54 protein-coding genes, 1 pseudogene and 1 riboswitch are annotated in these 57,671 nt (G+C 50.2%); of the genes and pseudogenes, 20 read left to right on the top strand and 35 right to left on the bottom strand.

The window, feature by feature from the left end:
• Positions 1-225 precede the first annotated feature (225 nt).
• The 10 genes from MJ770_RS10550 to MJ770_RS10595 all read left to right on the top strand — a co-directional run bounded on the left by MJ770_RS10550 (position 226) and on the right by MJ770_RS10595 (position 11,487).
• Complete coding sequence (locus MJ770_RS10550) at positions 226-1,020, top strand: glycosyltransferase family 2 protein (protein ID WP_239253822.1); 795 nt, start codon at positions 226-228, stop codon at positions 1,018-1,020.
• A gap of 60 nt (positions 1,021-1,080) precedes the next feature.
• Positions 1,081-2,040: a UDP-glucose 4-epimerase family protein gene (locus MJ770_RS10555; RefSeq protein WP_239253825.1), complete on the top strand. Its 960-nt coding sequence runs from the start codon at positions 1,081-1,083 to the stop codon at positions 2,038-2,040.
• 343 nt (positions 2,041-2,383) lie between these two features.
• Positions 2,384-3,364 carry an MraY family glycosyltransferase gene (locus MJ770_RS10560; RefSeq protein ID WP_239253827.1) on the top strand — a complete coding sequence of 327 codons (981 nt, stop codon included), beginning with the start codon at positions 2,384-2,386 and terminating at the stop codon, positions 3,362-3,364.
• Positions 3,365-3,389: 25 nt separating this feature from the next.
• Positions 3,390-5,216 carry a polysaccharide biosynthesis protein gene (locus tag MJ770_RS10565; RefSeq protein ID WP_239254092.1) on the top strand — a complete coding sequence of 609 codons (1,827 nt, stop codon included), beginning with the start codon at positions 3,390-3,392 and terminating at the stop codon, positions 5,214-5,216.
• A 35-nt stretch (positions 5,217-5,251) separates the two neighbouring features.
• Entirely contained in the window at positions 5,252-6,073 is an 822-nt protein-coding gene (locus MJ770_RS10570; protein WP_239253829.1) for a symmetrical bis(5'-nucleosyl)-tetraphosphatase, read from the top strand.
• Positions 6,074-6,701: 628 nt separating this feature from the next.
• Positions 6,702-8,021, top strand: coding sequence for a hemolysin family protein (locus MJ770_RS10575; RefSeq protein ID WP_256448824.1), 1,320 nt, complete (start codon positions 6,702-6,704; stop codon positions 8,019-8,021).
• Positions 8,022-8,133: 112 nt separating this feature from the next.
• Positions 8,134-8,706: an anthranilate synthase component II gene (locus MJ770_RS10580; protein ID WP_239253831.1), complete on the top strand. Its 573-nt coding sequence runs from the start codon at positions 8,134-8,136 to the stop codon at positions 8,704-8,706.
• Complete coding sequence (gene trpD, locus MJ770_RS10585) at positions 8,703-9,710, top strand: anthranilate phosphoribosyltransferase (protein ID WP_239253832.1); 1,008 nt, start codon at positions 8,703-8,705, stop codon at positions 9,708-9,710. Before MJ770_RS10580 ends, trpD begins: the two co-directional genes overlap by 4 nt.
• A 293-nt stretch (positions 9,711-10,003) precedes the next feature.
• Positions 10,004-11,260 carry a nitronate monooxygenase gene (locus MJ770_RS10590; RefSeq protein WP_239253833.1) on the top strand — a complete coding sequence of 419 codons (1,257 nt, stop codon included), beginning with the start codon at positions 10,004-10,006 and terminating at the stop codon, positions 11,258-11,260.
• Between the two features lie 62 nt (positions 11,261-11,322).
• Positions 11,323-11,487: a hypothetical protein gene (locus MJ770_RS10595; RefSeq protein WP_239253834.1), complete on the top strand. Its 165-nt coding sequence runs from the start codon at positions 11,323-11,325 to the stop codon at positions 11,485-11,487.
• Positions 11,488-11,877: 390 nt separating this feature from the next.
• On the opposite strand, the gene MJ770_RS10600 is transcribed toward MJ770_RS10595, so the two are convergent.
• The 3 genes from MJ770_RS10600 to MJ770_RS10610 form a co-directional block, all read right to left on the bottom strand.
• Entirely contained in the window at positions 11,878-12,702 is an 825-nt protein-coding gene (locus MJ770_RS10600) for a CsgG/HfaB family protein (protein WP_239253835.1), read from the bottom strand.
• A gap of 259 nt (positions 12,703-12,961) precedes the next feature.
• Positions 12,962-13,846 (bottom strand): hypothetical protein, encoded by an 885-nt coding sequence (locus MJ770_RS10605; RefSeq protein ID WP_239253842.1) that lies wholly within the window; start codon positions 13,844-13,846, stop codon positions 12,962-12,964.
• An 807-nt stretch (positions 13,847-14,653) separates the two neighbouring features.
• Positions 14,654-15,073: a PepSY domain-containing protein gene (locus tag MJ770_RS10610; RefSeq protein ID WP_239253848.1), complete on the bottom strand. Its 420-nt coding sequence runs from the start codon at positions 15,071-15,073 to the stop codon at positions 14,654-14,656.
• A gap of 594 nt (positions 15,074-15,667) precedes the next feature.
• Between MJ770_RS10610 and MJ770_RS10615 the strand changes: the two genes are divergently transcribed.
• A complete protein-coding gene (locus MJ770_RS10615) occupies positions 15,668-18,100 on the top strand; it encodes an alpha-amylase family glycosyl hydrolase (RefSeq protein WP_239253858.1) in 2,433 nt (810 codons plus the stop codon).
• Positions 18,101-18,299: 199 nt separating this feature from the next.
• Here the strand turns inward: MJ770_RS10615 and bioC are convergent, their stop codons facing one another.
• From bioC to bioB, 4 genes are all read right to left on the bottom strand, one after another.
• A complete protein-coding gene (gene bioC, locus MJ770_RS10620; protein WP_239253868.1) occupies positions 18,300-19,169 on the bottom strand; it encodes a malonyl-ACP O-methyltransferase BioC in 870 nt (289 codons plus the stop codon).
• Positions 19,162-19,941: a pimeloyl-ACP methyl ester esterase BioH gene (gene bioH, locus MJ770_RS10625; protein WP_239253870.1), complete on the bottom strand. Its 780-nt coding sequence runs from the start codon at positions 19,939-19,941 to the stop codon at positions 19,162-19,164. Before bioH ends, bioC begins: the two co-directional genes overlap by 8 nt.
• Entirely contained in the window at positions 19,925-21,091 is a 1,167-nt protein-coding gene (gene bioF, locus MJ770_RS10630; protein ID WP_239253872.1) for an 8-amino-7-oxononanoate synthase, read from the bottom strand. The genes bioH and bioF overlap by 17 nt, the downstream gene beginning before the upstream one ends.
• Positions 21,092-21,318: 227 nt before the next feature.
• Entirely contained in the window at positions 21,319-22,332 is a 1,014-nt protein-coding gene (gene bioB / locus MJ770_RS10635) for a biotin synthase BioB (RefSeq protein ID WP_239253874.1), read from the bottom strand.
• Positions 22,333-22,412: 80 nt separating this feature from the next.
• Here bioB and MJ770_RS10640 point away from each other — a divergent pair, with 80 nt between their 5' ends.
• The 3 genes from MJ770_RS10640 (at position 22,413) to MJ770_RS10650 (ending at position 23,979) form a co-directional block, all read left to right on the top strand.
• Positions 22,413-23,105: a ComF family protein gene (locus MJ770_RS10640; RefSeq protein WP_239253876.1), complete on the top strand. Its 693-nt coding sequence runs from the start codon at positions 22,413-22,415 to the stop codon at positions 23,103-23,105.
• 79 nt (positions 23,106-23,184) lie between these two features.
• Positions 23,185-23,646 carry a tRNA (uridine(34)/cytosine(34)/5-carboxymethylaminomethyluridine(34)-2'-O)-methyltransferase TrmL gene (trmL, locus tag MJ770_RS10645; protein WP_239253879.1) on the top strand — a complete coding sequence of 154 codons (462 nt, stop codon included), beginning with the start codon at positions 23,185-23,187 and terminating at the stop codon, positions 23,644-23,646.
• A 141-nt stretch (positions 23,647-23,787) separates the two neighbouring features.
• Positions 23,788-23,979 (top strand): hypothetical protein, encoded by a 192-nt coding sequence (locus MJ770_RS10650; RefSeq protein WP_239254105.1) that lies wholly within the window; start codon positions 23,788-23,790, stop codon positions 23,977-23,979.
• A gap of 45 nt (positions 23,980-24,024) precedes the next feature.
• On the opposite strand, the pseudogene MJ770_RS10655 reads toward MJ770_RS10650, so the two are convergent.
• The 16 genes and pseudogenes from MJ770_RS10655 to btuB all read right to left on the bottom strand — a co-directional run.
• Positions 24,025-24,198: pseudogene (locus MJ770_RS10655) on the bottom strand (MrcB family domain-containing protein); the annotation flags it as partial.
• Between the two features lie 116 nt (positions 24,199-24,314).
• Positions 24,315-24,494, bottom strand: a complete 180-nt coding sequence (locus MJ770_RS10660) for a type II toxin-antitoxin system RelE family toxin (protein ID WP_239253880.1) — start codon at positions 24,492-24,494, stop codon at positions 24,315-24,317.
• Between the two features lie 134 nt (positions 24,495-24,628).
• Positions 24,629-24,886, bottom strand: coding sequence for a type II toxin-antitoxin system Phd/YefM family antitoxin (locus MJ770_RS10665; RefSeq protein WP_239253882.1), 258 nt, complete (start codon positions 24,884-24,886; stop codon positions 24,629-24,631).
• Positions 24,887-25,035: 149 nt separating this feature from the next.
• The gene (locus MJ770_RS10670) at positions 25,036-25,773 is read right to left on the bottom strand and encodes an adenosylcobinamide-GDP ribazoletransferase (RefSeq protein ID WP_239253884.1); all 738 of its coding nucleotides are present in this window, start codon (positions 25,771-25,773) and stop codon (positions 25,036-25,038) included.
• Entirely contained in the window at positions 25,774-26,382 is a 609-nt protein-coding gene (locus MJ770_RS10675) for a histidine phosphatase family protein (protein ID WP_239253886.1), read from the bottom strand.
• Positions 26,375-27,436 carry a nicotinate-nucleotide--dimethylbenzimidazole phosphoribosyltransferase gene (cobT, locus tag MJ770_RS10680; RefSeq protein ID WP_239253892.1) on the bottom strand — a complete coding sequence of 354 codons (1,062 nt, stop codon included), beginning with the start codon at positions 27,434-27,436 and terminating at the stop codon, positions 26,375-26,377. Before cobT ends, MJ770_RS10675 begins: the two co-directional genes overlap by 8 nt.
• Complete coding sequence (gene cobU, locus MJ770_RS10685) at positions 27,433-27,963, bottom strand: bifunctional adenosylcobinamide kinase/adenosylcobinamide-phosphate guanylyltransferase (RefSeq protein ID WP_239253893.1); 531 nt, start codon at positions 27,961-27,963, stop codon at positions 27,433-27,435. Before cobU ends, cobT begins: the two co-directional genes overlap by 4 nt.
• On the bottom strand, positions 27,960-29,438 hold the full coding sequence (locus MJ770_RS10690) for a cobyric acid synthase (RefSeq protein WP_239253894.1): 1,479 nt from the start codon (positions 29,436-29,438) through the stop codon (positions 27,960-27,962). Before MJ770_RS10690 ends, cobU begins: the two co-directional genes overlap by 4 nt.
• Positions 29,435-30,442, bottom strand: coding sequence for a threonine-phosphate decarboxylase CobD (cobD, locus tag MJ770_RS10695; protein ID WP_239253901.1), 1,008 nt, complete (start codon positions 30,440-30,442; stop codon positions 29,435-29,437). The genes MJ770_RS10690 and cobD overlap by 4 nt, the downstream gene beginning before the upstream one ends.
• Positions 30,435-31,352, bottom strand: a complete 918-nt coding sequence (gene cbiB, locus MJ770_RS10700) for an adenosylcobinamide-phosphate synthase CbiB (RefSeq protein WP_239253904.1) — start codon at positions 31,350-31,352, stop codon at positions 30,435-30,437. Before cbiB ends, cobD begins: the two co-directional genes overlap by 8 nt.
• Entirely contained in the window at positions 31,349-32,158 is an 810-nt protein-coding gene (locus MJ770_RS10705; RefSeq protein WP_239253906.1) for a cobalamin-binding protein, read from the bottom strand. The genes cbiB and MJ770_RS10705 overlap by 4 nt, the downstream gene beginning before the upstream one ends.
• Entirely contained in the window at positions 32,155-32,808 is a 654-nt protein-coding gene (gene bluB / locus MJ770_RS10710; protein WP_239253908.1) for a 5,6-dimethylbenzimidazole synthase, read from the bottom strand. The genes MJ770_RS10705 and bluB overlap by 4 nt, the downstream gene beginning before the upstream one ends.
• Entirely contained in the window at positions 32,805-34,094 is a 1,290-nt protein-coding gene (locus tag MJ770_RS10715; RefSeq protein ID WP_239253910.1) for a cobyrinate a,c-diamide synthase, read from the bottom strand. The genes bluB and MJ770_RS10715 overlap by 4 nt, the downstream gene beginning before the upstream one ends.
• Complete coding sequence (gene cobO, locus MJ770_RS10720; RefSeq protein ID WP_445083152.1) at positions 34,091-34,708, bottom strand: cob(I)yrinic acid a,c-diamide adenosyltransferase; 618 nt, start codon at positions 34,706-34,708, stop codon at positions 34,091-34,093. Before cobO ends, MJ770_RS10715 begins: the two co-directional genes overlap by 4 nt.
• A complete protein-coding gene (locus tag MJ770_RS10725) occupies positions 34,705-35,289 on the bottom strand; it encodes a hypothetical protein (RefSeq protein ID WP_239253916.1) in 585 nt (194 codons plus the stop codon). Before MJ770_RS10725 ends, cobO begins: the two co-directional genes overlap by 4 nt.
• A gap of 31 nt (positions 35,290-35,320) precedes the next feature.
• Entirely contained in the window at positions 35,321-37,153 is a 1,833-nt protein-coding gene (btuB, locus tag MJ770_RS10730) for a TonB-dependent vitamin B12 receptor (protein WP_239253918.1), read from the bottom strand.
• Positions 37,154-37,287: 134 nt separating this feature from the next.
• A riboswitch (cobalamin riboswitch) is annotated at positions 37,288-37,516 on the bottom strand.
• A 918-nt stretch (positions 37,517-38,434) separates the two neighbouring features.
• Between btuB and MJ770_RS10735 the strand changes: the two genes are divergently transcribed.
• Positions 38,435-41,449 carry an RCC1 domain-containing protein gene (locus MJ770_RS10735; protein WP_239253920.1) on the top strand — a complete coding sequence of 1,005 codons (3,015 nt, stop codon included), beginning with the start codon at positions 38,435-38,437 and terminating at the stop codon, positions 41,447-41,449.
• 395 nt (positions 41,450-41,844) lie between these two features.
• On the opposite strand, the gene MJ770_RS10740 is transcribed toward MJ770_RS10735, so the two are convergent.
• From MJ770_RS10740 to MJ770_RS10790, 12 genes are all read right to left on the bottom strand, one after another.
• The gene (locus MJ770_RS10740) at positions 41,845-42,231 is read right to left on the bottom strand and encodes a YybH family protein (protein ID WP_239253922.1); all 387 of its coding nucleotides are present in this window, start codon (positions 42,229-42,231) and stop codon (positions 41,845-41,847) included.
• A 12-nt stretch (positions 42,232-42,243) separates the two neighbouring features.
• Entirely contained in the window at positions 42,244-42,705 is a 462-nt protein-coding gene (locus MJ770_RS10745) for a DsrE family protein (RefSeq protein WP_239253934.1), read from the bottom strand.
• Between the two features lie 302 nt (positions 42,706-43,007).
• Positions 43,008-43,460 carry a hypothetical protein gene (locus MJ770_RS10750; protein WP_239253936.1) on the bottom strand — a complete coding sequence of 151 codons (453 nt, stop codon included), beginning with the start codon at positions 43,458-43,460 and terminating at the stop codon, positions 43,008-43,010.
• A gap of 303 nt (positions 43,461-43,763) precedes the next feature.
• On the bottom strand, positions 43,764-44,753 hold the full coding sequence (locus MJ770_RS10755) for an NAD(P)H-dependent glycerol-3-phosphate dehydrogenase (RefSeq protein WP_239253938.1): 990 nt from the start codon (positions 44,751-44,753) through the stop codon (positions 43,764-43,766).
• A 10-nt stretch (positions 44,754-44,763) separates the two neighbouring features.
• The gene (locus MJ770_RS10760; RefSeq protein ID WP_239253942.1) at positions 44,764-45,213 is read right to left on the bottom strand and encodes an SH3 domain-containing protein; all 450 of its coding nucleotides are present in this window, start codon (positions 45,211-45,213) and stop codon (positions 44,764-44,766) included.
• Between the two features lie 2 nt (positions 45,214-45,215).
• Positions 45,216-45,734, bottom strand: a complete 519-nt coding sequence (gene secB, locus MJ770_RS10765; RefSeq protein ID WP_239253944.1) for a protein-export chaperone SecB — start codon at positions 45,732-45,734, stop codon at positions 45,216-45,218.
• Between the two features lie 23 nt (positions 45,735-45,757).
• Positions 45,758-46,015, bottom strand: coding sequence for a glutaredoxin 3 (grxC, locus tag MJ770_RS10770; RefSeq protein WP_239253954.1), 258 nt, complete (start codon positions 46,013-46,015; stop codon positions 45,758-45,760).
• A gap of 2 nt (positions 46,016-46,017) precedes the next feature.
• On the bottom strand, positions 46,018-46,428 hold the full coding sequence (locus MJ770_RS10775; RefSeq protein WP_239253955.1) for a rhodanese-like domain-containing protein: 411 nt from the start codon (positions 46,426-46,428) through the stop codon (positions 46,018-46,020).
• Positions 46,429-46,586: 158 nt separating this feature from the next.
• Positions 46,587-46,718: a hypothetical protein gene (locus tag MJ770_RS15430; RefSeq protein ID WP_256448825.1), complete on the bottom strand. Its 132-nt coding sequence runs from the start codon at positions 46,716-46,718 to the stop codon at positions 46,587-46,589.
• 93 nt (positions 46,719-46,811) lie between these two features.
• On the bottom strand, positions 46,812-47,678 hold the full coding sequence (locus MJ770_RS10780; RefSeq protein WP_239253958.1) for a M48 family metalloprotease: 867 nt from the start codon (positions 47,676-47,678) through the stop codon (positions 46,812-46,814).
• Between the two features lie 12 nt (positions 47,679-47,690).
• On the bottom strand, positions 47,691-48,197 hold the full coding sequence (locus tag MJ770_RS10785) for an SH3 domain-containing protein (protein WP_239253960.1): 507 nt from the start codon (positions 48,195-48,197) through the stop codon (positions 47,691-47,693).
• Entirely contained in the window at positions 48,194-49,903 is a 1,710-nt protein-coding gene (locus tag MJ770_RS10790; protein WP_239253962.1) for a CHASE2 domain-containing protein, read from the bottom strand. Before MJ770_RS10790 ends, MJ770_RS10785 begins: the two co-directional genes overlap by 4 nt.
• A 531-nt stretch (positions 49,904-50,434) precedes the next feature.
• Between MJ770_RS10790 and gpmI the strand changes: the two genes are divergently transcribed.
• The 5 genes from gpmI to MJ770_RS10815 all read left to right on the top strand — a co-directional run bounded on the left by gpmI (position 50,435) and on the right by MJ770_RS10815 (position 57,599).
• Positions 50,435-51,973 (top strand): 2,3-bisphosphoglycerate-independent phosphoglycerate mutase, encoded by a 1,539-nt coding sequence (gene gpmI, locus MJ770_RS10795; protein ID WP_239253964.1) that lies wholly within the window; start codon positions 50,435-50,437, stop codon positions 51,971-51,973.
• Entirely contained in the window at positions 51,970-53,142 is a 1,173-nt protein-coding gene (locus MJ770_RS10800; protein WP_239253966.1) for a murein hydrolase activator EnvC family protein, read from the top strand. The genes gpmI and MJ770_RS10800 overlap by 4 nt, the downstream gene beginning before the upstream one ends.
• A 50-nt stretch (positions 53,143-53,192) precedes the next feature.
• On the top strand, positions 53,193-54,605 hold the full coding sequence (locus tag MJ770_RS10805) for a S41 family peptidase (RefSeq protein WP_239253968.1): 1,413 nt from the start codon (positions 53,193-53,195) through the stop codon (positions 54,603-54,605).
• A gap of 35 nt (positions 54,606-54,640) precedes the next feature.
• Positions 54,641-55,396 carry a HesA/MoeB/ThiF family protein gene (locus MJ770_RS10810; protein ID WP_239253970.1) on the top strand — a complete coding sequence of 252 codons (756 nt, stop codon included), beginning with the start codon at positions 54,641-54,643 and terminating at the stop codon, positions 55,394-55,396.
• A gap of 736 nt (positions 55,397-56,132) precedes the next feature.
• The gene (locus MJ770_RS10815) at positions 56,133-57,599 is read left to right on the top strand and encodes a formylglycine-generating enzyme family protein (protein WP_239253972.1); all 1,467 of its coding nucleotides are present in this window, start codon (positions 56,133-56,135) and stop codon (positions 57,597-57,599) included.
• Positions 57,600-57,671: the final 72 nt, after the last annotated feature.

Below are 57,671 nucleotides of genomic sequence, written 5' to 3' on the forward strand. Positions count from 1 at the left end.
GATAGGTGAATTTTATCAAAAGTGCTTCATGAGAATGGGTTTTTCGAGGTGCCCTCTAAAGTTATGGCGAGAATTGGCACTTCAATCTTTCGTGAATCGGGAGTGTCACTTAATTTTTTTCCGAAGTGAATTTGTGACTATCGTCTCTAACCGGCAGATAAAATTTATGGATAAGAGCCTAATAGCAAGTCATGTTACCCGAGCACTTCAGGTTCATTATTTTTGATGTATGAAATTGCTGCAGAGCAATCGCCTGAAATTTCTATTTCTGTTGTCAGCCATGCACAAATTCAGCTGATTGAAGATTTGCTGCATGATATCAATCAACATTGCCGAACTTTATCGATCGAATTAATTCTCACACTTAATCTGGATGAGAGGCTGCCGTTCGCGACTGATAGTTTTTTATTTCCAATAAAGGTTATTCGCAATCTTATTCCTAAGGGATTCGCAACCAATCACAATCAAGCTTTTACTTACGCAACGGGACAGTTTTTTTGTGTAATAAATCCAGATGTTCGGCTGAATGACAACCCATTCAAGGCTTTACGTGCGTGCCTACAGGATTCCGTAATTGGCGTTGCTGCACCGCTCATATTGAATACTAGCGGTGAGATAGAAGACAGTGCCCGTCGTTTCCCGACGCCCTTCAAAATACTGTGCAAAGCATTCGGCAAATGTAAAGGCAGCGACTATCTTGTAAAAGATAAGTCTATCTTTCCTGATTGGGTGGGTGGGATGTTTATGTTATTCCCGCGTGACGTATTCAAAAAAATAGGTGGATTTGATCAGCGATATTTTCTGTATTATGAGGACGTAAATTTATGCGCCAGGTTGAGAGTAAAGGGCTATGCAGTGGCCGTATGCCCTGATGCCAAGGCGATTCATCATGCACGCAGGAGTAGTCATTACAGTCTTAAATTTTTGAAGTGGCATCTTATGAGCATGATACGATTTTTTTGTTCATCCTTGTTTTTAAAAATATTATGGTTGCGTTGGAGAAAAAAATCCCATGGATAAATGTGCAGTAGCGCAATGAAACCTTACAAAATTTTATATGCTTGATCGTTAGCTATCATCATGAAATTTATGATTTCCGGGGCTACTGGCTTTGTTGGTAAAGCACTCTGTGCTGAATTGCGCCGGCGAGGGCAATCTGTAAGTGCAGCAGTGCGTTCAGAGACGTCATGGATTGAAAATGCTAAGCTCATAGTCGTCGGCGCAATTGATAGTGAAACGAATTGGGTTGATGCGCTACAAGATGCGGACGTAGTGATTCATCTTGCCGCACGAGTGCATGTAATGCGCGAGCGCGCTGCCGATCCACTAGCAGAGTTTCTCAAGGTCAACCTGCACGGCACTTTAAATCTCGCTCGGCAGGCTGCTTGTTCTGGAGTGAGGCGGTTTGTCTACGTTAGTACAATAAAGGTGAATGGTGAACAGACCAGCGCAACTCAGTCATTTACAGAGTTGGATGAACCCAGCCCACAAGATTTTTACAGTATCTCTAAATGGCAAGCTGAACAAGCGTTGTGGCGCATTGGCCAAGAAACCGGAATGGAAATTGTTGTTGTGCGTACTCCATTGGTTTATGGTCCAGGCGTGAAAGGAAATTTTGCACAAATGCTGGCGGTGGCGACCAAACACATTCCTTTGCCATTTGCTTCTGTGCATAACCGCCGCAGCCTGATTTATCTGGGTAACTTGGTGGATGCCTTGATAGCTTGTTCGACCCATCCGGTCGCCGCAGGCCACACTTATTTGGTATGTGACGGAGAGGAAATTTCCACTCCAGATTTATTGCGCCAATTGGGCAACGCGATGGGATGTCCAGCTCACTTATTGCCGTTCCCGCCTAGCTGGTTACGTACGCTGGGAAAATTGTCTGGTAAATCTGATCAAGTCGAACGGTTACTTAGTTCGTTGCAAGTTGATAGTGGTAAAATCCGCCATGATTTAAATTGGGTCCCTCCTTATACTTTGCAACAGGGGCTGCAAGCGACTGCAGAGTCGCACCGACGTTTAGGTAAGAAGAGCTAGTAAGAATGTACTTATGCTGTGACCAATTGTTGAATAAAGCATGCCAACTTAGCCTAACAGCTTGTCGGACTTAAATAATCGTAGCGAGAATTGAGCTGAGTGAAGGGTGATTTTGCGAGCTTTTACCTTGCGGCGAAATGCCTGCTTACCCCACTTGACGATTTTGCAGAGTAATAGTTGTTCTATTGCGCAGCAACAATAAATCGCTCAGTTCAATTTGCAGCCGATTACTTTAAGTCTTACAGGCTGCTAGGATTTGTTAAGCAATTTTCCATATGGTAACGCCCTCGCATGAATGTTGATTGCGCGGAAATTACCAATTTAGTTATAGAGTAAAGTCCCTATGTCGCATTTCGCACCCATGATTGCAGCTCTAATCACGATGTTGGTGATTACCATTGTTGTATATAGTAAAACCGGTAAAAAAATTCAAGATATCCCCAATGAGCGCTCATTGCACGAGGAACCGATTCCTCGCGTTGGCGGAGTGGGTTTAATGGCAGGCCTCCTGTCTGCTTGGGCATTGATGATATTGTCATTAGCTTGGTGGGTGGTATTGCCCATGATTTTACTGTTCATTGTTTCTTTATTAGATGACATGCGCGGCATGCCAGTACGACAGCGCTTGTTGGCACACATCGTTGCTGCTGTAATTCTGGTGCTCGGATCGGGTTTGCTAGCGCAGGGGATCGTACTGGCTTTACTCGTGGTGCTGTGCGTAGTTTGGATGACTAATCTATTCAATTTTATGGATGGATCGGATGGCTTGGCTGGAGGTATGACGTTTTTCGGTTTCACCATGTATGGCATAGCAGCGCTGATGCATGGTGCTGATACTCAGGCCATGTTAAATTTTTCAATAGGTGCCGCTGGCTTGGGCTTACTTTATTACAATTTTTATCCAGCTCAAGTATTTATGGGTGACGCAGGATCCATTCCTCTTGGATTTTTATCCGCCGCTATGGGGTTGTGGGGCTGGCAACAAGAGCTATGGCCTGGATGGTTTCCGTTGCTGGTGTTTTCTCCTTTCATCTTAGATGCCAGTGTTACCTTGCTGAAGCGCATGATGCGTCGTGAAAAAATCTCTCAAGCACATCGCGAGCATTATTATCAACGTATGGTGCAGATTGGTTGGGGACATCGTAATGTCGCATTATTTGAATATGCTTTAATGTTTGCGGCGGGCGCGTCTGCCCTTTTTAGTTTACGTCAATCCACCGAATGGCCATGGCTACTGTTCCTGATATGGGGTGGAGTGTACGCTGGACTAATGCTGGTTTTGGATAGTCGTTGGAATAAGTTTCAGCGAAGCCAGCGTGGCTAAACTAGATTCACGTACTCTGCTGGCCATGTCGCATGACCTTGTGGCAGCTGCATTTGCGTGGGGTTTTGCTTATCTGTTGCGCTTTAATTTCGAACCACCACCGCATTTCATGGATGAAATGCTTCGTACCCTGATCTGGGTAGTGCCATTGCAAAGTATTATTTTCTGGCGCTTTGGTTTGTATCGTGGCCTATGGCGCTATGCCAGCGTAACTGACTTGCGCCGAATTTTTTTTGCAGTTTTGGCTGCTGCCGCATTGATCCCTTTGGTGGTGTGGTTGTTTCGCATCAATGCCGTAATACCGCGCTCGGTTTTGGTGATTAACCCTGCGTTATTGCTGCTTGTAATGGGCGGGAGCCGTTTAGTTTATCGTCTTTGGAAAGAGCATGGTTTATACAGCAGTCTTACATTAAATGTAGAGCCGGTGCTTGTTTTAGGAGCGGGCGATGCAGCCTTAGGTTTGTCCAAAGAGCTGGCACGCAGACGCGATTGGCGGCTGGTGGGTTTTTTGGACGACGATGTAGATAAACATGGGCACACCATCAATGGCATCAAGGTGCTGGGCCCGCTGGATGGCCTGCCGCAGTGGACGGAACGCTTAAGTGTGAAGCAAGCCATTATTGCCATGCCATCAGCCTCGCACCAAGTGCGCAAGCGTGCGATTGAGATTTGCAATCAGGCCGAAGTAAAGGTGCTGACAGTACCCTCATTCGACGACCTGTTAAGTGGACGTATTGCCATTTCGCAATTGCGCGCCGTGGAACTGGAGGATTTGCTGGGGCGCGATCCAGTTCAATTGGATACGGCTGGACTGCATGAGTTACTTACCGGGAAAGTCGTGCTGGTAACTGGCGCTGGAGGGTCCATAGGTTCGGAATTATGTCGCCAGATCATACAATTCAAACCGCGTACTTTAGTGATGTTCGAGTTGAGCGAATTCGCACTGTATAACATGGAACAGGAGCTGGCCGCGACATTAGATGACCTGGAAATTGTCTGCCTGATTGGGGATGTACGTGATACTGCTCGTCTTGATCAAGTCTTTTCTGAGTATAAGCCCGCGATAGTTTTTCACGCAGCCGCATACAAGCATGTTCCCCTCATGGAGCAACATAACACTTGGCAGGCGATACGCAATAACGTGTTAGGCACATGGTCGGTCGCCACAGCTGCACAGCGTCATGATGTAGCGAAATTTGTATTGATCTCTACCGATAAAGCAGTCAACCCAACCAATGTGATGGGGGCGAGTAAGCGTCTGGCAGAAATGGTATGTCAGGGATTGCAGCAAACTGGCGGAACGCGCTTTATAATGGTGCGCTTTGGCAACGTTTTAGGCAGCACTGGTAGCGTCATTCCAAAGTTCCGCGAACAAATTGCGAAGGGTGGACCAATTACTGTCACACATCCAGACGTTACACGCTATTTCATGTCGATTCCAGAAGCTGCGCAATTAGTATTGCAGGCCAGTTTAATGGGTAAAGGCGGAGAAATATTTGTATTGGACATGGGCGATCCAGTAAAAATTATTGATCTGGCGAATGATCTTGTTCGTCTTTCCGGCCTAAGCAAGGATGATATCCGGATTGAATTTGTTGGCTTGCGTTTGGGTGAAAAGCTATATGAGGAATTGCTGGCTGACAACGAGCACACTTTACCCACACCTCATATAAAACTTCGAATCGCACAGGCACGCGAAGTGAACGCCGCATGGCTGGGAAATTTATTAATTTGGTTCAATACGGACGCTACGCAGGACGACGTAGAAGTTAAGCATGCCTTGACACAATGGGTGCCAGAATACTGTCCAGATTTTAATGGCGTTAAAAATACTCCGAGTTTATATTCATAAGGCACAGAAAATTACAAAATGACTGTTCGCGAATCATGGCAACCTACGCTGTAGGTGATATACAGGGATGTTACACCGAGCTTGTGCGGTTGCTGGAGAAGTTATGCTTCGACCCAGCAATAGATAGGTTATGGCTGGTAGGTGATTTGGTTAACCGCGGACCGGATTCGGTGAACGTACTGCGATTAATAAAATCGTTAGGTGATGCCGCTATCACTGTGCTGGGCAATCATGATCTACACTTGCTTGCAGTGGCTGAGGGCGCTGCTAAATTACATCGCTGTGACACGTTGCACGATATTCTTGGCGCGCCCGACCGAGACGAACTGCTGACTTGGCTACGTGCGCAGCGTCTGCTATATGTGGAGGGTGATTTCGTCCTGGTACATGCTGGGTTGCTGCCGAACTGGACAGTGGCTCAAGCACAACAATTGGCGCATGAAGTAGAAGCCACATTAGTGGGCACACAGTACCACGATTTTCTCGTACACATGTATGGCAACCATCCTGACCATTGGGAAGATAGCCTTAGCGGTTACGAGCGTCTGCGCGTTATCACTAATGCCTGCACGCGCATGCGCGTTTGTACACAGGGAGGTGAGATGGAGTTCAAATTTAAGGGTGAATTACACAATATACCCGAGGGATACATGCCGTGGTTTGATGTGCCGGGGCGTGCCAGCGCCAAGGCCACAGTGGTGTGCGGACATTGGTCGGCGCTGGGGTTGAAAGCTACCCCTCGAATCATTGCGCTTGACACCGGTTGTTTGTGGGGCGGCACGCTCACCGCCATTCGCCTAGAAGACCGTGCACTGTTCCAGACACCATGTATTCCCAATCCGACAGCATCGCCTTGACAGTAATTGGAACGTTTATAACTTTAAAGTGTGATCCTAAAAAAAGCTTAAAGGTTAGCTTTAAAATTGACTTGCCATTTATAGCAGCCTAATTCCCGAGTTTAACTTCAACCACGGCTCGTCGATTATCTGAAGAGTTGAAAGCGATAATCTCAATGCATTTTTTTGAAAAAAATAGGTATTGGTTAAATTAATTTTCATTTAAATCAAATTGATAACATAACATTTATGGCGTCTGTTATGATAGCTACAATTAAAATAACAGTCAGGGGGAGCGGGGTTTAACTCCGCCCTATGAATACCAGTAGTGATCGTTTACTTGCATATATATCTTCCACTAAAATTAGTAATGGCATACTAAGTTGGGGATATTTCTTATCAGAGAGCGTATTTTGTTATCTGCTCTCACGTCTATTCTCCGTACGAGTTTTCGTCGGCTTTTGGCTGTTCGGAAATGAACGTAGCGGGGATTTTTTTTTGCAGTCCTTGTTAATTTACAAGACGGTAGCAAGCTCAATGACTCAGGCATTGCATTTCCGTCCACCTCTCATTTGGCAATACCTCAGCCAAGGCGGCCGCTCCGGTTTTTGTAAGTCATCTCCTCACCACTATTTTTTCGCATAAGCTCATGGATATACTGCTCCTCATAACCCTGATTTTGCTAAACGGGATCTTCGCCATGTCGGAGCTCGCCCTTGTAACCTCTCGTCAGTCACGCCTGGCGCGCCTAGCGGCAGACGGCGACGCCTCCGCAGAGGTGGCGATACGCTTGGGTGAAGATCCAACTCGTTTCCTTTCCACCATCCAGATCGGAATCACCTCAATTGGTATCCTGAATGGTATCGTCGGCGAGGCCGTATTTGCCTCCCCGTTTGCAGCATGGCTGCAAACGCTTGGCGTTAATCAAGACTCAAGCGAGCTGGGCGCAACTGCCTTGGTAGTTTTGGTGATTACCTATTTATCTATTGTTGTTGGCGAACTAGTACCCAAACGCATTGCACAATTTAACCCGGAAGGGATCGCGCGCCTAGTGGCCAGACCTATACACATCTTGGCAATACTGACGCATCCGTTCGTACGATTGCTATCGACATCCACTGATGCTCTTCTGAAAATGATGGGAAAGAGCCAGAAAGTGGAGCCCAGTGTAACGGAAGAGGAAATTCACGCAATGCTGGTGGAAGGTTCCGAAGCTGGGATTATTGAGCAGCACGAACATGATATGGTTCGAAACGTTTTCCGCCTGGATGAACGACAAGTTGGTTCCCTCATGATACCTCGCGCAGACATAGAGTATTTGGATGCCAACCTGCCCTTGGAAGACAATCTCTTACGCATAGCACAATCCGATCATTCGCGCTTTCCGGTTTGCCGGGGGAGTTTGAGCGATCTGCTGGGAGTGACCTCTTTTAAACAACTGTTCAATGAGACCATTAGTGGCAGAACTCCAGATCTGACCGCGCAGCTGAATCCATGTGTTTTTGTGACTGAATCGTTAACTGGATTGGAACTCTTGGCTCAATTCCGAGAGTCAGGCACTCACATGGTTTTCGTCATAGACGAGTATGGCGAGGTTCAGGGTTTGGTCACTCTTCAGGATGTATTAGAAGCGGTTACCGGTGAGTTCAATTCGACCGATATTGAAGACCGCTGGGCGATAAAGCGTGAAGATGGTTCGTGGTTACTGGACGGAATGATTCCAGTGCCGGAACTGAAGGATCAATTAGAGCTGAAGTCTGTCCCTGAAGAAGACAAGGGGCGATATCATACACTTAGCGGCATGATGATGTGGCTGCTTGGGCGGCCACCTTCGGTGGCTGACGTCGTGGTGTGGGAACAATGGCAGCTTGAGGTTCTTGAGCTAGACGGTAAACGAATTGACAGGGTACTCGCAAGCAGTTTATTAAAGCCAGCTCAGGTTTCAGAGGATAGCGAAGTGCCTTCCTAGGCAGAGCAATTGTATTAAAGAGCTTGATTAATAATCAGGCACTAAAGCCTTGACGCCTGCCAGTTAATAAATTTTATTTAAATAACATATAATCATGTAGTTAGGTATAATTATGTTGCTGATGATAGATAATTATGACTCCTTTACCTACAACTTGGTGCAATATTTCGCCGAGTTAGGTGCAGATGTGGTTGTGCATCGTAATGACGAGATTACACTGGAGCAGATTGAGACACTACAACCGAAATATATCGTAATTTCACCGGGGCCATGCACGCCCAACGAAGCTGGAATTTCTGTCGCCGCCATTCAACGTTTCGCCGGACGCATCCCACTTCTTGGGGTGTGCCTCGGCCATCAGAGTATTGGCCAATCATTCGGTGGCAAGATTGGCCATGCAAAACAACTAATGCACGGCAAAACCTCGGCCATTTTCCACAACAATAGTAGCGTTTTCTACGGCCTGCCCAACCCTTTCACTGCTACACGTTACCATTCGCTCGTGATTGAGGGTGCTACACTGCCCGATTGTCTGGAAATTACCGCATGGACTGAAGATGGCGAAATCATGGGAGTGCGTCACAAAACGATGGCAATAGAGGGGGTGCAATTTCATCCGGAATCTATCCTCACTGAACATGGCCACGAGCTACTTGCTAATTTTTTGCGCGGTGAACGTAAATGAACTATGCCAGCCTACTTAATCGTCTGCTTATCCGTGAAGATTTGCCACATGATGACATGATCGAGTTGATGCAGCACATTATGGGTGGGGAGCTTACTCCTGCTCAAATTTCTGCGGTTTTGATTGCGTTACATATGAAGGGAGAAACCGTCTGTGAGATTGCGGCGGCAGCACAGGTAATGCGCGATCTGTCGAGTAAAGTGGTGGTGCAGGATGGGAGGTATTTAATTGATACTTGCGGCACTGGCGGTGATGGTGCGCAGACCTTTAACATTTCCACAGCTAGTGCACTGGTCGCGGCGGCGGCGGGAGCGCGCGTAGCCAAGCATGGTGGTCGTTCTGTTTCCAGCACTTGTGGCAGCGCTGATATTCTGGAAAAGCTTGGTGTCAATGTCAATCTTACACCGCAACAAGTGGCGCACTATGTGCAGGAAATTGGTGTGGGTTTCATGTTTGCGCCCAACCACCACAGCGCGATGAAATACGCTGCACCTGTACGGCGCGAACTCGGCGTGCGAACGCTGTTCAACTTGCTCGGTCCACTTACTAACCCAGCAGGTGCACAAAACCAAGTAATGGGCGTATTTCAGAGGGGTCTGACAGTGAAATTGGCGCGCGTATTGCAGCAGCTCGGTAGTCGGCACGTTTTGGTGGTGCATGGTGCAGACGGCATGGATGAAATCTCTATCAGCGGATCAACTTATATTGCGGAACTGAAAAACGGTGAGGTGTTCGAATATCTGGTGCAACCGCAAGATTTCGATCTACAGGCAGGATCACCGGAGAGTATACGCGTTGCCAATGTTGATGAGGCGCGCACGATGTTGTTGTCGGTGTTAGATAACCAGCCAGGTGCCGCACGTGATATTGTGCAGCTTAACGCTGGTGCGGCCATCTATGTGGCGGGGTTGACTGCAACGCTTTCGGAAGGGGTAAAAAAAGCTAAGGAAGTTATCGCCAGCGGCGCGGCGAAAAATAAGCTGGAAGCGCTTGTCCATTTTTGAGGCTGTTAAAATCAGACATTTTCGTGCGCGTGTAAATGATTTTTGCCAAACACTTCTGCTTCCATTTTGATTAATTCCATAGCTTCCACGTTAATCAATGCAAATTAACTTTGCGTTGTCTGTGGTAAATCTGTAGCAGTTGAATAGTTATATCCCTACAGTATCAATCATCTGTTTTCGGGGTGTTCGTTAATTATGAATATCCAGATTTCTTTTAGCAAATATTTGCGTATGATGCGTGAGACTGCCTATTATTACCAAGCTAGTGTAGCGTCTTGAATTAAAGGATGGCAATGAAATGTGTGAATGATTTTCGGTTGAGATTTGGCAAGCAAGATTTGATACCTATTATGATTGGCGGGATGGGAGTTGATATATCCACTGCCGAACTGGCGCTGGAAGCTGCGCGTCTTGGTGGCATCGGGCATCTTTCCGATGCCATGCTGCCGACTGTAACGGACCGGCTATTAAAGACGAATTTTGTTAAATCGAAGCTCAAGCAGTACAAATACAATGTTGCTAATACGGATAAGTCCACGGTGCAATTCGATCTTGGGCAGATTGCAGAATCGACGCGCCTGCACCTGAGTAAAGCCATGGAGGCAAAGCGCGGCCCCGGTATGATTTTCGTCAACTGTATGGAAAAGCTTACTATGAATGCACCGCGCGAAACGTTGCGGGTACGGTTGCACGGGGCGCTTTCTGCCGGTATAGATGGAATTACCTTGAGTGCTGGATTGCATCTGGGCTCGTTCGCGTTGATGGAAGATCACCCACGTTTCCGCGATGCCAAGCTAGGCATCATTGTATCCTCGCTACGTGCGCTGCAAATTTTCATGCGGAAAAACGCCAAGCTTAACCGCCTGCCAGATTATATCGTGATAGAAGGGCCGCTGGCCGGTGGCCACTTAGGCTTCGGTTTGGACTGGATGAAATACGATTTGCGAGAAATTTGCAAAGAAATTTATCAGTACTTACAGGCCGAAAAATTAGACATTCCAATCATACCGGCTGGTGGAATTTTTACCGGTAGCGATGCAGTGTCATATCTTGAAATGGGTGCTTCGGCGGTGCAAGTAGCAACGCGCTTTACAGCAACAAGTGAGTGCGGCTTGCCGGAAAATATCGTGCAAGAGTACTTTAAAGCCGATGAGGGAGACATTGAAGTAAACATGATCTCGCCAACAGGCTACCCAATGCGCATGTTGAAGAAGAGCCCGGCCATCGGCGCTGGCATTCGTCCCAACTGCGAAGCCTATGGCTACTTGCTCGACGGTAACGGAAATTGCGCTTATATCACAGCTTACAACGCCGAGGTGGCAGCTCACCCGAATGCTAAGAAAATCTCTGTGATGGACAAGACTTGTTTGTGCACCGCTATGCGCAACTTTGACTGCTGGACTTGTGGGCACAACACCTACCGTCTCAAGGACACCACGCACCGTCTGCCGGATGGGACTTATCAGATACTAACAGCCGAGCATGTGTTTAAAGATTATCAGTTCAGCACCGACAACAAAATTTCATTGCCGAATTTACCGGCCATCTAATTCAGATTACACATCAATAGTGTAATAATTATCCCTTCAAACAAGCAGGGGTAATTTATGTCATGCATCGCCGCGAAGCACAGAATGTGCTTGATAGCGTACGCCAAGCCATTACTTTAGCGACGCTGGTTGAACAGTTACGAAAAGTACAGGCGGTGGTCTTGCCACTTCAATACGGCATGAGTATTGAGCAAGCAGTACAAGCCATCTGGTTGTCAAAAGGTTAAGTGTGTCGTTTGCGTAATCGGTTCAATGCGGATGTCGTCGTAGGCGATAAAGTCAAGTCAGTGCACGGAGGACAGCAAGCACAGAGAGTAATTTACTACTGATCGCGAAGCCGAACTACCCAAGCCGTTCTTCGAGTCTGCTAGTGCTGGCGGAACTTAGTGGTCAGCTTATCAAAACGATATTCTGAAAAATGCTTGATTTTACAGACGGTATCTACGTCTACTTGTGCGACAAATTCAGTCGCATTAAATGTTTCTGTATTGTTAGCACCCTGTGTTTTAATTTCACATAGCGTTACTTTATGCACATCGCAACTTGAATAGATCGCGACGTGCACATGGAAAAACTTATTTTAAAATAAGTTTCTTGAAGTACCTATATTTTCGAACTTACTCTCCACCTTGAACACCCAAGTGACCGCCTGTTCCAAGCCCACCTTTTACCTCTTGTGCTTTGTAAGAACGAACGGCTTTCACCAGATTATTGTAGGAATCGGTAAACGCGGCAACGATCACTTTCCCTTCTGCCGTGTTGGAATAGCCTCCGCCTACTCCTCCAAGCGCACTTCCGAATAAGCCACCCAGGAATCCAAAGTCCACATTGCGTGAACTACCCTCAGCTGAAGCTAATTGAACGCCAGAACGGTTATCCACCAAGGTCAACATGGTACTGGACTCTTTGGCAGACATACTGCCACCCAGTAGAGCGCCAACCGACCCAAAGAGACCACCAAGAGCAGCACCCGCACCTCCGGCATTATTGTTGCTGAAAGTGATGGAAGGACTCATAGAATAATCAGCCGCTACCATTTGTCCTTTTTGGAACTTAGAGTTATTGCGTAACTCTCCCGACTGCTCCAATGCACGCTCTCCCATCATATTAGCCATTGCACGCCCCCGTTCTACAACCACGAAGCAGTTAGACTGTTGAACAAGCATCTTAAGTACTGGAGTAGTAGATCCCAATTTCATTTGCCCAGTTAAAATGCCATACCATGGTGCGTTGGTGTCCTCGACGACGGCCAAGGTACCCAAAGATTCAGTACAATTTTCAAGACTGCTGTTGGCATTCTGTGATGTCGCGCCACCCGCAGAACCTGTGGCAGTCGTTTTTGCTTTTTGAGACCCCATTTCCATGTTGGCACAACCCGCCAAGAAAACAGAAACGACAGCTACCGTGGCTGTACGACATAAACTGAAAGAAACAGTCTTCATAATTTACCTCCCCTTTGTTGTTTTTAAAATTATCGAACGCCGTAATAAATAAATTATTATTGCAAATCATCTATTCATTACGGATGCAGCTAGTCAGACTTTAACAATTTAAAATTGTACTACATATTCAACTCTGTATGACCTACCCTGAAATGACATCGTGTTCGTATACAACCTCTTCTATTGAGATTTACGTATGAACTGTAATTAACCCTCAGTTGCATTCATAATCCCCTTGCCTTGTGATTTTTGACACAGGTCAAGGTAAGGGTGGTGCGTTTATGCTCACCATCTGATCCAACCGAGATTTAAGCTTCTTATCTATCGTCTGCCACTGTGTAATATATTGGCTGGGCAGTTCATACCTCAGAAAAAAAACTTTCCCTTTTATGGGCTCAGATATCGCCACATTCGGTGCAGGATGATAAGAATTTTCAATTATGCAAATTGGAATTTCATTGTGAAAAAAACTTTCATCAGCACACCGAATGCGTATCAATTCGTCCGTAGGGTAAGCATGGCTCAAGAATATATCGGCTTTGTCGGATGGGTCGTAGTAATGCAACATTCCAGGTAATTTCGTCGATTCTGGTTGCCGCTGCAACCTCTCAAAAAAATATTTAAAGTATTGATCCCACGGCCTCGTATGCGTAATGGAGGCGTGTAAGTTTTGTCTCCAAGCCAATTTCTCAAATTGCGCTAAATTCTCTTCCTTAAGTGGAGAAAGGTCCGGCAACATGGCATCAATTATGATGAAATCAACAGCCGGCCTTTCCTTACCGTTAATTTTTTTTTGGGACAGATGTCCCCAGCCGTGCAATTGCTGATTGTATCCTTTAAGGTTATAGGTAAGCGGTACATCAAAATTAACGCCATCCATACTTACGCGAAAATTCATTTCTTTAGCCTCAGCCAAGCTAATGACCTTCCGCTGCGGAATAGTCGCTTGCTTTATCTGCCCTCGATAAAAGATAGTCTCCGACCATACTGGTATTTGTTGCCATGTCACCGCAGTGATTACAGCAACGGTGATGCTTCCCCATATCAACGGATTTTTGCCACGCATCCTTGCCGCTTTGGCCGCAAAGAAGCCCAGCAAAACTATACCTAATATAATGGGTAGCAGTCCGATTTTGAGCACCATTATCATTTCGCCTGACAAGTTTTCAGATTACTATTTCCAGATGTTCAACGCAGAGCTAGCTGGTGCCCCGCTTTTACGCATCAGGGTTTAGAATCAAAATAGCGCGGTTATACCGATAGTACAAAATGCTATACCAATGCAAACTTATAGCCAAGCCTCCTATTACTGCCACACCCCATAAGGAAATCGGCAGGAGGTACGAAGCGTCACATTCATCGATTGTAATGAGCGTTCCGGCTCGTCGAGAGCTAAATGAGCCCTGTCCCGATTGCTATAGCTACTAACTTACGTTTTCGACTAATCCCATTAAACAAGACGAGTTGTGAACCTGCGAATGCAATAACCAACATTAAAATGGTGAAAATTGTATGGGCAAAATTAAATATTGCAGTCCTGGAGGCAGTACAAATATACTCGCACGCTATGATGCGCCGTACATTTTAATTATGTTTATAAAAAGTATATAAGCAATTTGCTTATATACTTTTTTGGGTGTCACTCTACTATTTGACTCTTACAGGGCAGTTTAACTGCTGGCATACTTTTGGGAGCCTAGGATGCTGGAGTTTATTGGGCTGGGAATTGCTTGTCCATCAACAGACGATCGCGACTCTCGAATTTCACATTGTACGTGAAGCATCGCTTGAGCCTGGCGTTTCTAATGTTAATTTGATGTTAATCGTCAAGGATCAGGCGGGACATTCTGAAAATACAGGCAGTGGGGTTTCAATATTATCATCAACAATAATTTGTATTGTCGTGCTATAAAAAGAATTTTATAGCGAATCCCTAGTATTCAATCAAAGTTTACTCTTTTGCGTCTTCGAAACATTCGCCATTTTCATTGTCTTCGCTAGATTCGTCGTCTTCAACACCTTCGTTATTCTCATCGTCTTCGAGAGACTCATCTTCTAGCGAAACTTTGAGGATATGACCGGTCTCGCCATCAACAATGACTTTCTGAATTTTGCCGTCTTTGAGTACCTCAACCTTAAACTGCACAGCGTCGGATTCATCATCCAATTCGGCTTCTACAGCCTCTCCGCCGATTGTCTGTTCCGCCACTTTTATTGCTTCGGTTAAAGAAATTTTAGCCAGACTAAAAAGCTGTTGTTCTTTTGCTTCCTTCCCCTTAAATTCAGCTGGCTGCACCGCGTTAGCAGCAATGGCTGCCATCATGGTCATTGTAAACAAGGCTGCACGTATTATATTGCGTGGTTTTCTCATCGAAAAACCCTCATTTTATACTAAACATTCGGAGTTAAAAATTGACCATTAAATTTTATAATATGCTGATTTAAATAATAAAATTTGCATAAAAAAGAGTGAAATAATGGTTGCCTGGCAAACACCCAAAACAACTCAGTAGATCGCAATGAATCTTGGCACAAAAACGACAGAACTTCCATAATTGACGATAAACCTGCTCCGGGACGGAGCCTGTCTCATCGACAATATGTTTGCAGAGTTATATAAGCATATGGGCATGGGGGGACGCTGAGGCTAGAAGCCAAGTAAAACATAGTTTACAAGGGTATTATTGGGCTCGAATGAACTTCGAAATGGTGGTTTATAAAAAATAATTAAGAAATGTGCTTATTTACTTTTTTGAGTGTCACTTTACTATTTGATCCTCACTGGGATGTTTAACTGCTGGCATACTTATCGGAGCTGGGAATGTTGGAGTTAATTGGGCTGAGGGTCACGAGCCCGTAAGCTGTCGACCGCGACTCACGAATTTCGCTTTGTCAGTGAAGAATCACTTGGGCCTGGCTTCTCTACTTTTACTTGGATGTTGATCGTCAAGGATAAGAGGTCATTATGACAATTCAGACAGTGCAATTTCAATTCATCACCGGCCTTAAACGGGCGATATTCCGTAACGCCCGCTTGCGCGGCAGTTGGGATGATAGCGGCCGATACTCGGATGACTGGATGGAATCTCCTATGCAGGAGGAAATCGGCGAAGATGGTTGTCCAATATTTACGGCCTCGATCTCACTTAACCTTGCCGATCAGGATAATACCTTCAAGTGGGGGATTATCCTTGACGGGCCGCAGGGTGCCAACTTCTGGGGCATTCCGACTGAGGTGCAGGATGTTAATTCCGTTGCACGACATCGCCAGTTTCAGCTCAACTGCGAGGTTGTCATGCCTCAGATCGAACGCTATTACTTCACTTACGGCCGCCGCCTGGGAGCCAACAAACACTTCACCGCGGGGAACCCCACACCCGGTCTGCGTTTTGGCGTTTGGGCTCCAAATGCCAAAAATGTGGAAGTGGTCTTCGGCAATCCGGCAAGTGGCTACATAGCCGACGATAGCTCCGGAGTGAACCAGGCACAGCCCGTGATCACCCTGACTCAGCTGGCTGATGGCATCTGGGAAGGTGGCCCGCAGGGCGGCTTTGAGATGTTCCTAAGCCTGCCTTACATGTATCGTATCCTGAACGCGCAAGCACAGCACGTTTATCGCACCGACATATTCTCCCGTAGCCAGATCGGCAGAGGCAATATCAACCCTGTCAAGACTTCCTGGCCGGGGACCGTTGAAACTCTGGATGGGTCCGTGAGTTGTAGCGTGGTCATTGATGCCGACGTGATGCGCCGAGATTTTGCATCCACGCCACGCGGAATGAAACTGGACTGCATTCCGTCTGAGGAATTCTGGACAAGAGAATCCACGCCTGGCCTGCCGGTACCTTCGCACCTCGAAGACCTGGTTATTTACGAATTACACGTCGGCTCATTGGGGTTCGGAAAGCCCGGCCCTGGCGATTTGAGTGACGCGCTACAATTCCTGAACCATCTCGTTGAACTCGGTGTGAATGCCATCGAACTGCTGCCCATGGCAGAGTTTTCAGGCAATACCGCCTGGGGCTATGGCGACAGTCATCACTTCTGTATCGAATCCAGCGCTGGAGGCCGCGACAAGTACCGTCATCTAGTGCGCGAGTGTCATCGGCGTGGCATCGCAGTCATCCAGGACGTGGTCTACAACCACTATGACAACGAAGCGGAACGCGCCCAGTGGCAATACGATTCAACCTTGCCCGAAGAAAATATTTATTACTGGTATGAAGGGCGCGCTTCCGACTACAAAAAAAATGATGGCAGTCCGTTTCCGGAGGGCGGCTACCTTGATAACGGCTCTACCGGCTTCACCCCTCGTTTTTCGGAAGAAATTGTGCGCCAGCAGTTCATCAGCAGTGCCGCCTTTCTTATTGAAGAAATGCACGTCGATGGGCTGCGTGTGGATCTGACCCAGGCGATTCACCGCGACAACACGCTTCACGCCGATGGGCGACTGATTGGCAACGCCAACATCTTCGGGCAGAAATTCCTGCGGGAGTGGAGTCGCACACTGCGCATGATCAAGCCTACTGTGATGCTGATCGCGGAAGATCATACGGGATGGGACGCCGTGACGAAACTGCCAGCACAAGGAGGGCTGGGTTTCAGCGCAAAGTGGGAATTAGCCTTCTACCACCAGTTGATCGGCGACTCCGACATGACTGGAAATCGGGCGCGCCTCTTGAAACGAGCGGGATTTGGCGGCAACGAGCCGCTACAGTTGGACTGGTTTGCCAGTGCCCTTTATAACAGCCGTTACGACCAAGTCGTGTTCCACGAATCTCACGACGAAGCCGGCAATGCCAGCGGTACGGCGCGGACCTTGGTAACGGCCGTCAATGGTGCGCCTGTCATTGGTGCCACTCGCAGCGCGGCGGAGGCACGCTCGCGCGTATGCTTCGGTCTGACCTTGCTTTCGGCAGGCATCCCCATGTTTTTCATGGGCGAAGAGATCGGAGCACAGAAACACTATACGTATGACCGCTTTCTGTTGAACCGCGAAGATATCATTGGCGAACGGATTGGTAACGGTAAGGCACTGTTTCGCTTTTATCAGGATCTCATAAGTCTCAGTCGCCGACTGCGCTCGATTCGCAGCCAGGACATTGACATACTCCACCTGTCAAATTCAAATCGAGTGATCGCTTTCAAGCGGTGGCGCGGGGATGAGGAAGTCATTATCGTCGCCAGCTTCAACAATACTGCCTTCACTGACGGTTATGTCATCGAAAAGGATTTGCTGGCCATCCCTGATGCCGGATGGAAGGAAATATTCAATAGCGACGCCGCCATCTATGGTGGCCAAAACAGGGGTAATGGCGGTGCCAGTATTCCGTCCAACCAAGGTCGACTTAATGTAACGATCCCTGCCAATAGTTTTGTGGTGCTAGTAAAACAATGATGAAGAAAATACTGGTATTTACTTGAATAATAATCGAATGAACCTGCTTTTTCTTGAGCGTGTCCCAGAAGCATGCATCCGGTGCGTGGCTCGTTAATCGCCCTGGCGACTCATGGATGTAGGTTGAGGTTACTTCAGCTCATTTTTTGATTTTCTCGCACTTAAAAAACGCAATTGAAAATCCTGATTCACCCAAATTTTATAGTTTAAATGGCGTTTGAATAATATGCGCACCATCCTTTGTTACTTTGGGCTTTGGCTTCCACGCGTGCCCATAAATTACTTCGAAAGTCGCGGGCAGCTTGCCATTTTGCCGGAATCGTTCGTAATTCTCCTGCAGCGCCAGCCAAGCAGCCTTACCCATCATGCCGTGCCCACGTCCAGCATTGGCATTGTGCGCGCCTATGTCGCGTAAATCCTGCATTACTGCTTTCAAATTATCGTAGGTCAGCGTGATAATTTCCATGTCCATCACGGGCGCGGCAAAACCGTTGGCCTTCAGCATGTCGCCGATGTCGTGCATGTCTGCGAAGCGATTAACATGCCTGTGCTCATCCACGCTATGGAATGCACTGCGTAGTTCCTTGAGCGTATCCGGACCGAAGGTGCTGAACATCACCAAGCCCTCCACTTTCAATACGCGATGTAACTCGCTAAGTGTGGCGGGCAGATCGTTGCACCATTGCAGGGTAAGATTCGACCATACCAGCTCGATACTGTTGGCTGCTAACGGCAAGGCTTCGACATCGGCGCATACATAGCTGTGCTTGCCACTATCGAATAGTTTGCGCCACCAGCTTAGCTTGCTGCGCGATACATTGAGCATGCTAATTGCCATGTCGAGCGCCAATAGATGCGCCGCCGGATAGCGCTGTGACAGCTGGCGCGTACCCCAGCCAGTACCACTACCCACATCCAGCACAGACGTTGGCTTCTGTTTTATATAATCCAGCCGTTCCAGCATGCGGCTGCACACCTCACGCTGCAATACAGCAGCGGTATCGTATCCATTGGCCGCGCGATTGAAGGCCATTCGCACCTGGCGTTTGTCTATCAGGTAATCATCCATTTAAAAATGCCTCGATCCGTTGCATAAAAATTTCCGGGTGAGATAAAAACGGCGCATGTGACGCGCCCTTTATATTGAATAACTGCGCATTGGGCAATTGTTGCGCGAGATAGTTTGATGCTGCAGGTGAAGTCAATACGTCGCGCTCACCTGAAATGACTAAAGCAGCTTGAGTAATTTGCGGCAACACCGCACGCAGATCGGTATTGCGCAATATTTCCAGGCCCCCGCGCAATGCCGCAATGTTTGGTTCAGCGCGACTGGAAAGGCGGACACGCAAATCCGCCAGCAACTCGCGTTCGTGTTCGCTGCCGCGCACCTGTAATGCCATAAACCGCTTTAACGTCAGCGCATGATTTTCCAGCAACGCAACAGAAAATTCTTGCAAAATATGCGCATCCATTGCACATTCCCAGTTGCTACGTTGCACAAAACTAGGCGTGGTAGCAACCAGCACGAGCTTGTCGACCTGATGCGGCGCATGGAGTGCCCAGCGCAACGCAATCTGCCCGCCGAGCGACCAGCCACATAGTGCCAGCGGCTCACCGTCATGTTCAGTATGCCAATACTCAGATAGCCGCTGTACCAACCCATCCAAATCATATTGCGCGATCATCGGGCTGGCGCCATATCCCGGCAAGTCCACGCAGTGCACGCGAAAATGTTGCGCAAGTTGTGTCACCACACTGCCCCAGATGTCGCAGTGCATACCCCAGCCGTGTATCAGTAGCAGCGGCGCTCCGGCACCGCGACTTTCAATGTGCAAGCTCATGCAAGGCTGAAATCAATTGCGCCACATCCTGCTCGCTATGCGCCGCCGATAGCGAAATGCGTAGTCGCGCTGTTCCCTGCGGAACGGTTGGCGGGCGAATGGCTGGTACCCAGATGCCACGTGTGCGTAGCGCTTCGCTCAAAGCTACTGCAACATTATTGTTACCGACCAGCAGTGGCTGAATCGGGGTGTCGGAGTGCATCAGCGCCCACGGCAGCCCGATCAGACCAGCACGCAACTGCGAAACTAATTTCCATAATTGTGTACGCCGCCACTCTTCTTTCTGAAATAAGCGCAAACTGGCCAGCACCGCGCAGGATAGCGCCGGTGGACTGGCTGTTGTGTAGATATAGCTGCGCGCATTCTGTACCAGCGTATCAATTACTACCTGTTCCGCTGCAATGAATGCTCCAGATACGCCCGCCGCTTTGCCCAGAGTAGCCATATAGATGATGCGCGGCGAGGCCAGATCTGATAAATCTCTATGGTGAAATAATGAGCCCCGCCCGTGTTCACCTAATATGCCAAAGCCGTGCGCATCATCCACCAGTAACCAAGCATCATATTGCACACATAACGCCAACAGTTCCGGCAACAACGCAAGGTCACCATCCATGCTGAATACCGCATCAGTAATAACAAGTTTGCGACCGCTGTGTGGCTGTGCCAATGATTGCGCAAGATGTGCCATGTCGTTGTGACGATAACGCTGCACTTGCGCACGTGATAACAACATGGCGTCATTGAGTGATGCGTGATTCAGCTTGTCGGCAAAAATTTTATCGCGCCTGCCGACCAGCGCTTGCACCGCTCCGAGGTTAGCCAGATAGCCGGAGGAAAATAACAGTGCTGCGGGCTTGTCGACGAATTCAGCAAGTGCTTGTTCCAGTTCTTCGTGTGCGCTGAAATGGCCGCTGACCAGATGGGAAGCACCCGCACCCAATCCATACTGTTGCGTACCAGTCTGCAAAGCGGCAAGCAACTGCGGGTGATCAGCTAAACCGAGGTAGTCGTTGCTGGAAAAAGACAGAAACGGTTTGCCATTTACCTTGACCCGTGTGCCTTGCGCACTTTGTAACTCGTGACGATAGCGCAGAAGTCCTTGGGTTGCGCGGGTGTCGAGTTCATCTTGCAGCGCTTCAAAAGGCATTGAAATTTTCCATCACAGGTAAGGGAGTTTGATCAACCCGGATAATCCATCAGGAAATATAAGCGGCCTCCCCCCTTTTTTAAAAGGGGGAGAGCTTGCGAGGGGGCCGAGGGGGATTTTTGTGTCCCCGCAACGCTCAAATCCCCCCTAGCCCCCCTTTTGCAAAGGGGGGGATACGTCGTCATCTCGCAAATCAAGTCTAAAGGATTGTATGGGTTCAATGCACTTTAACTTTTTGCCGCAAGGGAATACATTCCCAATTTGTCGAGTAGCACGCGGTCGCGCTCCACCTCTGGATTGCCGGTCGTAAGCAACTGCTCGCCATAAAATATTGAATTGGCACCTGCGAGAAAACATAAAGCCTGCACCGCTTCGCTCATTTGTTGTCGCCCGGCAGACAATCGTACTCGCGCCTTGGGCATAGTGATGCGCGCCACCGCGATGGTACGTACAAAATCCAGCGGATCCAGCGCTTTGGTGTCGGCCAGCGGCGTACCTTCTACCTGTACCAGCAGGTTGATCGGTACACTTTCAGGATAAGGGTCCAGGTTGGCTAGTTGTGCGACCAAGCCGGCGCGTTGATTAAGGCTTTCACCCATGCCAACAATACCACCACAGCATACATTCAAGTCAGCATCGCGTACCTGCTCCAGCGTGTCCAGTCTGTCTTGATAATCACGCGTGGTAATGATTTCGTCGTAGAACTCAGGCGCGGTGTCCAGATTATGATTGTAGTAATCCAATCCAGCGTCTTTTAGCTGCTTGGCCTGGCCGTCTTTCAACATGCCCAGGGTAGCGCAGGTTTCCAACCCCAGCGCTTTCACTTCGCGCACCATGCTCAGCACCGGGTCCAGATCTCGCTGCTTGGGGCCGCGCCAAGCAGCGCCCATGCAAAAGCGAGTTGCGCCAGCGGCCTTGGCAACGCGAGCAGCTGTCAGCACGTCGTCAAGCTCCATCAATGCCTGACTTTTCACGCTGGTATCATAGCGTGCAGCTTGGGGGCAATAGCCGCAGTCTTCGGGACAGCCGCCTGTTTTAATGGACAGTAAAGTGGACAACTGTACCGCGTTGGCATCGAAATGTTCTCGATGCACTTGCTGTGCGCGATAGAGCAAATCGGCAAACGGCAGCTTAAATAGCGCCTCAACTTGGGCGAGGCTCCAGCATTGCGCCTTGCTTGATGGTTGAGACGGTACCGAGGGTTTGGAGGGGCGGGTAAATTGAACGGTGTGAGTCGTCATGGCTTGCAGTCTAATGAATTACAATGGTTCGGCATCATCCATGAAAGGGCGCAATCTTGTCAATTTTGGCGCATCATTTTTTGAACATCCGCACAAAAATGTGGCAGGCCCTGCCCGCGCAACCCTGTTTTCTGTGCGGCACAGCTAGCCGCAATGGTGTATGGTGCGCCGCTTGCGATGCTGACTTACCCTATCTGACTGCTGCATGTTGCCCGGTGTGTGCCCTGCCTACGCACGATGGCGCAACTTGTGGTCATTGCTTGCAACAAGCGCCACATTTCGACCGCACAGTGGCCGTCTTCGCCTACGCTTTCCCGCTCAACAAGCTAGTGCAGGCGCTGAAGCATAATGAAAAGCTGGTCTTGGCTAAGGAGCTTGCGAACAAACTGGCACAGCGTATTGCGGTGCGCCCTGATTGCCTTGTTGCAATGCCATTGCACCCGATGCGTTTACGCGCGCGTGGTTTCAATCAGTCATTTGAGCTGGCGCGGCATATTGGGCGACAGTTGGATATTCCCGCACTGCTGAATGCCTGCCAGCGCAAGCGCGATACGCCGCCACAAACGGCATTATCACGAACAGATAGAGGCAGGAATATGCGCCATGCATTCATGTGCACGCAGGATTTTTCGGGCAAGCATGTTGCCATAGTCGATGATGTAATGACTAGCGGTGCATCGCTGAACGAATTGGCGCAGACCTTGCGCAAGGCGGGGGCGCGTGAAATCAGTGCCTGGGCCATTGCACGGACATTACCGCATTCAACTTCGTAGAATTTATAATCACACCCGCTTGTCATGTGATTTCTAGCCCCTGTCAGATGCGCATAACTTCTAAACGGAAGCTCCCCTAATGTTTAATGTGATCCTCTTCCAGCCTGAGATTCCACCCAATACCGGGAACGTCATTCGCCTGTGTGCTAATACCGGGGCGCAACTACATTTGATCCAGCCACTCGGGTTTTCGCTGGATGACAAACAATTGCGGCGCGCCGGGCTGGATTATCACGAATACGCCGATCTGCGTGTACACGACGACCTTGCTGCGTGCCTGCAAACTTTGCCGAGTACGCGTCTGTTTGCATACACGACCAAGGGCAAACAGCCTTATCACGAGGTATGTTATCAGGCTGGTGATGCCTTGCTGTTCGGGCCAGAAACTCGTGGCTTGCCTGTGGATATATTGGCATCGTTAACGCCGGAGCAGTGCTTGCGCATGCCGATGCTACCGAATAATCGCAGCCTGAATTTATCCAACACAGTGGCAGTAGCAGTGTTTGAAGCGTGGCGTCAGTGCGGGTTTGCGGGAGGGTAGTATATAGTCGCATTAAGGACAGTATCTACTTGACTATGTTCAATGCGCGAATAACTCGACCGGCAACTCTGGCAGAGCCCTGTAGGGTGGACACGGTTTTGTGCCCACGCGGATTCGTCATTTTGGAGTAAACAGTTAGCCGTGTTATCGCCGCGCAATGGTTGCAGGCTCAAGCTATTTCTTTACGGTGGTCGCGCTTATCGGCGGCAGTCGATTCTATGTGACGAAGCGATTCGTAACGCATTGCACGCCTCGATCGAAACGGTGCGTGTGATGCGTCCTTTCGTCATTTATGCATGGGTATTGTTGCCAGACCATCTGAGCAGTTTTTGAAATTGCGGGGTTTAATATTACAAGCCATGGAATGTTAGCCCAATTTCCTGCGCCAGCGCTTCCAGAAATAATATAGTTTGGAAATTCCTCAGCAAGAATCGAACTTATTGCCTCTCGAAGTTCTTGGCGAATAACATGTGCTAGAGGATGATTCGTGAATGCTTCTCGAATCGCATTTGGCCAGTCAGTCAAAATTCGTTTCAGGATTTCTCGCAGCATGATTTTCCTAACCGGATCAGAAGAAGATGTTGCTTTGGGCAAAGGGGCTATATTGTTTCATTTAGAAGGTGAGAATCCTATGGGCTAATTTTGGATCGACACCAAGTTCATTCTGTTTATTTAATGCGCTTGGCTGCAGCCAGATATGCGGCGTTGTTTTCTCGCTTGCCAACAGACAACACCAGCACAACCAGCTCGCCGTCTTCGACTACGTAAACCAGACGGAAGCCTTGCTTGAGCAACTTGATTTTGTAGCATCCTGCCAACTGCACGGTGCAGAAGCGAACCGGGTACAAGCGGGTTTTGCAGGCGTTTTGCCAGGAGCGGTTTGAGTGCCTGTTTGATTGAGCCGTCCAGCGCCTGCCATTCGCGCCAAGCATCCGGAACAAATTTGAGGCGGAATTTGACTATTGGCTTGCGCTCGTCCTGCCTATAGGTCATCCAGCGTTACCTCGATAGCGCGGTCTTTTTGTTTTAGACGTTCCTTGGCCACGTGCACGAGACGCAGGTCGTTGATCTCTTCCAGCATGGCTTCATAGCAATCCGGCGGCACCATATAAAAGGCGGGTTTGTTGTGATTGAGCACTGCGACAGCGCGTCCGCCCGATTCCCTGAGTGCCTCATTGGGATTTTTTTTGAATTCCGTCATGCTTACCGAAAGGTCGGAAAGTATCGTTTCCATTGCCATTTTATAGCTCCTTATTTGACTCATATTACTGAGCTAATTAAGCTTGAGGAAATAACTTTAGTCAAGTGTTGCTAACGTATCATAGTGCCATTCGGGTCAGGCCGTACATTTGACATTACCTGTCAAGTCCCGCCTGTTTATAAATTGTGTTATTTCATCAGAGCTGCGGTAAGTAGCACGAGTGCTTCGGTAATTTCGACTAACGCCCCTGCGGTATCACCGGTGATGCCACCAATACGCCGCAGCATGAGAGTGCGTAGCGCAAAGAACATGCCTGCTATGACAAGAAACAGCCACAGCGCGTCAACACCGAGGATGATGGATATTGCTGCCAAAGTGAAAAAAACTATGCCCAGGCTCGCACGTCGGGGCAAATGCTTTGCCAGCAGGCTACCAAGACCGTTTTCCCGGACATAGGGCGTAGTGAGGAACAGCAGTACCAGGGCGGTGCGGCCAAGAACCGGGACCAACACCAGAGCTTCCCAATTTTTGGTCGTGATGAGATGTTCCAGTGCTGTGAACTTGATCAAGAGCACCAGGACCAGGGTGACTACCGCCGCCGGGCCGCAGTACGGGTCTTTCATTATCGCAAGTGTTTTTTCGCGATCTCCAAGGCCACCTAGCCAGGCATCGGCGCTGTCGGCCAATCCATCGAGGTGGATTGCGCCGGTAAGCATCACCCAAAAGGCGAGCAAAACGGCGGCATGAAGGCCGGTGGGCATCCCGTTACCAAGCCATCCCAACGTGACCAATATTAGCCCGAGGAGCAGGCCGACCAGCGGATACCAGACAAGAGAACGGCCAATTTCCTGTTCGCTGATCTCATGCAGTCGAGGTGTGGGTAAGCGTGTTAATAACTGCAGGGCGATGATAAACGGACGCAGCATCTACAGACTCCCAGCATGAAAGACAAGGCTGGCGCTGGGCGGTTGTTTCTGTGCATGGTAAACCCTGATCCGACTAATTGCAGCGAGTGGCACCTCAAGTCGAAGTAAGGCATGAAGCGGCATTTCAAGGATATCTGCAAGTATGATGCGTATGGGGCCGCCATGGCTGATAAGCAAAATGTGTTGCCCTTGTTGCCGGTGAATCAGACTTTGCCACGCATTCAGTACACGTTGCCTGAAATCGGAAAGTAATTCAGCGTTATTCGGGGCATGCTTGTTTGGATCTTGCCAGAAGCGTTGCAGGGCATCAGGATCGGTGGCTGACAGATCGTCAGAAGTTTTTCCTTCCCAGTCGCCAAAGTGCATTTCCTGGAAACCATTATCCAGAGAGTAGGGTAGTTTGTTTTTTTCTGCCCAGTATTCGGTGAATTTCGCACAGCGTTGTAACGGTGAGCTGATGATGTGTGTCCAGTCACTTCCTGCTTCGAGTGTTTGTTGCATTTGTTGCCAACCCAGCTTGGTTAGCGGGTCATCAGTGCTGCCGCGAAAACGGCTGCCGCCTTCTACTTCACCGTGACGTATCAGATCAATAGTGGTGGTTTCAGTCATTGTTATTTGAAACGTCGGCTTCAGCAAAGGTGGCCATGTCATTGTGCAGCGCGCAAGCGAGGCGCAACAGTGGCACTGCAATTGCTGCACCGCTGCCTTCGCCCAGACGCATGCCTAGATCCAGCAAGGGCTGCACGTTCAAGGCATCAAGTATCACCCGATGTCCCGGCTCGGCAGAGGCGTGCGAGAAAAGAAACCACTTTTCGGCACCGGGGCAAAGCCGTGCAGCGGCGAGGGCTGCCACCGAGCTGATGAAGCCATCGACTAACACCGGCAGGCCCATGTGTGCACAGGCAATATAGCTGCCGCTCAGTGCTGCGATCTCGAAGCCGCCAAGCCGGCGCAACGCTTCTAACGGCGCGCCGTGGTGTTCGCTGTGACGATTCAGCGCCTGTCGGATCACCTCGGTCTTGCGCGCTACCCCTTTCGCATCCAGCCCAGTACCCGGCCCGGCGAGCAGTGAAGGCGAGGCATCAAGCAAGGCGCAGGCTAGCGCTGCTGCTGTGGTTGTGTTGCCGATACCCATCTCGCCGCCGATAAAGAGCTGTGCGCCGCCAAGCTTGGCACGCTCGGCTGCTTGGCGTCCCGCGTGCAGGGCGCGGGCAAGTTGCTCTGCTTCCATTGCAGGTTCCCGGCAGAAGTTGGCTGTACCGGGACCGAGATGAAGATTTAATACGCCTTCCAGAGGACCGGTGTCATTGACCGTACCCAGATTAATTACCTCAAGTTCTGCGCCAAGTTCGCGAGCCAGCACGCTGATGGCGGCGCCACCGCGAGCAAAATTTTTCACCATTTCGGCAGTGACTGCCTGGGGAAAGGCAGATATGCCCTCGGCCGCCACGCCATGATCGGCGGCAAATACGGTAATGTATACCTTATCCACGCATGGTCGCTTGGTGCCTTGCAACGCCGCCAGCCGGATTGCGGTTTCCTCAAGCCTTCCCAAGGCTCCCGGTGGTTTGGTGAGAATTGCCTGACGCGCCTCGGCAGCCCGCTTGGCATTGTCGTCCGGTGTGGCGGGCGGTACTTGCAGCCATACGCTGATTTCGCTCAAAGCGGGCCTCCTTTCAATACGTGGGGCAGACCAGCCACCGTCAGGATCACCTGTTCGCAGGCCTGTGCTATTTCCTGATGCAGGCGGCCGGCCTCGTCGCAGTAGCGACGGCTGAGTTCACCCAGCGGGGTTACACCCATGTTGGTTTCGTTGCTGACCAGGATGAGTTTGCCCGCGAGACGTGGCAGTGCCGCGAGCAGGGCGGCGCGCTCGCGCTCGAACAAGATCGCATTTTCTGTCATCAACAGGTTGGTGAGCCATAGCGTCAGGCAATCGACTAGCACGCAATGTCCAGTGGTTGCATGTTCCTCCAACACCTTTGCCAGCAGGATAGGTTCCTCGATAAGATACCAATGGTTCGGCCGCTGCACGCGATGTGCCGCAATGCGTGCACGCATTTCATCGTCCTGTGCTGTGGCGGTAGCAATATAGGTAACAGGAAAGTTGCTCTCGATCGCGAGGCGTTCGGCCAACCGGCTCTTGCCAGAACGAACGCCGCCGAGGATCAGAGTTTTAAGGTGCGTCATCTCGGTACCACATTCGAACTAAGCAATGCCAGCAACTGGTCTGTCTCAAGGTGCTGCTCTACCGCATCCGCCAATCGGTCGATAGCAGCCTCGCGAAGCGCGTGATAATCAAGTGCTTGCGCATTGCGCAGTCCGGCCCAACTGAGCAAGCCAGTGTTCGCAGTTGGTGATTCGAACAGGCCATGTAGATAGGTGCCAAGAATCTGGCCGTCTGCACTCATGGCGCCGTCGGGTCCGTGGCCGAGGGACAACGCCGGACGGGCCAATGCGGCACCGGTGGTTATGCCGGCGTGAATCTCGTAGCCATGTACCGGCGCACCGTCCAGCATCAGTGTGCCTTCTACGTTGCGCAGTTGTTTCGTCGATTGCAGTGTCGTTTCCATATCGAGCAATCCCAGGCCGCTGGCACTGCCCGGCTCTCCTTCGAGGCCGTCATGGTCGTGTATCGCCGTGCCTAGCATTTGAAAACCGCCGCAAATGCCGATGAGTTTTCCGCCGTAGCGCAGATGCTGTTGAATCGCTGCTTCCCAGCCTTGAGCGCGCAACCAGGCGAGATCGGCGCGTACACTCTTCGAGCCGGGCAGAATGATCAGATCGGCGCGAGGAATGGCCTCGTCAGGGCCGACAAATCGCTGATCGACTTGTGGATGCAAGCGCAACGGATCGAAATCAGTGTGATTGCTGATGCGCGGTAGTGCGGGGACGATGATGCGAAGTCGTCCTGCATCCTCTCGAGATTCGGTTTGCTGGTTATGCGGCAGTGCATCCTCCGCTTCCAGGTGCAAGCCATGTAAATAGGGCAGCACGCCGAGCACCGGTTTCCCGGTATATTCCTCCAGCCAGTCGATACCCGGTTGCAATAGCGCCAGATCTCCCCGAAAACGGTTGATTACGAAGCCTTTGACCCGAGCCCGTTCGCTTTCGCTCAACAGTGCAAGCGTGCCGACGAGGTGTGCGAATACGCCACCACGGTCGATGTCGGCGATCAGGATCACCGGGCAGTCCACGGCTTCAGCGAAACCCATATTGGCAATATCGTTGTGCCGCAGATTGATCTCTGCGGGCGAGCCGGCACCTTCAACGATGATGGCATCATATTGGGCAGCGAGGCGTTGGTACGATTCGATTACAGCCGCGCGGGCGATACGCTTGTAGTCGTGATAATCACATGCGTTCATGCTACCAACTGCGTGGCCGTGAATAATCACCTGCGCGCCGATATCGGAATTGGGTTTGAGCAATACCGGGTTCATGTCGGTGTGCGGTGCTAGGCCACAGGCAAGTGCCTGTACCGCCTGGGCGCGGCCGATCTCGCCGCCGTCAACCGTGACCGCGCTGTTTAGCGCCATATTCTGCGGTTTGAAAGGTGCGACGCGGATACCTTGCCGCGATAGCCAGCGACACAGCGCCGTTACCAGCACGCTCTTGCCAGCATCCGAGGTCGTGCCTTGAATCATCAACGTGGGAGCAATCATGCGTTGGCACCTGAGAAATTTGTAGTATCGATACCATCCAGCACTGCCGCCAGCCGCCGCCAGTCCTTTTTGTTGCCAGGCAGACCAAAGCGCAGACTGGGTGGATTGGTGAACAGGCGCGTCAGGATGCCATGGCCCGCCAGCGCCTCATGCAGTTGTTCTGCCTGATGGGTTCGTATCCATTGGAACAGGGCACTACCGCCTGTGGGTGAGAGGCCGTGCCGCATGAGCAGCGTATGCAGGCATGCACTGTCATGGGCAAGACGTTGCCGTGCACCATTCTGCCAGGCACGGTCTTTGAGTGCGGCAGTGGCCACCCAGCGCGCGGGGGTGTTGACAGTCCATGGACCGAGCAAGTTATTGAGTCGCGCTAGCAATCCAGGTTGCGCGCATACAAAACCCACTCGTGCACCAGCCAGACCAAAGAATTTACCCAGCGAGCGCAATATAATCAATCCGGGGCGGGAGCTGTTGCAGCAAAGGCTGTGTTCAGGCGTGACGTCCATGAATGCTTCATCCACCACCAGCCAGCCGTCACGGGCAGCGAGCTGCATTTGCCAATCGAGTAATTGTTCCACTTTGAAGCTTGCACCAGTAGGGTTGTTAGGATGAATGAGCACCAGCACGTCTGATTGTGGCACAGCTTCATTCAGCTGTTCTCTGGTGACGGCCATGACGGTATGCCCCGCGCGCCGCCAGGCCGCGGAATGTTCGGCATAGGCAGGATATAAGACGCTTACACGGCTGGGCGAACGCAGTTGCGGCAGGGCCTGGATTGCTGCCTGTGAGCCAGCCACTGGCAGCAAATGTTCGGCGCTGTAATATTCGCGCGCGGCCTGCTCGAGCCCGTCATTCTCTTCGGGCAACCTCGACCAGGCTGAAGCCGGTAAGAGGGGAGTTGGCCAGCCCTCAGGATTGATGCCGGTGGAGAGATCAAGCCAGTCGGCCAGCGGTATGTCATAACGCGTTGCCGCCTCGCGCAATCGGCCGCCGTGCTCAAGCATGGGCGAGTATTCCAGCGACGACAAGCACGCCAAGCCACAGCCAAACGCCATGTCTCACCAGTCTGAGCGCACGCTCGATGTCAGCAAAGCCCGGGGCTTTGCCCATACCAAGAATGGGCCGCTGATGCCACTCGCCCAGATAGCGGGCCGGCCCACCAATGATGATGTCCAGTGCTCCTGCACCGGCTGCCATCACTGGCCCGGCGTTGGGGCTGTCCCAGGCTGGTGCTTGCTCTCGCCAGCAAGTCAGGGCCTGTCGAGTTTTTCCAAGGGCGGCATAGGTTAATGCCGTGAGTCGCGCCGGGATGAAGTTGAGCATATCGTCGAAGCGCGCGGCGGCCCAGCCAAAACTCAGATAACGATCATTGCGATAGCCCCACATCGCGTCAAGGGTATTGGCCAGCCGGTAGAGTACTGCCCCGGCACCGCCAGCGATGACAAACCAGAACAACGCGCCGAACACGCCGTCATTGCCGTTCTCCAACACCGATTCGGTAGTCGCGCCACTGATGTCTAGCGCCGCCGAGTCGCGGCTGACCATGCGCCCGACCAGGCGGCGCGCTTCATCGTCATCGTTATTCAGTAACGCTGCCGCGACAGGCCGGGCATGGTCATGCAAGCTTTTGTGGCCGATGGCGACATAGAGCATGAGTAAATTGAAAATCATACCGACATAGGGGAGCGCGGTGAGTGCAGCGGCGGCTGCCGTGAAGGGCAGGAGTAACAACAGTAACGCCAATGTCCCACGCATGCGGCGAGCTTGCGATGTTACCGTGGAGCCACCATAAAGCTTTTGTTCGGTATAGTCGACCAGGCGGCCAAAGCCGACCAGAGGATGCCGTCGGCGTGGTTCACCCAAGAGCCAGTCCAGCAGTACGGCGGCCAGTGTCAACAGCGCAGTGGTCATCATTGGCTCTCCGCCCAGCGCTGTACGATGGCGTGCAACTGTCGTACGCCGTCGGTCAGTGCAGTAGGCCCCGGTTGAAGGATATCGCAGGACTTGATTTCATGGAGGTAGCCGTTGTGCACCGCCGGGATCGTGCCCCAGCCCGAACGCTCACACACCTGTTGGGTATCGAAGCGTTTGCCACACCAGGAGCCTATGATGATATCCGGTGCACGGCGGATGACTTCCTCCGGATCGGTAATAATGCGCCCTTTAGCCGCAGGGGATGCAGCGAGTTCCGCAAAGCAGTTCTCACCACCTGCAATATGAATGAGCTCCGATACCCAGCGAATGCCCGAAATGAGTGGTTCGTCCCACTCCTCGAAATAGATACGCGGTCGGCGTGACAATGCCGTCGTACTGCGCTCGATATCAGCGAGCCCCTCGCGCAGCTCGGCAATCAAACGTTGCGTTTTTTCCGTGGCGCAGACCATCGAACCGAGCAAGGAAATCATATCGAGGATGCCGGCTACCGACCGTTGATTGAACACGTGTACCGCAATGCCGGCACGGATCAGTTGCGCCGCAATGTCCGCTTGCATATCGGAGAATCCCAATACCAGGTCCGGATTCAGCGCAAGAATTTTGTCGATTTTGGCGCTGGTAAAGGCAGATACTTTTGGTTTCTCCTTACGCGCCTGGGGCGGGCGTACTGTGAAGCCGGAAATGCCCACGATGCGATCCTGCTCGCCGAGCAAGTACAGCGTTACGGTGGTTTCCTCGGTGAGGCAGACGATACGCTGCGGGCCCTGAGAAGTAATCGAGTTCATTGCGGCGCCTCGGTGTTGTCCCAGGCGTTATGGAATACCAGCTCCTTTAATTGTCGGCCCCGGGTCCAACCCTCCAGCTCTAACATCGGCGCGGGATAGAATGCTTCTACATGACCAAGACAGAGAACGGCCACCGGTTTGGCGCCTGTGGGTATCTGAAGTAGCTCCGCGAGCGCGACTGGATCGAACATTGAAACCCAGCCCATGCCGAGTCCTTCGGAGCGGGCTGCCAGCCACAGGTTCTGAATGGAGCAGGCCACCGAGGCAAGGTCCATCTCCGGCAGCGTGCGTCGACCGAAAATATGTTGTTCTCGTCTGTCCATAAGCGTAGCGACGAGCAGTTCACCACAATCGAGGATGCCCTCGACTTTGAGGCTCAGGAATTCATCCTGACGTTCACCCAGGATTTCGGCAGTCGCTGCCCGTTCCTTATCGACCAGAGCGTGAATCATGCGGCGTAATGATGTGTCAGTAATGCGCACAAATCGCCACGGCTGCATCAACCCCACGCTCGGTGCGAGGTGCGCTGCCTCGAGCAGGCGCGCAAGTACCACCGGATCTACGGGATCGGGCAGGAAATGACGCATGTCTCGCCGTTCGCGCATCACGCGATACACTGCGGCGATTTCCTGCTCAGTAAATCGGTTCATGGTAGAAATAATCTTGCGGCCGCTGCAGGGTTGGAAGGGAAGTACCAATGCATGTAGGAAGCAGTCAGCCGTCCTTGTTGGTATACCGGCTCACCCGTTCCGAGGTGTCTGGCGGATACGGAGTTTGTGGATGGCGTTGGGCCATCGGTTACGCGTGAATGATGGAAGGTGTGGCCTCTGAGTTCACCTTCCTGCAGTGGCGCGTGATGCATGCCCAGATTAGCCAAGCGCGTTTGCATAACGCCCTTGCCGGGAAGCAGTCCTGCCATGAATGCGCATCGGCCTTCGGTATCCGTCAGCGACTCAAGCAGATACAACATGCCGCCGCATTCAGCTACGATGGGGTGACCTGTGGAATGATGGGTACGGATAGCCTCTTTCATTTTTTCGTTGGAGGCGAGCTGGTCCAAGTGTAATTCTGGATAGCCCCCCGGCAGATAGAGCGCATCAGCGGGCGGCAAGGCTTCGTCATTGAGCGGCGAGAAGAACGTGAGCTTAGCGCCGAGCGCCTGCAACAATTCGATGTTAGCGCGATACAAAAAAGCAAACGCCACATCTTGCGCTACAGCGATGCGCACACCATCCAACAGAGCTGCGACCGGGGAATGTGCCGATGCAGTGAACGTCACTGGCGTTGGTAAGGTCTTGCTTACGCCATTGAGTGCGGCGGCAGTGTGCTCGATACGTGCGTCCAGATCGCCAACCTCCGCGGCCTGCACCAATCCAAGGTGACGTTCTGGAAGGGTGATATCCGCATCCCGTTTCAGCCAGCCTAGCGTGACCAGCCCCGGCGGCAGGCTCTCGGCAAGCATTTCATAATGACGCTCCCCTGCGACACGGTTGGCAAACACCCCAGCGAAGGGCATATCCGCGCGATAGGTTGCCAGGCCGTGGGCTAAGGCGCCAAAGGTCTGGGCCATAGCGCTGCCGTCGATCACCGCAAGTATCGGAATACCAAACCGCGTAGCAAGGTCCGCACTGGATGGATTACCATCAAATAGCCCCATCACGCCTTCGATAAGGATCAGATCGGCGTCGCTTGCTGCTTCATAGAGCAGTTGTCGGCAGTGCTCTTCGCCGCCCATCCACAGGTCGAGTTGATAGACCGGGTTGCCGGAAGCTTTTTCCAGGATCATCGGGTCAAGAAAGTCCGGCCCGGTCTTGAAAACGCGTACCTTGCGTCCTAGGTTGCGATGGTGGCGCGCCAGCGCGGCGGTGACCGTGGTTTTGCCCTGGCCGGAAGCGGGCGCGGCGACAAACAACGCGGAACAGCTTTGTTCCGTCACAGATCCACTCCTTTCTGTGCCCGCACACCGGCGCGATATGCGTGCTTGGTATCGCGCAGTTCAGTTACCGTATCAGCTGCCTCGATGAGCGGTTCAGGCGCAGCGCGGCCGGTGATTACTACATGTTGCATGGGTGGACGATTCGCCAGATCGTCCAGCACGGTTCTGATCTCCAGCCATCCATACTTGAGCGGATAGGTGAGTTCATCGAGTACCACCAGGCCCAGAGTCGGGTCGCACAGCATCTCCCGTGCAACGGCCCAGCCGCGTTGGGCGGTCTCGGTATCGCGTGCGAGGTTTTGCGTCTCCCAAGTGAATCCTTCGCCAAGAACGTGCCAGGTCACGCCCGGTTGCTGGCGAAAAAATTCTTCTTCACCTGTATCGGAACGGCCCTTGATGAATTGCGCTACGCCGACCTGCATGCCGTGCCCCAGGGCACGCGCTACCATGCCAAAGGAGGAGCTGGATTTGCCCTTTCCATTGCCGGTGAGTACCAGCAACAAGCCCTGGTCTCGATCGGCGCGATCTATGCTAGCGTCGATCACCGCCTTCTTGCGTTGCATGCGGTCCCGATGGCGCTCTTCCTTATTGTCTGTGCTTATTGTCATTGTCATTCTCCCGTGGTTACGTTGCGGTTTCGGGTCGAACTGCTAGCAAGGCTGAACAGTAGGTGAATCAGAGCGGCACAGCTGACGTAGAACACCAAAGGTTGAAAGTGGAGTGGGAAGAACTTTACCAGTCGGGCGCCAAACTCGATGAAGGTCGGATCAGTGAAGCGACCCGAGAAAAAATAGAATCCGCCACTGGAAAATAGCTTGCACACCACACCACCCGCCAGCATGGCAATACTCAGCGGTAGCAGCGTGCGCCATTCAAAGCAATACTGTCCGGCATACCAGCGACCAGCGAACCACAGAGCACTGTAGGCCGGCAACAGGAATACATACGCGGGCGTGATGCAGAAACCGCTGGCACCGCCCCAGGTGTACGCGGCGAAATCCAGTATCCAGGTCAGGGCGAGCAATCCTGGCAAGACCCAGCGTGGGCGCAGATACACCCCAGCGAGAAAGAACATCGCCCAGGAAGCTCCGGGCAGGCTTTGCAGGGTGGCAATATGCTGGCCGCGGGTGGCGACGACTAGCATCACCAAAATGGTGCCGATGATAAATTGGTTGCGATTTGAAAGTGTCAACATGATGAGCTCCTTAGGGTTGTGTCATTTGTAATCAGGGTTGATAGCGCAGGGTCAAGTACAGATTGCGACCCGGCTGGTTGAAGAAAGCGGCTGTCTCGTAGTCCTTGTCAAACAGGTTCTCGATACGTGCCTGCACACGCCAATCCTTGGCCAAGGCATATTCACCTCTCAAACCGAGCGTGGCATAGCTGCCCAGTTCGCGTGTGTTGGAAAGATTGTCATAACGTTTGCCCACTGCCAGCAGCGTGGTGCCGAACTTATATTTGCCAAACGTACGATCAGCATCGAACCGCAATGATTGTCTGGCCCGCCGTGGCAGCGCGTTGCCGTCGTTGGCGTCCGGTGTGCCCGCGGCGCGGTTCTCAGGATCGAGCAGAGTGAGGTTAGTGTTCAAATCCCAGCCACCGAGCTGTGTGTTGAGCACAGCTTCAAGGCCGCGAATGCGTGCCTGGTCGATGTTGGTGGGTGCAAAGATGCTGGCATCGAATGCGATCAGATTATCGATCCGTGTCTCATAGGTGTTGAGCGACCAGTTCCCCCACATGGTTTTACCGCTTAGACCAAACTCAACGCTGCGTGACTCTTCAGGCCCAAGACTGGGGTTGCCGTAACCTGGAAAATAAAGCTCGTTGAAGGTCGGTGCCTTGAATGCGGTGCCATAGGAGGCGGTGAATTTCAGGCCTTTGCTCAACGCGTAACCCCAAGCCGCCCCGCCGGTAGTACGCTTGCCGAATTGTTCGTTGTGGTCCCGGCGCAACGACAGTTTCAGGTCATGAGCAGCGAACTTGCCCAGATACTGGGTGAACAATCCCTTGTTGTTTCGAGAGGTGACCGCAAAGGTATTAGTGTTGTCAATACTGTCGTCCTGGTAGTCGATACCCAAGGTGAGCAGATGTTCGGGCGCGATGATGATGTTGTTCTGGAAAGACAGGGTATCGCGCTCGGTATCGAAACGACTGTTGAAAACGCCAGTTTTAAAAGTGTCGTATTCGTCTCCGCTGCGGCCTGCGGCTAAGGTCATCTGCCATATGTCTACTGGTGAGAAACTGATTGTTCCGCCGAGAACACTTTGAACCGATTCGGACTCGTTGACTAAATTTCCGTCGAATTCGGTGTTGCCGGTGGTACGCAGCGCATGTGCGTCCATTTTTAATCCGTTCTCAAAACGGTAGCCAGCGCGCAGTGAGCCGGACAAGTTGCGGTAACCGTCCTTATCTGGCTCGGTGGTGAAGCAACCAGCGCCGCCCGGTGAGGGCTTGCCGTCGCAAGCATTAAAACCACTGGTATTGATACCACTTGCACTAAGACTGAACCAACCGCGTTCACCGCCACCAGAAACCCCGGCCGAGGCGTTATAGGAGCGGTAACTGCCACCACCAACGCTGAAGAAGGTCTTCAGTGCGCCGCCGCCCTTGCGGGTGAAAATCTGGATGACACCACCGATGGCTTCGGACCCGTACAGGCTGGAGCGCGGCCCACGCACAATTTCGATTCGCTCGATCTGTTCGATGGGGATATTCTGGAAGGCCGTGGTACCCAGAGTCGCGGACCCGACTTTGACGCCATCGATCATGACCAGAACGTGGTCGGATTCGGTACCGCGCAGGAACACTGAAGTGGCCTTGCCGGGTCCTCCGTTGTTGGTGATGCTGACGCCCGGCACACCACGCAGCAGATCCTGGACGGATTGCGCCTGCTGGCGTTCAATATCTTTTCGTGTGATGACAGTTACTGAGGCCAGCGTTTCGTCCGCTGTCTGGGCGGTGCGTGTCGCAGTGACTATGACAGGATTGAGTTCAACGGCAAAAGCAGAGTGGGAACCCAATAGCAGTAGTGCCGTCGCCGATAGGCAACGATTCTTCATTCTTATTTCCTTTCCTCAGGCGCACTCACCCGTGCGCCAATCGGTGACACAAAGGCACCGCGGAGGAAAAGAATCAGACGGAAACAGGCAGGGAATACGAACGACCTGTCAGCCGCAGTATCGCCCTCCGCAATACCAACCAACGGCTTCAGGCCGGTCTCCGGGCTCGCGAGTGGTCTTGAAGACCTGACGGATCGCCTTCCCACGTCGAAACGCAGTGGCTGTGTGATCCGCGATAACTCGCTTACCGTTGCGGGGGCAGCGCCGGAATTGTTCTTCGGCTGACTATGTCAAGAACGCACCGACTTCCCGTTTAATCCCTTGGGTGGAAACCCTTAGGACACCTGAAGCAGAACGGTAAATTTATAGCAATATAGATGACGAGTCAAATTTTATAATATAAGTTATTGTATATATTATTAAAATATGGGCTTGTCGTCAGCTCGGCTATGAGCAGCCTGTCGGACTTAAAGAATCGTAGCGAAAATTGAGCTGAGAAAAGGGTGATTTAGACGATTTTGCAGGGTATTTAGTTGTTCTATAGCCCAAAAAAGCGGTGAAATAGTCACCGTTCAGCTAAATTTGCAGCCGATTTACTTTAAATCCGACAAGTTGCTAGCTCACTACCTTACTCACGCTTCCCGAGCCATTCTGCTCTTCGGCCTTGTTCGTGGATGTAATACCAAACGCCGTAAAGACTATACTCAGTGTTCATGCCGATCAATCGCTTGCACGCAAATGTAACCTTCGTTTTTTGATGGCTGAAAGCCTGATCTGAACTATGTTTTGTCGTATCAGTTTTGTTGGAACGGTCTACCAGTAGGAGTCTGTTTAGATATCCAGAACCGACCCCTTGGGGTTTTATTCTGCTGGGCAGCTCCACACTTGCTGACGCAACCGTAACGTTCAATAAGCCATAAACCTCATATTTCGAGTGTAAAAATTTGACACCGGCGCCTGACATCTCGCTTGCAAGCATTTTTTACCCGTGTTGAAAATATTTAATGCTATGTAAACAGAGCAATAAGATTGGATATTAATTTAAAGTGTTATTTATGCTTGACATTTTCTATTTTTGTGTAATATGCCGACGAGATTCCTGTTAAATGAATAGCTTATCCAGTATTCGTATCTGATCTTATGCATTTGCGCACTTCAGCACCTCATCTCAATGTGATTAATTTATGGCAGTTTCTATCAATTCAGGAGATCCAGATGGCGAATAATTTAAGCGCAAGCACAGATAGATGTTTGATAAATACTTATCCTACTGGAGGTTCCATGTCGCACTTGCTGAAGAGAATTTTTTGCACACTACCACTTGTCTTTATAGGATGTCTGGGGAGCATGCCAGGCCATGCAGCTGAGACCAGCGTGGTGGCTATCTCTGCAGGAGATGACTACACCTGTGCGCTCACCTCAGCAGGCGGGGTTAAGTGCTGGGGGTATAACGATCGTGGCCAGCTCGGTAACAATTCAACTACCAATAGTTCAATTCCAGTGGATGTAACGGGTCTTTCCAGCGGCGTCGCGGCTATCTCTGCAGGGGCAACGTACACTTGCGCGCTCACCTCGGCAGGCGGGGTTAAGTGTTGGGGGCACGATACTTTGATACCGAAAGATATGCCTGGTCTTACCAGTGGCGTAGCGGCCATTGATTCAACTTATGGTCGAACCTGCGTGCTCACCACAATAGGCGGAGTGAAGTGTTTCAATGGCATCGGTATGTCATATGGCGCTTCACTGGCAAATCAACCAGGTCTTCCCAGCGACGTGACAGCAATCGCTACAGGTCAAATACATAACTGTGCACTCACCGCGTCAGGCGGTGTCAAGTGCTGGGGGTACAATCAATCCGGCCAGCTCGGTGACAATTCCTATACAAGTAGTAATACGCCAGTGAATGTGTCGGGACTCTCTAGCGGAGTATCGGCTATCTCAGTAGGGATTCTTGGATCTAGCTTTGCACTCACCACGGCAGGTGGAGTCAAATTCTGGGGAAATAGTGGCATCCTCGGTAGTGACCTCGGGGTCTCCGATCTATTACCCTCTAGTTCTACACCATTAGATATAGTGGGTCTTACCAGCGGCATAGCGGCTATCGATACAAGTGGTTTTCACTTCTGCGCACTCACTATGGTGGGCGGGGTCAAATGCTTTGGCCATAATGACTATGGCCAGCTCGGCAACAATTCCGACTCTGGTAGTTTGACGCCAGTGGATGTGTCTGGTCTTATCAGTGGCATGTCGGCCATCTCTACAGGTTCTAGCCACACCTGCGCGATTACCTCGGCAGGCAGGGTCAAGTGCTGGGGCAGTAATGAATATGGCCAGCTCGGCGACGGTTCCAAAAGGGACCGATGGATCCCAGTTGATGTGGTCGGTCTTGACGGCGGTGTGATCCCCGATCCTGTTTTGCCGCCAAACCCTGTCGTACCTGCCTCGAGCGCGGTGGCCATCTCCGCAGGATTTGACCACACCTGCGCGCTCACTACGGCAGGCGGGGTAAAGTGCTGGGGGGGTAATGAATATGGTCAGCTTGGTAACAATTCGACTACCGATAGCTCAGTTCCGGTGGATGTAACAGGGCTTACCAGCGGCGTAGCGGCTATCTCCGCAGGAGGTATCCACACTTGCGCGCTCACCTCGGCAGGCGGAGTTAAGTGTTGGGGAATGTACGGTAGTTTGATCCCGATAGATATTCCTGGTCTTGCCAGCGGAGTGGTGGCCATTGATTCATCCATTGGTGGCGTCTGCGTGCTCACCACGATAGGTGGAGTAAAGTGTTTCATTGATCTTGGCAAGGAAGGTATCTCTATACTGGCAGATCAGCTAGGTATACCGGCAGATCTCCCAGGTGTACTGGGAAAACTGCCAGATTTACTGGCAGATCTGCCAGGGCAATCCAGCGGTGTGACAGCCATCGCTGCAGGCTTTTATTACACATGTGCGCTCACTGCGGCAGGCGGGGTGTCGTGCCAGAACTGGGATTTTGACATCGAGGTTGGCCCCAATATCATCCGTGATAAAGAACCAGTGAATCTGCCGGGACTCTCCAGCGGGGTAGCAGCCATCTCCGCAGGTCTTTCCCAGATCTGCGCACTCACAAGAGCAGGCGGGGTAAAGTGCTGGGCCTATTATGGTGTACACGGCAACAATTCACCTACCGATAGTAATTTAATTGCGGTGGATGTGGCGGGCCTTGCCAGCGGCATAGCGGCCGTCGATACAGGTGGTCCCCACATCTGTGTGCTCACCACGGCAGGCGGGGTAAAATGCTGGGGCTCGAACGAGTTTGGCCAGCTCGGCGACAATACTGTCTCTGACGACAACAACTCTGACGACAGTTTCAGGCTAGTGGTGGATGTGTCTGGCCTTACCAGCGGCGTGTCGGCCATCTCTACAGGATTTTTCCATACTTGCGCGCTCACCACGGCAGGCGGGGTTAAGTGCTGGGGTTTAAACCGATATGGCCAACTCGGCGACAATTCCACCACGGATCGGTTAACCCCGGTTAATGTAGTCGGTTTTGGCGGCGGCGTGTTCCCCGACCCTATTTTGCCACCCAGCCCCGTCGAATCTACTTCTCCCTTGACTGGTCTGTGGTGGAACCAGAATGAATCCGGCTGGGGGATGAGTATCACCCAGCGTGATGCGATGGCTTTTCTGGCGTGGTATACCTACGATTCAATCGGGCAACCGACATGGTTTGTCATATCGTCCTGTCCGCTGGTAGGGAGTGGTTGCACGGGTGATATTTACAGTGTAGTAGGTGGCACCCCGCTGGGTGTGGCCTGGAATGGCAACGGTAAAGTCGTGACCAAGGTGGGGACGGGTACCTTCGCTTATTCTGACAACAACACCGGGACATTAAATTACTCGATCAATGATGTAAATGGAACCAAGCAAATTACCCGGCAAATGTTTGCAGCCGGTGCCGTTCAACCACCAGTCGACTATTCTGCGCTCTGGTGGAACGAAAACGAATCCGGCTGGGGACTAGCCATCACACAGCAGTATGGAATGATTTTTGCCACCATGTATACCTACGATGCCAGTGGCAATCCTGTCTGGTACGTTGCTTCCAGTTGTCCCTTGACTGGTAATAGCTGCGCCGGTGATTTATACCAAGTCACCGGCGGGTCTGCGCCCACCAAGACATGGAACGACGCAGCTAAGGTGGTAACGAAAGTCGGCACTGTCAACTTCGTCTTTCAAAACAGTAGCGCTGGTACCTTGACTTACACCATCAACGGAGTGAGTGGATCCAAGGCGATTTCAAGGCAATTGTTTTAGGGGGCTGTTGTGACGGGTAGAGCCAGCTCTGGACTGGACGTTCTGGCAAGCAAACATTGCTGGAGCGGTTGTGGTTGGTTCTTGAGTCCGACAGGCTGGTAGGGTGGGTACGTCTTTGTGCCCACGCGGATTCGTCATTTTGGTGTGAACAGTTAGTCACGTTATCGCCGCGCAATGGCTGCGGGCTCAAGCTATTTCTTTACGGTGGTCGCTTACTGGCGGCAGTCGATTCTATGTGACGAAGGAATTCGTATGGCATTGCGCGCCTCGATCGAATTGGTCTGGTTCAATGGAAAGCGCGGTGCTGGGATATGATTGACGCTGTCCGCGTGGGCACAGACGTGCCCACGCTACTTGACTGGTAATCAAATATTTATGGTACGGTATCTACTTGACTATAAAATATAAAAATTTTCCTGAATTTCAAAGTCATCTTGCGCCAACAGCCAATTTCCATCGTTCTGAAGATCCCACTTTTCTAGAGTAATGATTCCGCGTTCCACATTCGTTGTCCAACTTGCAGACAACAGAACGGTGGATGCATCGACGACTTCTAGATTTACATCGCCATATCTTAATTCGCCAGCCCCAGAGGCCAGGAAAGGCCTCCAGAAAGCGTCGATCTCACCGGTTCCTTTAAACGTACCCAAAGGTTTGGCGTTGATAACCGCATCCACCTGATATCCAGCGATATAAGTGTCGATATCTCCTTTATTAAAGGCTTCAATCCACTTTTGACTGCATACCAAAACAGCTTGCTTTATCTTTTCATCGTTGCTCATAGTAAGAGTTTTTTAAGGCTTGATATAGAGATATCCCTGCTCTTGAAGATCAGCAATACGCTTGACGGCCACGGGGTGTTCGGTAGGCACAAAACCGGATACCAGAGATTCCAGTGGTTTATTGAAAAGTTTCATTGAGACCTGACACATCTCGGGCTGAACCCCTTTGTCGATAACCACTGCCAGGTTTTTCTTTAGAACAGGGTCGACTGTTTCTTTATCGAACAGCTTCAAAGCGGGACCATGCACCACGACTTTGATATCGATCTTATCGGGCCCGCCTTCTGCTTCCATATGTTTATTGATTAAAGCCATTGCATATTTTACAACTCCGACATCCGAGCCATCGATATGATAAAGAACTTTCAATCTGCCGTTTTCATCACGGTGATTGCCAGTCTCCGCGCTGGAAGTTATTGAAACGAGACAAAGCAAACCCGCAAAAATCAAAGAGCTTATTTTTTTATAATTCATGAGAAATCTCCATTATAAATAGGAACAATACAACGAGTGTATCATTATCCAAATGAAGGAAAGGGCGGATTAAAACAGTGAAGCTGGACCTACGAATTTAGTTATTTTCAGAGTGTTCGAGGCGGGCGATAGCGCGTAATAATTTCTTCTGTGTTTCGATGTGTTCTTCTTCAAGATAACTAGGATAGTTTGGGTCAGCTGTCCGCGTGGGCACAAAATCGTGCCCACGCTACTTGACTACTTGACTGATGAGGGAGGGAAAGCGTGAACCTGTTCTCTACTCTACCCAATTTTTTCTTGGGTTAGGCATCGTTACTGATCACTCTAACGATTTCAATGACAACCGGGAAAATGGCCATTGTCAAGACAGTTATTAACATGATGAGACCTGTACGGGCGTCCTCGGGAGTGAAGGCTGCTGAGATGGCACACAGAACAAGAGCACCAAGCATGCCCCAGAATATTGGCATCAGTCGACGTGCGCGACTCGCAGGTGAAGTCGAGGAGCTTCTTGGTAGAGACAGCAAGGTCGTAAGTACAAATGCGATGATGAACAGAGCAAAGAAGCAGAGGTACAAACCTGCGCTAGACGCCTTGATGGTTCCTGACAGGATTGAAGACTTCAAATCGATCATACCTTCCGCCGCGATACCTTGAAACAGCATCCAAGCGCCAAGGCCAAAAAGACCGAACGCTCCAATCAGTGCAACGAGGCGAATCCAATCGTTTGGCGTCCAATTCCGAGACGTGTCCATATCGTGATGCCTAAAGTAACATAGAAAACATTTTCATAAGCGAGTAGTACTGCCTATATCGGTACACATTGCCAAGCATCACCAACTCCCCAATATTTTCATTATCTTAGCCGTTAATTTGGCTAAACATTAATTATAGAGCAGCCTAAAATTCTGCTGATGGAAGCTCAAGCTGTTTCACTGATTACTCCCAAATTACTCGATCGGTTACTCTCTTATACTCAATGCATTATTGTCTTGAATACGGGGGCCACTATACCAAACAGTTCCAACAATTATGGCTGAACGATTAAGGCCCAACGACTAATTAAATTCGGAGTTGGGCGCACGATTAAGCAGTGCCTCGACCGCGCTCGCTGCCGGCACCTGCTCATACAAAACGCTGTAAACTGCCGTACAGATTGGCATGTCTACGCCCAGACGTTGCGCCAGATGATGCACTTCTCGTACGGTATAGACGCCCTCCGCGACGTGACCCAGTTGGTTCAGAATGTCTGGCAACGCTTGCTGCTTTGCCAGCAAAATTCCGACTTGTCGGTTGCGCGAAAGATCTCCAGTGCAAGTCAAAATTAAATCGCCAGCACCAGATAATCCACTCAAGGTTTCCGCACACGCACCCATTTTCAATCCCAGTCTTGTCATTTCTGCCAGCCCGCGTGTAATCAGCCCGGCACGTGCGTTTTGCCCATAACCCATGCCTTCGGCAATGCCAGCGGCAATAGCCAGTACGTTCTTGACAGCGCCGCCCACCTCTACGCCCATCACATCAGTGCTGGAGTAGACACGCAAGGACGAGTGATGCAAGGATTGCGCGACTTGTTTGGCAAATTTCTCATCGGTCGATGCCAAAATCATGGCTGTGGGAAGGTCGCGTGCCACTTCCAAAGCGAAGCTCGGGCCGGACAGCACGCCACAGGAGAAATTTTGCGGTAAGGTTTCTGCGGCCACTTGATGCGGCAGCTGTGTGGTACTTGCCTCGAAACCCTTGCACGCCCAAATTACCGGAATCGGCACAGGCATTGCCGCGATCTGTTGCAGTGTGGCACGCAGCGCAGCAATTGGCACAGCAACCAATATTAATTCTGCGTTAGTGAATGCGGCTTGCAAGTCGGCAGTCAGGTTCAGATTCTGCGGCAATGGAACTTCCGGCAGGTAGCGTTGATTGTGATGGGTAGCACGCATTGCTTCGATTTGCGCCGCGTTGTATGCCCATAATGTGACACGATGACGTGCAGACAGATTGATAGCCAGCGCGCTGCCCCATGCGCCAGCACCTAAAATAGTAATGTTCATCGATTAACGGCTAATCGCCCCATACTTCGGTCGCTCTCACATAGCCTGCCATGCCATCCGGGTGACGTACTTTGACCCAGCCATTGCCTAAGTTTTCCAACCATTCCAACGCTACTTGCTGACTTGTGTTGAACGCTAACGGCGCATCCTCATCTGGCTCCTCATACACCATGGCAAGTGGTGACGTCACTTCCACAAAGCGCTTGCTGCTGAGGGCATTTTTTTCTATCCAAGCCAGGCTGCCGGAACTATCACGTACTTTAACCCAGCCATCCAAGCTAACTACCTGCTCCAGCGGCAAGTAACGGTTAACCACAAATAATTTTTTTGCTTTAGCCGAGGGCGCATCATAGAGAACAGCGGAACTGTCCGCGACAGACACGTAGTCCAGCGCATGCGAGGAACCCGCCGCTGTGAATAGAGCAATGAACAGGATTGATAAAGCAACAGGTGGTTTCATTTTCAATGCTGGGTAGGCGCTGCGGCTTTTTCTTGTTCTTGTAACTTCTGCTGTTTTTGCTGCTGGTACACCGCTTCAAAATTGATCGGATTAAGGAACACGGGTGCAAACCCAGCGTGAATCGCCATATTTGATACCACTTCTCGGAGATAAGGATAAAGTATGTTAGGGCAGATGATTGCCAATATTGGCTCCAGTTCTTCCGGCGGCAGATTGCGCACATGAAAAATACCGGCCTGCTTAGCCTCGATCAAGAACATGACCTTGTCTTTTTCCGGCAGCTTGGCGGTGACTGTAACCGTGACGACTACTTCAAATAGACCATCTTCCATACGCGAGCTCTGTGTATATAACTGCAGATCAATATTCGGATTTTCGCGTTCCAAAAAAATGCTAGGCGCATTAGGGCTTTCCAGTGAGAGATCTTTCACATACATCTTCTCGATATTGAATAGAGGTTGTTGCTGATCGGGTGCAGCTGCAGCTGCGGCTGCGTCTGCGGGTGCGTCTGCTTCACTCATGATATGTATCCTTCCGTATAAAATTAACTATTCAATAATTGGTTTAATTTACCACTATGGTCCAACGCCGCCAGGTTATCGTAGGTGCCAACAAGGTATGTGCCTATGTAAATTTGCGGCACGGTGCGACATCCGGTAGCTTCCATCATTACTCGACGCGCTTCCGGTTGCAAATCTACACGTATTTTTTCGATTTCCGTTACACCTCGGGCGCGTAACAGGCGCTCGGCTAGCACGCAATAAGGGCAAATTGCAGTGCAATACATCAATATTTTAGGCATCGTTATTTTTTCAATGGTAGGCCGGCCTTCTGCCAGGCTAGCAAACCCCCCGCCAAATTATGCGCCGACTCAAATCCATGCTTGCGTAACAATACGCATGCGGCTGCCGAACGTTGATCGCTGTTGTCCATCACTACGATGGGTTGCGACCGATAGCGTTCTAATTCTCCAATGCTCTCATTAAGCTTGCCAAGCGGAATTTGTTTGGCATTCAGGACATGTCCAGTTTTGAAATCTGCCGCTTCACGCACATCCAGGACTAATGCATTCTTGTAGTTGATCAGTTGCAGAGCAGCGGCACTGCTGACTTCTTTTATCCCACGTATGCTGTTACCCATAAACGACCATAGCAGCATCAAACCGCTACTCACGGCCACTAAAATCATCCAGATATTATCTTGCATGAACTGCATACTGCCGCTCCTTGTATTTTTTTGAGGGCAAATTCTAGCAGAGCAGCGAAGTTCTCGGGGGCTTTCTGTGTCAACGCGCTTAGATATTTACGTGCGGACGTGAAATTATCAGGATAAGATCAAATGGCGCGTTCCATCTGTAACTGTGCTGCAGCCTGCTAACCAGACAAGGCCAACAACAATGCGTCTCGATACACTACTAAATCAATCGGTGCAAAAGACATCACTTTTTCATTCGAGATTAATTTGTCAGCGAGATGGACAGTACACACCTTTATTTTGCCGCTCATGAAGAAATCAAAGTAAGGGGCCGCTAAAAATTCAGTTATCTATGCCATAACGAACAGTATGCAATAACGAACAGAATGTAAATTAAAGAGGCGTTAAGGTTTGATACGATAAAATCGCGTTGCTAGCGTATCCCCTTTGACATCGTCTAAGCGATCATTAATAACAAGCCCCAATTTTTCTAGTCGGTCATCTGGGTGGGGGTGTGTTTTGAATAGCAGTGACACGCTACCGTCGTCTTTGGCGAAATGGCCTATTTGCTGTAGCACTTCGGGAAAAGCGAAGGCGTCATAACCGGCGCGCGTGGCAAGCACTACCGCGATGCGGTCAGCCTCGAACTCAGCATTTTTGTCGAGCGAGCGTGCCACAACTTCCGCACCGTTGCCAATCAGCTTCTGGACTTGGTTATTTCCGCCGACCTGGCCAGAAAGTAATTTTCCGCCTAAGTCTATCAGGCTGCTTTGCTGTAAGATTTTCAAATGATGCTTGCGTATAACATGGCCGATTTCGTGACCTAGCACCCCGGCCAGCTCGGCCTCGTTCTGCAATAAGCTATACAGTCCGCGAGTTAGGAAAATATAGCCGCCCGGTGCGGCGAAGGCATTAACGTCGTTTGATTCAATCACACCGAAATGCCAAGGTAAATCTGGGCGCTCGCTTTGACTTGCCACCCAACGCCCGACATTATTGACATATGTTTGCAAGCTCTGATCTTTGACAAGTGCAGATGCACCCAACAAGTTGCCTGCAATTTGCCTGCCTATTGCAATTTCCTCTTCCTGCGAAGTGCCAGCAAGCCCCAACAATGCTTTACTTGTTGCAGCGTCTGACTTCTCTTCAATCTTTTTTTGAATGCCATCCTTAAGTACTTTTTTGAATCCCTCTTCGAAATCAAAACTCCAGGCAGTACTGCAGGCAAGCGTCAATACAGTGATCGACAAGTATTTTATTATCGCTTTCATCAGAGCAGTCCTTTATTTTGTGGAAACTTCTGGAGAAGGAAGGTAATCGAATTCGCGCGCAACCAGTTTCCCTTGAGTGGCAAACACCTGAGCTTCAGCTCGGGTTATCGCATACGACTCGACCAGATTTAGTTCGGATTCATTAAATTTTGCGGATTGCAGCTCGAATTCGTCTAGGCCACGAATACCTGTAGTGGCAACTACCTTACCTGTTCCTGCACGCCCCGACGCCATGCCCAAAAGCCCGCCTATATTCCCAGAACGCTTACGAATATCTCCTTTGCGGACATTCAGCATGTGTACCCAGCCTTTACCTTTTGGGCTCTTTATGAGTAGCCAGCCGCCATTTTTTTTGACAATTTCCACTTTGTCGCCAATCGATAGCGTGGCAATTTTTTTAGCGTCTCGGAACGGTTCAACCCTGATGCCATCGGCCCTGATAACACTACCTGTTTCAGCGGCAAATACTGGCATAGCCAACAACGCGAATAAAGCAGCCCCTAATCTGATCGAATTCATAGTGTCTTCCTTTGTTGTTCATTCCAGCGCAGCAGTGTTTCCGCAAAGATTACGCGCCAATAGTTGCGCGCATCCTTGCCACCTACCACGTCCCCTTTATGTACAAACCAGCTGACTTTAATATCAGTGCTGATTATGAATTTACTTAACAGTCGCGGAAACGCATCGATGACCGCTGCAACATCCTCAGTCACCCGTGCCGCTCCATTTGCATCTCCTTCATCCACTACCCAGGAAATCGAAAATGTTTTTTCGAATAAATCCCACAGGCCTTTTTGATAGCCTCTCACTATGTCTACACTTTTCTGTTCCAGTCCAGCATTTTCAAGTTTGTAGCGGATTTGATCCAACATGGTATCCGTGAGCAATTTTGGGTCACCATCGAGACGAATTAATAACAGTGTGACACTTAATTTTCCTTCTCGTTCGAGAGAAGCGCGCACCATGCTTCGTTCTAGTATCTTGTTGGTGGCGACAGAATACAGACGTGCAATGGTAAAAAAGGCCAGTCCTATTGTCACCGGCCCAGTGATGTTAATGTAAGTATTGGTGAAGTTAATGCTGGCATAAGAAATCCCAATCAATACAAATTGTGACGTGCCAAACAATACACCTATTTTATTTCGTCCAAAATTACGATAAAAGGCCCAGGCAGTAGCCCAAATGATGCATAGAGTAAGTAAAAGATAAGCCACGCTTGCTTCAGGAAAGCGCAGGTAATCATTATGTTTTAAGTTATCTATAGCGGTAGCAAGAATTTCAACGCCTGGGTGCATTTGGCTCATCGGCGTGGGCTTGATGTCAAATAAGCTGGGCGCGGTGGAGCCGATAATGACGATTTTATTTTTAAACTCGTCTTGAGGGCGCTTTTTTTCCTTGTTTCCCATGTCCATGAAAACATCGTGGAAACTGGTATATTGGTATGAAAATGGCGGGCCACGCCAATTGAGCAAAAATTTTTGTGCGGCAGGCTCAGGCCAGCCGAAATCACGCGCAAGGCTTAATGGCAGAGACGGTAATTTCCATCCATAATCGTCACGGTAAGCAATATATTCGCGCGCAACACCGTCAGCATCGGGATAGATGTTATGCAACCCTAGGCGCCCACTTTTAATTGCTGCTGGAAAATGTGGTAGTACCACTGCAATGGTGGCCTCCGGTTGAGCATCATTAAGTCGCGGCTCAACACCGGGAATCATGGAGGGCTTCACCATGCTTAAGGCATCATTCGATGGATCAAGACGCAGTAAGGGGAAGTAAGTGTTATTTGTGGCGGCAATGGCGTCGTCGAAATAAGCATCGCTGTCAGGGTTGTATATGTCAGCATCGCTGAACAATATGTCAAACACGATTGCTTTTGGTTGCTGTTTTTCAACCTGCTCGAGAAAATCCCCCAGCACTTGGCGTGGCCATGGCCAACGCCCATAGTCGTTGGCCATGGCCGCGAGACTGGCTTCATTAATGTCTACGATTACGATATCGCTATCAGGCTTGGGTACAATAATGCGGTAGCGCACCATCGCATCGAATGCCTCTTGACGCATACCGGAAATGATATGCAATTGCATGGTATCAAGCACGGCAAACAACATGAATAGTGCTGCCAAGTATAGATAGAATTTATTATTCCAGAGTTTGGCGAGCCGTACGGAGAATTTGGAGTAAGCCAAACGCAACCGATTAGTGAAATAAACATTAAGTTTCATTGAAAAAATCCAATATTGATTTCATGCCGCTCTGTTTGATGGTGATTGTCACGGCGCAAGTGGCTCAGTGTATGTAAGTTGATAGTCAATATGTCGTCGCACGCCAAAATGCTATCCTTGGGATGCACATACTAAACCGGCCGGTGCAGAATATCGTCACTCATTATCCTTGGCAGCTTGTGAATGCGCGGGTTGCCAACTCGATTTACACACGGTTGAATCCTCATGTGCGGCTAACACGCACTTATCGCGCAGTAATGAGCGAGGTGCCAAAAATTCTTTATGGGGCCTCTACCTCATCTAAGATATCCTGCACGCCAATTTCCGCATTCCCCAGCAAGCATAATATCTTTATAAGTGCAGGAGATGTGCGATTTCATTGACAGTCTACGTCGCTTTCAAAAATATTGTCATCCGCGAAATTAAATTTGGCTTCGTGCGAGGCTAGGAATGACCGGCAACCCAGAAATCAGCTAAAATGGTATCCTAAAGCAGTAGCCAATTGATATTTAAATTTCCCCAAAGTCCAGCATGAAAATCACCCCTGTCCTCCTACTTATCCTCGACGGCTTCGGCCACAGTGAAGAAACTGACCACAATGCTATCGCTCATGCGCACAAACCTAACTGGGACAAGCTATGGCGTGATTATCCGCACACACTAATCCGTACGTCCGAATTATCGGTAGGGCTTCCGCAAGGCCAGATGGGTAACTCTGAAGTTGGTCATCTCAATATCGGCGCAGGTCGAATTGTGTATCAGGAGCTCACACGGGTGGATGCAGCCATTCAGGACGGAAGCTTCAACAGCAATCCGGCGTTCCTGCTAGCTATTGAACATGCCAAGCAACATGGCACTGCGCTACATATCATGGGGCTGCTATCACCCGGCGGAGTACATAGTCACGAAAACCATATCCACGCCATGTTAGAGCTGGCAGCGAGTGCTGGACTGCAAAAAATATTTATCCATGCCTTTCTCGATGGTCGTGACACACCGCCGAGAAGTGCCGAACATTCGCTGCAGCGGCTGCAGGAAAAAATTGCTAGCTTGGCCGTTGGGCGTATTGCTTCCATCATCGGCCGCTACTATGCAATGGATCGAGATAACCGTTGGGATCGGGTACAGGAGGCCTATGACTTATTGACAAAAGGCAAGGCTGGATATCAGTCGCCTGATGCCCAAGATGGATTGCAGCAAGCCTATGAGCGCGGAGAGAACGACGAATTCGTTAAAGCCACTATCATTGCCTCTCCCACCGAGCCACCCGTTATCATGCAAGATGGAGACGTTGCAGTGTTTATGAACTATCGTGCCGACCGCTCGCGTCAGCTTACCCGTGCGCTGACTGATCCAATGTTTGATGACTTTAAGCGTGCATGTTTTCCCAAGTTGTCAAGCTTTGTCACATTAAGCAGCTACGGCGAGGACTTTCACCTTCCGGCAGCGTTCATGCCCACAGCCATCCACAATTGTTTTGGTGAGTACCTTTCAGGCTTGGAGTTGAAACAATTGCGTATCGCAGAAACGGAGAAATACGCACATGTCACCTACTTCTTCAATGGCGGCAAGGAGCAGCCTTACCCGGGCGAGGATCGAATCTTGGTGCCATCTCCCAAAGTGGCAACCTATGACCTCAAGCCAGAAATGAGTGCTTTTGAGGTCACTGATAAACTGGAAGCGGCAATCCGTAGCGGGCAGTATCAAGCCATGATTTGCAATTATGCCAACGGCGACATGGTCGGTCATAGCGGTATAATGGAAGCGGCAGTCAAGGCCATTGAAGCCTTGGATGTATGTATTGGGCGAGTAGTCAATACCATGCTTGAATGTGGCGGCGAGGTGTTAATCACTGCTGATCACGGCAACGCTGAGCAAATGCTGGATCGCACCACACAGCAAGCACACACCGCACATACTCTTAACTTGGTTCCGTTCTTGTATATAGGCCGCAAGGCCAATATTGCTGAAGGTGGCTCGCTTCAGGATGTTACCCCAACCTTGCTCGCCATGATGGGTCTGCCGCAACCGCCGGAAATGACGGGGCAGCCGCTTATCTCAATCCAGTGACCGCACTTACTCGCCACGTATTATTGTTGTGTATCTGCTTAATAGCAGGCATAAACAGCACTCACGCCTCACCTCAGGAAGAGCTGAACAATCTACGTAAGCAAATCTCTGCGTTGCAGAAGGAGTTTGAAGAAACCAGTGAGTCTCAATCCGAAGCAACAGTCAGGCTTCGTGAATCAGAACGAGCTATCAGCAATAGTAAGCGTAAGTTGGCTAAGTTGTCATTGCAACACCGTGCTGCAGATCAAGCCTTGGAAAGGCTGCAACAGCAAGCGGAGCAACTGGAAATGGATATGCAGAAACAGCGGTCTATGCTCAGCAAATTGCTCTACCAGCAATATTTAGGCGGCAAACAAGAATACTTCAAGCTGTTGCTCAACAATCATGATCCTGATCAAACTGCACGTGAAATGCGCTATTACGAATATATCGCGCGCAGCCGTTCGACTTGGCTGAAGAAGTTACGCATAAATCTTGCGCAGTTAAACGAGGTCGTCCAACTAACTCAGCAAAAACGTAAAGATCTTGCGGCGCTGCAAGAGGAAGAAAATGCGCAGAATAAAATCTTGGAAAAAGACAAGCTTGCGCGTCAGCAAGTGCTCAGTCAGTTTGCTCAGCAACTTAAACAACAGCGCAACGAAATTGGTCGCCTACAACGCAATGAAAGCGAGTTGACGCAATTGGTGACCAGGCTCGCCAAAATGTTAACACGGAAAAAAAGCAAAGGTGTGTTCAGTAATGACAAATTGCCTGATAATCGTTTCGACGGCAAGCCGTTCGCGCAACTTAAAGGCAAGCTGACATTGCCGGTAATGGGTGAGGTAGTCAATAAATTTGGTACCGCGCGACCAGATAGTAACGTGCTTTGGAAAGGTTTGCGATTACGCGCAGAAAGTGGTCAGCCAGTGAAAGCAGTAGCAGCCGGTCGTGTAGTATTTGCCGATTGGTTGCGTGGCTTCGGGAACTTATTGATCATTGATCATGGCGAAGGCTACATGAGCCTGTATGGCAACAATGAATCTCTTTACAAGCAAGTAGGTGACACCTTACAAGGGGGCGACACCGTGGCAGCCGTTGGCAACAGCGGCGGAAATGAGGATTCCGGTGTATACTTTGAAATACGCCATAGGGGCGAACCTACAGACCCCATTAAGTGGATAGCCCGATAGCATTATTCATGAAGAAACATGTTGTAATTAAACAACTTTAGAGGTCAGATATGCGCAGTCGTATTGAAAAAACTGGATTGATCGGACTAGGGCTGATCGCAGGTGTGTTGATTAGCCTGCAATTATCTGCCATTGCGGATAAGAACATCGATGAGCCGTTGCCGATTGAAGAACTCCGTGCATTCTCAGAGGTGTTTGGTCGCATCAAAAGTGATTATGTAGAACCGGTCACAGACAAAAAACTTATCACCGAAGCCATCACAGGCATGTTGACCGGTCTCGATCCGCATTCCGCCTATCTGGATGCAGAAGCGTTCAAAGAGCTACAAGTCGGCACGCAGGGACAATTCGGTGGTTTAGGCATTGAGGTCGGAATGGAAGACGGGCTGGTGAAAGTAATTTCTCCAATTGAAGATACTCCAGCTTTTCATGCAGGCGTGCAGAGCGGCGATCTGATTATTAAACTCGACGATACCTTGGTAAAGGGTTTGAAACTAAGTGAAGCGGTTAAGCGCATGCGCGGTAAACCAGGCAGCAAAATTGTCTTGACTGTACTTCGCAAGGAAGCGCCCAAGCCGTTGACGATTACCATAACGCGCGCCATTATTAAAGTGAAGAGTGTAAAGTCGAAACTGGTCGAGCCCGGCTATGCTTTTGTTCGCATCACCCAATTTCAGGAGCGCACTGGCGAGAACCTCGCCAGTGCGCTCAACGATCTATTCAAAAAGAACGAGGGTGCTATGAAAGGTTTGGTCCTGGATCTCCGAAGCGATCCAGGGGGTTTGCTCAATAGTTCGGTCGCTGCATCTGCCGCCTTCCTGCCAAAGGATGCTCTAGTAGTGTATACCGAAGGACGTAACTCAGCTGCCAAAATGCGCCTGAGCGCCGTTCCTAATGACTATCTGCGCAACCACGAGAAGGATTATTTGAAAGATTTGCCAGCGGCAGTCAAAACTGTGCCAATGATAGTGCTGGTGAATGGCGGTTCTGCATCTGCTTCAGAAATTGTCGCAGGCGCATTGCAAGATCATAAACGGGCTGTCATTATGGGCACCCAAACCTTTGGTAAAGGCTCGGTACAGTCCGTTCTGCCACTCGGCAACAATACCGCAATCAAACTCACTACAGCACGTTATTACACGCCTAACGGGCGCTCTATTCAAGCCAAAGGTATTGTTCCTGATATCATAGTGGAAGATCCAGCGACTATCGGTCAAGATCAATCTTTACGTATGCGTGAGGCCGATTTAGAGCATCACTTGACCAACGACCAGAAGATTGATGTGGAGGTGGACGTCATTGTAAAACCTCCAGCTTCGGCTGAGCCAGATGACTCGCAAACAAAAAGTGAAGAAGGCGATACTACAAAACCGAAAAGACTTGAGTTCGGATCAAAAGATGATTACCTTTTAAATCAAGCTTTAATTTTGTTGAAGGGTTTAAATATATTGCAAGGAAAGTAATTGAAAAACAATAGGTTGCTCCTCTTCCATATCACATGAATGACGAACAGTTACTACGCTATAGCCGCCACATTTTATTGTCTGAAATTGGCATCGAAGGGCAACAAAAGCTGCAGGATGCGCACGCATTGATAATAGGTGCTGGTGGCTTGGGCTCTCCTGCCGCCATGTACCTTGCTTCCAGCGGAGTGGGTACTTTGACCCTGTGCGACGATGACACAGTAGATCTGACCAATCTTCAACGCCAAATCGTACACCGCACTTCCAGCATCGGAATGGCTAAGGTAGATTCTGCACGTATTTCGCTTGCTGAAATCAATTCCGATGTTCGCGTCATCGCTCTGAACGAACGTGCAGATAAAACGCGTTTACTTGAACTGGTTGGCCAAGCCGATGTAGTACTGGATTGCAGTGATAACTTCGCCACACGCTATGCGCTTAACCAAGCTTGCGTTCACTTAAACAAACCATTTATATCCGGTGCGGCTACCCGTTTTGACGGCCAAGTCGCTGTGTTCGATAGGCGCCTTCCTCACAGCCCTTGCTACCACTGCCTGTATCCAGAGCAGTCGGATGCGTTAGAAACACGTTGTGCAGTCATGGGGGTATTTGCCCCACTAGTAGGCATTATCGGTAGTATGCAAGCTGCTGAGGCGCTTAAGCTATTAATGGGTATAGGCACGCTACTGTGTGGCAGATTGCTGGTAACAGATTTGCTGCATATGGAGTTACGTACCGTTAAATTGAACAAGGATCCAGCTTGCCTAATTTGCGGCGCGTCACGTATGTAACAATTTTTAAGCGAGTTCATTAATGACTTCAATCACGAAGCGAGCCAAATGATCTTGCGTGAACTAAACATCCATCGTTGGTGGATATTTTCAGGTATCGGATGGTGGGCTTAAATCAAAGCGTATCATTTGATACGATTTTTGTGACTGTGCCCAAACAACGCAACGCGTGAAGAAAATAAGATTATCTAAAGAAGGAAGTCTTGCTTATAACATCAAACGAGTGGCGATACTTAATTTGTAGAGAATAATTCAGTTCCGACAGAGTCACTGCACCATAAATTGCCAAATTAATGAGAAATACTTAGAGGACAGCTGCAAAATAGACCTTAAATTAAAGAAAATCCTAATGAGTTGACAGAGAATAGAGGGGGCGTCTTGAGCTGAGTTGACTCTCAATTTTAGGTGGTTTGATGACACACTGTACGCATCCTTAAATCCATATTCGGCACAATGAAGAACGCAGCTAAATTTAGCAAGAGGCTGGCTACGCTGCTTTAACCGCTTTGTTGTGCAAAATATTATAAAGGAACTAATTGCGTAATTCACACATCCCAATAGCTGTCAAATATAATTTAGAGATCCTTTAAGGTGGCGAGTAGTGACGTTCAATTTAATGGTTCCTGACAATAATGAGCTTGCCCGTGTTACATTACGCTGTCCATAAGTAATGGCAGTATGAGATTTAAAGATGAGTAAAATTATCACCTCGATCATTTTTTAAAACGGAGAAACCATGAAGTTAGTTTGTATTTCAACCCTACTAATCGGAGCCCTTGTGGCGTATTCTGATGTATACGCGGCTAGCTCTACGCTGAGTGTAACCTGCAAAGGTGACAACGTTGGCGCTGATGTGTTAGTTAATGGCAAGTTCAAGGGCGAATGTCCAGTAGACGTGCTGGTACAGGAAGGCACGCTAAAGTTGAAGGTGCAAAAGGCAGTTGATGCTTCCCGTGCACGCATATTCGAGCAGGACGTTCGCGTGGGCGATAACGTGATCAAAACGATCGAGGCGGTATTAGGTGCGCCGCAAAGTAACGTCGAAGGCATGCGTCAAGAGTCGGTGAAATCGAGTTTGGCACAGGCTGAGGGGAAGAAGGGGGCATTACTTAAAGTCATCTGTAAAATTGATGATATGGGCGCTGAAGTGTTTGTCGACGATAAACTGAAGGGCGCGTGTCCGCTGGACGTGCAGGTGCCTGAAGGTACGATTCATTTGCGGGTGCAAAAGAAAGTTGATGAATGGAATGAGCGCATATTTGAACAAGAAATCCGTGCGGGAGATGGGGCGATCAAAAAGGTCGAGGTTCAATTAGGTGCTGCTCAACTTAGTGCTGCAGGTAAACAACGCGGACCTGAGCAGGTTGAGGTGAAAAAGGGAACGTTCAAAGATTGCCCAAGTTGTCCAGAAATGGTTGTGATTCCTGCAGGAAGTTTTGACATGGGCTCCGAGCGCAGCGATGAGGGTCCTATTCATCGGGTCACTCTGCCGTCTTTTGCTTTAAGTAAAACCGAAATTACCCGAGCTCAGTATGGTGAATTCGTGAATGAGATTAAATATGACGCAGGAACTTGTTGGGCAGTCAACGAAACCGGGATGGTAGAAGAGCGTGTTGGCCGTAATTCAGGCGACTTTGGCTTTCGTAAAGACCTTGAGGGCGACAGCGAGTTTGACAACAGCCCGGTTTCCTGTATTAACTGGTTTGATGCTAAAGCCTATGCCAAATGGATGTCAGAGAAAACCGGAAAGAACTACCGTCTGCCATCAGAAGCGGAATGGGAGTATGCCGCCCGTGCTGGTACGACAACTGCCCGCTATTGGGGTGACGAAGTCGGTCGTAATAACGCTAATTGTCGAGATTGCTTCACCAAGTGGGATGGGACTGATTCCCCATGGATTGGGGGGCTAGCTTCCCCAGTAGGTAGCTTCAAGCCCAATGCTTTTGGGTTGTATGACATGCTTGGCAATGTATGGGAATGGACGGAGGATACTTACCATAATGATTATAATGGTGCGCCAACGGATGGAAGTGCTTGGGTTCAAAAAACGTCTGGACAGGATAGGTCTGTAGGAAGAGTCATTCGCGGTGGATCTTGGAAAGTTCATTCGCTGTTTATGACGGCTTCGTACCGCTTGGGCAGTGCTGAGATAAGACGTGATGAGCACAAGTTTGGAATTCGGCTCGCCAGAACGCTCCCATAAATAGTATATCAAGCTTTTGTTATTTATCATTTTGAGCAAGGAGTGTGCGCAGGAGAGGTAAATAATTGAGTG

This window comes from Candidatus Nitrotoga sp. M5, assembly GCF_927904885.1.
Taxonomy (GTDB): Bacteria; Pseudomonadota; Gammaproteobacteria; order Burkholderiales; family Gallionellaceae; genus Nitrotoga.

Bases quoted from the DNA above. Each gene is read 5' to 3' on its own strand.
- trmL (WP_239253879.1), top strand. From the start codon at position 23,185: ATGTTTAATGTGATCCTCTTCCAGCCTGAGATTCCACCCAATACCGGG.
- MJ770_RS10815 (WP_239253972.1), top strand. From the start codon at position 56,133: ATGAAGTTAGTTTGTATTTCAACCCTACTAATCGGAGCCCTTGTGGCG.
- secB (WP_239253944.1), bottom strand. From the start codon at position 45,734: ATGAGTGAAGCAGACGCACCCGCAGACGCAGCCGCAGCTGCAGCTGCA.
- cobD (WP_239253901.1), bottom strand. From the start codon at position 30,442: ATGCTTGAGCACGGCGGCCGATTGCGCGAGGCGGCAACGCGTTATGAC.
- MJ770_RS10615 (WP_239253858.1), top strand. From the start codon at position 15,668: ATGACAATTCAGACAGTGCAATTTCAATTCATCACCGGCCTTAAACGG.
- MJ770_RS10755 (WP_239253938.1), bottom strand. From the start codon at position 44,753: ATGAACATTACTATTTTAGGTGCTGGCGCATGGGGCAGCGCGCTGGCT.
- MJ770_RS10760 (WP_239253942.1), bottom strand. From the start codon at position 45,213: ATGAAACCACCTGTTGCTTTATCAATCCTGTTCATTGCTCTATTCACA.
- MJ770_RS10555 (WP_239253825.1), top strand. From the start codon at position 1,081: ATGAAATTTATGATTTCCGGGGCTACTGGCTTTGTTGGTAAAGCACTC.
- MJ770_RS10735 (WP_239253920.1), top strand. From the start codon at position 38,435: ATGTCGCACTTGCTGAAGAGAATTTTTTGCACACTACCACTTGTCTTT.
- MJ770_RS10740 (WP_239253922.1), bottom strand. From the start codon at position 42,231: ATGAGCAACGATGAAAAGATAAAGCAAGCTGTTTTGGTATGCAGTCAA.
- MJ770_RS10810 (WP_239253970.1), top strand. From the start codon at position 54,641: ATGAATGACGAACAGTTACTACGCTATAGCCGCCACATTTTATTGTCT.
- MJ770_RS10790 (WP_239253962.1), bottom strand. From the start codon at position 49,903: ATGAAACTTAATGTTTATTTCACTAATCGGTTGCGTTTGGCTTACTCC.
- MJ770_RS10595 (WP_239253834.1), top strand. From the start codon at position 11,323: ATGCATCGCCGCGAAGCACAGAATGTGCTTGATAGCGTACGCCAAGCC.
- cobO (WP_445083152.1), bottom strand. From the start codon at position 34,708: ATGACAATGACAATAAGCACAGACAATAAGGAAGAGCGCCATCGGGAC.
- bluB (WP_239253908.1), bottom strand. From the start codon at position 32,808: ATGAACCGATTTACTGAGCAGGAAATCGCCGCAGTGTATCGCGTGATG.
- MJ770_RS10600 (WP_239253835.1), bottom strand. From the start codon at position 12,702: ATGAAGACTGTTTCTTTCAGTTTATGTCGTACAGCCACGGTAGCTGTC.
- MJ770_RS10560 (WP_239253827.1), top strand. From the start codon at position 2,384: ATGTCGCATTTCGCACCCATGATTGCAGCTCTAATCACGATGTTGGTG.
- MJ770_RS10610 (WP_239253848.1), bottom strand. From the start codon at position 15,073: ATGAGAAAACCACGCAATATAATACGTGCAGCCTTGTTTACAATGACC.
- bioF (WP_239253872.1), bottom strand. From the start codon at position 21,091: ATGCCTTTTGAAGCGCTGCAAGATGAACTCGACACCCGCGCAACCCAA.
- bioB (WP_239253874.1), bottom strand. From the start codon at position 22,332: ATGACGACTCACACCGTTCAATTTACCCGCCCCTCCAAACCCTCGGTA.
- MJ770_RS10580 (WP_239253831.1), top strand. From the start codon at position 8,134: ATGTTGCTGATGATAGATAATTATGACTCCTTTACCTACAACTTGGTG.
- MJ770_RS10665 (WP_239253882.1), bottom strand. From the start codon at position 24,886: ATGGCAATGGAAACGATACTTTCCGACCTTTCGGTAAGCATGACGGAA.
- MJ770_RS10705 (WP_239253906.1), bottom strand. From the start codon at position 32,158: ATGAACTCGATTACTTCTCAGGGCCCGCAGCGTATCGTCTGCCTCACC.
- MJ770_RS10750 (WP_239253936.1), bottom strand. From the start codon at position 43,460: ATGGACACGTCTCGGAATTGGACGCCAAACGATTGGATTCGCCTCGTT.
- MJ770_RS10590 (WP_239253833.1), top strand. From the start codon at position 10,004: ATGAAATGTGTGAATGATTTTCGGTTGAGATTTGGCAAGCAAGATTTG.
- MJ770_RS10780 (WP_239253958.1), bottom strand. From the start codon at position 47,678: ATGAAAGCGATAATAAAATACTTGTCGATCACTGTATTGACGCTTGCC.
- MJ770_RS10575 (WP_256448824.1), top strand. From the start codon at position 6,702: ATGGATATACTGCTCCTCATAACCCTGATTTTGCTAAACGGGATCTTC.
- gpmI (WP_239253964.1), top strand. From the start codon at position 50,435: ATGAAAATCACCCCTGTCCTCCTACTTATCCTCGACGGCTTCGGCCAC.
- MJ770_RS10570 (WP_239253829.1), top strand. From the start codon at position 5,252: ATGGCAACCTACGCTGTAGGTGATATACAGGGATGTTACACCGAGCTT.
- MJ770_RS10805 (WP_239253968.1), top strand. From the start codon at position 53,193: ATGCGCAGTCGTATTGAAAAAACTGGATTGATCGGACTAGGGCTGATC.
- MJ770_RS15430 (WP_256448825.1), bottom strand. From the start codon at position 46,718: ATGAGCGGCAAAATAAAGGTGTGTACTGTCCATCTCGCTGACAAATTA.
- MJ770_RS10675 (WP_239253886.1), bottom strand. From the start codon at position 26,382: ATGACTGAAACCACCACTATTGATCTGATACGTCACGGTGAAGTAGAA.
- MJ770_RS10550 (WP_239253822.1), top strand. From the start codon at position 226: ATGTATGAAATTGCTGCAGAGCAATCGCCTGAAATTTCTATTTCTGTT.
- MJ770_RS10565 (WP_239254092.1), top strand. From the start codon at position 3,390: ATGTCGCATGACCTTGTGGCAGCTGCATTTGCGTGGGGTTTTGCTTAT.
- cbiB (WP_239253904.1), bottom strand. From the start codon at position 31,352: ATGATGACCACTGCGCTGTTGACACTGGCCGCCGTACTGCTGGACTGG.
- MJ770_RS10725 (WP_239253916.1), bottom strand. From the start codon at position 35,289: ATGTTGACACTTTCAAATCGCAACCAATTTATCATCGGCACCATTTTG.
- grxC (WP_239253954.1), bottom strand. From the start codon at position 46,015: ATGCCTAAAATATTGATGTATTGCACTGCAATTTGCCCTTATTGCGTG.
- MJ770_RS10775 (WP_239253955.1), bottom strand. From the start codon at position 46,428: ATGCAGTTCATGCAAGATAATATCTGGATGATTTTAGTGGCCGTGAGT.
- MJ770_RS10745 (WP_239253934.1), bottom strand. From the start codon at position 42,705: ATGAATTATAAAAAAATAAGCTCTTTGATTTTTGCGGGTTTGCTTTGT.
- MJ770_RS10690 (WP_239253894.1), bottom strand. From the start codon at position 29,438: ATGATTGCTCCCACGTTGATGATTCAAGGCACGACCTCGGATGCTGGC.
- bioH (WP_239253870.1), bottom strand. From the start codon at position 19,941: ATGAGCTTGCACATTGAAAGTCGCGGTGCCGGAGCGCCGCTGCTACTG.
- MJ770_RS10785 (WP_239253960.1), bottom strand. From the start codon at position 48,197: ATGAATTCGATCAGATTAGGGGCTGCTTTATTCGCGTTGTTGGCTATG.
- bioC (WP_239253868.1), bottom strand. From the start codon at position 19,169: ATGGATGATTACCTGATAGACAAACGCCAGGTGCGAATGGCCTTCAAT.
- trpD (WP_239253832.1), top strand. From the start codon at position 8,703: ATGAACTATGCCAGCCTACTTAATCGTCTGCTTATCCGTGAAGATTTG.
- MJ770_RS10605 (WP_239253842.1), bottom strand. From the start codon at position 13,846: ATGGTGCTCAAAATCGGACTGCTACCCATTATATTAGGTATAGTTTTG.
- cobU (WP_239253893.1), bottom strand. From the start codon at position 27,963: ATGACGCACCTTAAAACTCTGATCCTCGGCGGCGTTCGTTCTGGCAAG.
- btuB (WP_239253918.1), bottom strand. From the start codon at position 37,153: ATGAAGAATCGTTGCCTATCGGCGACGGCACTACTGCTATTGGGTTCC.
- MJ770_RS10670 (WP_239253884.1), bottom strand. From the start codon at position 25,773: ATGCTGCGTCCGTTTATCATCGCCCTGCAGTTATTAACACGCTTACCC.